Here is a 57,671-nt window from a genome sequence, read left to right as displayed (position 1 = left end):
TCGCCCACGGCGAGGTCGATGTCGCGGTCGTGACCGGGGTCGACGTCTTCAACGTCCATCTCATCCAGAACATCCAACGGCTGCTGAGCGGGGCACAGCAGACCTACGACGCCCTCCGCACGACCGACATGCCGGAACTGCTGCCGTCCTTCACCTCCCTCATGCGGCCCTACGACCGCCGGGCGGACTGCATCAACCACGGTGAGGGCGCGGCGACGGTGATCATGGAGAGCCGGGAGCACGCCGCCCGGCGCGGTGCCCACGTCTACGGCCAGGTGCTGTCCACCGCCATGACCCGTGACGGGCTGGCCAACCCCCTCGCCTGCGACGACACCGGCGCGGAACTCGTCACCGCCGTCCGCCGCTGCCTCGGCGACCGGTGGCGGATCAGCGATGTGCCGTACGTCCACGGCGGCAGCGACGGCAACGTCGTCGTCACCGCCTTCGAGGCGAACGCCATCAAGGAGCTGTACGGGGCCGACAACGACCTGCTGATGACGTCCCAGGAAGGCTGCTTCGGCCACAACGGCGCCCCGGCCGGCTGCCTGGGCGTCGCCATGACGCTGATGATGATGGAGCGAGGGCAGGTCTGCCCCACCGCCAACTGCGAGCAGCCGGCCGACGGGCTGCCCTTCGACCCGGTCCCCGGCGGGCGGCCCCGGCCGCTCGACTTCGACTACGCGCTGAGCTTCAACTACCAGGTCGGCGGTGTGAAGAACGCCATTCTCCTCGGCAGTCCGGAAGCCGTGTGACCACGGGCAGATCACCTCCCACGTACGGAGCCCCGATGAGCAACGACATGCACGGCCCGACAGCCGAGACATCACCCACCCGACAGACAGAGCAGATCGCCGTGATCGGCATGGGATGCCGCCTCCCCGGCGACACCGATTCGCCCGCGGCCCTGTGGCACCTGCTGGTCGAGGAGCGGGACGCGGTGGGCGAACTGCCCGCGGAGCGCCGGCGCCTCGTCCCCGAGGACTCCCCGGGACCGGGGAGCAGAGCACCGACCCCCCGTCAGGGCGGCTTCCTGCGCGAGGTGACGGGCTTCGACGCCGCCTTCTTCGGCGTCTCGGGCCGCGAGGCCGACGTCCTGGACCCCCAGCACCGCCTGCTGCTGGAAGTCACCTGGGAGGCCCTGGAACACGCCGGCCTGCCACCGGACCGGATGAACGGCACCTCGACGGGCGTCTTCGCCGGGATCAGCTACAGCGACTACATGGACCGCCTGGCCGGCCAGCCGCAGGAACTGGAAGGGTCGATCCTGACCAACGGCCATTGCGTGGCCGCCGGCCGGATCTCCTATCTGCTCGGCCTCCAGGGACCGTGTGTGGCGCTGGACACCGCCTGTTCCTCCTCGCTGGTGGCCGTGCACATGGCACGTCAGGCACTGAGCGCCGGCGAGTGCGACCTCGCGCTCGCCGGCGGTGTCACCCTGAGCTTCCAGCCGCGCGTCACCCGGTCCTTCGCCAGGATGGGCATGCTGTCGGCCGGCGGCCGCTGCCGGACCTTCGACGCCGACGCCGACGGGTTCGTCCGGGGCGAAGGCTGCGGCGTCGTGGTGCTCAAACGTCTCCGCGACGCCGTACGGGACGGTGACCGGGTCCTGGCGGTGCTGCGCGGCTCGGCCACCAACCAGGACGGTTCGTCCGAAGGGCTGGCGGCACCCTCGGTGACCGCGCAGACCGCCCTGTACCTGGAGGCCCTGGGGCAGTCCGGCGTCGATCCGCGGGACGTCGGCATGGTGGAGACCCACGGCACCGGCACCCCGGTGGGCGACCCGATCGAGTTCGCCAGCCTCGCCGAGGTCTACGGCAACGGTCCTGGCCGGTGCGCCCTGACGTCGGTGAAGACCAACGTGGGGCATCTGGAACCGGCCGCCGGAGTCACCGGACTGATCAAGAGCGTGCTGTGCCTGCAACGCGGCACCATCCCGGCGAACCTGCATTTCCGCCGCTGGAACCCGGCCATCTCCGCGGCCGGCACCCGCTTCTTCGTCCCCACCGAGCTGTCCGCCTGGCCCCTGCGGACGCCCACCCGGCTGGCCGCCGTGTCCTCCTTCGGCTTCTCGGGGACCAACGCCCACGTCGTGCTGGAACAGGCCCCGGAACGCCCGGCCGCCCGGCACCAGGGCTCGGGCCGGCCGGCCCAGGGGGCGTCCGAGGTCTTCCTCGTGTCGGCCGGCTCGCCCGACGTCCTGCCGGACGCGGCCACCCGGCTCGCGGACTGGATGGAGGGCGACGGCGCGAACGTGCCGCTGCGCGACCTCGCGCACACCCTGGCACTCCGCCGCTGCGCGGGCCACGGACGGCTGGGCGTGGTCACCTCCACCCGCCGGGAACTCATCGGCTCCCTGCGGTCCTTCGCGGCCGGACAGCGGCACCCGGCGGTCGTGACCGGCGCGGTGGGCGCCGCCGTGGAGCGGCAGCCGGTGTGGGTCTTCTCCGGCCAGGGCTCCCAGTGGCCCGGCATGGGGCGCGGGCTGCTGAAGACCGAACCGGCGTTTCTCGACGCGCTGACCGAGGTCGACGAGCTCATCCGGGCGCAGAGCGAGGTCTCGGTGCTCGACGTGGTGCGGCACGGCCGGCCCGTCCACGGGTGCGGCACGGTGCAGCCGGTCCTGTTCGCCCTCCAGATCGCCCTCGCCGCCACCTGGCGCTCCTACGGCGTCGAACCCGCCGCGGTGATCGGCCATTCCATGGGCGAGGTCGCGGCGGCGGTGGTGGCCGGCGCGCTGACCCTGGCCGACGGGGTCCGGGTGATCTGCCGGCGCTCCGGGCTGCTGAGCGATATCGCCGGCTCCGGCAGCATGCTGAGCGTCGGCCTGGACGCCGCCACGGTGCGGGCGGAACTCGCGGACAGCGCGGCCGACACCGTGTCGGTCGCCGTCCTCTCCGCGCCCGATTCCACCGTTGTGGCCGGACGGACCACGGAGGTGAGCCGGCTGGCCGCCGCCTGGGAGGCCCGGAAGATCCCGGTGTTCCCGATCGCCGTGGACGTCGCCTCGCACTGCCCGCTGGTGGACCCGGTGCTGCCGGCCCTGCGGTCGGCCCTGGCCGGTCTCGACCCCCGGTCGCCCAAGGTGCCGTTCTACTCGACGGTCGTCGACGCCGGTGAGACGCCGGCCTTCGACGCCGACTACTGGTGCGACAACCTGCGCCGCCCGGTGCGCTTCGCCGAGGCGGTCGCGGCCGCCGCGGCCGACCGGCATGTGGTCTATACCGAGGTCTCGCCGCACCCTGTGGTCACCCACTCCGTCGAGCGGAGCCTCGCCGGTCTCGTCGCGGAGCCCGTCGTGCTGCCGACCCTGCGCCGCGAGGAGGACGAGCAGGCCACCTTCCGCACCCAGCTCGCCGCGCTGCACTGCGCCGCGGTGCCGGTGAACTGGCGGCAGCTCTACGGCGAGGGCAGCCTCGTGGACGCCCCCACCGTCACCTTCGACCGCCGCCACCACTGGGCCGACGCCGCCCCGCCCGCGGACGCCGCCGACGTGCCCGGGGCCCCGCTGCCCGGCCACCACACCGAATTCCCCGGCGAACCCGTACGGCACTGCTGGCGCGCCGGCACCGGCACCGAGGCGCTGCCCTGGCTCGGGGACCACCGGGTGCACGGCAACGCGGTCTTCCCCGGCGCGGCGCACTGCGGCCTGGCGCTCTCCGCCGCCTGCGAGGTCTTCGGCGCGGCACCGGACGAGGTGGAGATCACCGACGTCCATTTCCGGCAACTGCTGCGGCTGGGCCCGGACACCGAGGTGTCCACCACCGTCACGATGACGGCACCGGACCGGGCACGGTGCGAGATCCTCGCCCGCAACGAGGACGGCGCGTGGGAGGTGCAGGCCGACGCGGTGCTGCACCGGCTGAGCGTGCGGCCCGAACTGCGGCCGAGATCCGTCGACGCCATGAGCCTGCGCCACCCGGTGTCCCTGGAGCCGGCCGCGCTCTACGACAGCCTGCGCCGGCGCGGCCTGGAGCACGGCCCGGCGTTCACCGGTGTCCTCGAACTGCACACCGGCCGCCACAACGACAGCTTCTGGGCCAAGGTCGGGGTGCCGCCCCAGGCCTGCACCCCGCCGCCCGGTCTGCCGGTCCACCCCGTCCTCCTCGACGTCTGTGCCCAGCTCGCCGTGGCGCCCCTGATCGACGAGGACGACCCGGCACTGGTGCTGCCGGTCAGCATGCAGGCGGTGCGCATCGCCGGCGATCCCGCGAGCGGCGTGTACTGCCACGCGCACGTCAGCGAGATCACCCCGCAGGCCATCGTGGCCAATGTGCGCCTCCTGGACGACAGCGGCGCCGTGGTCCTCGTCGTCAACGGTCTGCGCTTCGCACGGCGGGTCGTGCGCGAGGCCCCGAAGGTCGACGACTGGCTCCTCGACATCGGCTGGCAGTCCGCACCCCGTGCGACCCCGGACGGGGGCCACGCACCGGGCAGCTGGGTCATCGTGGGCGAAGCGGACGGGTCGGCCCAGGCGTTGGCCGCCGCACTACGGGCCCGCTACGCCCGCACGGTGGTCTGGGACCGCCCGCTCGACGACACCTCGCTCGGCGCGTTCCGCGACGCTCTCACCGGACGGCTGGCCGCCACCCTCGAAACCCCGCGCGGGGTGGTGCTGGTGTGCGGCCGCGCCGAGGGCGGGGAGCCGACCGTGCAGTCCTTGTGGCGCACCCGCCGGCTGCTCGGTGCCCTCCAGGCGATCACCGCCACCACCGCGTCGCCCCGCCTGTACGTCGTCACGCGCGGCGCCCGCAGCGTGCTGCCGGACGACGAGGTCGACCTCGGCCAGAGCGCGGTGCGCGGACTGCTGCGGGTCGGCGCGCTCGAACACCCCGAGATCCGGCCGGTGCTGGTGGACGCCGACCCGCACGACGCCGATCCCGAGGAAGTGGCCCTGGAACTGCTCGCGGACACGGACGACGACGAGGTCGCCCTGCGTGCGGGCAGCCGGCACGTCGCCCGCCTGGAACATGCCGTGCCGGACGGCGGGGAGGACCTGGCCGCCACCCCGTGCACGGTGCGCTACGGGGTCGACGGCTTCCGGCTGCGCGCGGGCCGGCTGGGCGACCTGTCGAGCCTGGAGTACGCCGCCACCGGCCGCCGCACGCCGGCCCCCGGTGAGGTCGAGGTGCGGGTCACCGCCACCGGCTTGAACTTCCGCGATGTGCTCACGGCCATGGGCCTGCTCCCCGGCGACACGGACGTCCGCTACCGCATCGGATTCGAATGCTCCGGTGTGGTGAGCGCGGTCGGCGCCGGCGTGGAGCGTCTCCAGGCCGGGGACGAGGTGATCGCCGTCGATCTGCGGGGCGGGGCCTTCGGCTCCTTCCTCACGCTCCCGGCCGGCGCGGTCGCCCCCATCCCGTTCGGCATCGAACCGGTGGCCGCGGCCGGCCTGCCGATCGCGTTCCTGACGGCCTGGTACGCGCTGCGCTCGGTCGCCCGGCTCGCCGCCGGGGAACGCGTGCTGATCCACTCGGCCACCGGCGGTACCGGTCTGGCGGCGATCGCGGTGGCCCGGCTGCTGGGCGCCGAGGTGCTGGCCACGGCCGGCAGCGAGGACAAACGCCGCTTCCTGCGGGGCATGGGCATCCGCCATGTGATGGATTCCCGCACGCTGGAATTCGGCGTACGCACCCGCGAGGCGACGAACGGCGAGGGCGTCGATGTCGTCCTCAACTCCCTGTCCGGAGCGGCCATCCGCACGGGCCTGGAGACGCTGCGCCCCTTCGGCCGGTTCGTGGAGCTGGGGGTGCGCGACATCATGGCGGACGCTCCCCTGGGCATGCTGCCGCTGCGGCACAACGTCACCCTGAGCACCGTCGACCTCATCGAGCTGCACCAGAACCGCCCCGACACCTTCGACTCGGTGTGGAAGGAGGTGCTCGGTGCGTTCGAGGAGGGCCGGCTCAAGCCCCTGCACTGCACGGAGTATCCGCTGCCGCAGGCCACCACGGCCTTCCGCACCATGGCGGCCGCCGACCACATCGGAAAGCTGGTGCTGACCGTGCCCGACGAGGGCGACGCCCCCGCGGTGCTGCCCGAAAGGGACATGCCCGTGGAGGAGGGCGGTGCCTATATCGTCACCGGCGGACTGCGCGGCCTGGGCCTGGCCACCGCGACCTGGCTCGCGGCACACGGCGCCGGCCATGTGGTGCTCAACGGCCGTAGCGCCCCGACCCCCGAGGTCGCCCGGACGCTCGCCACGGTGATCGGCCGGACCACCAAGGTGTCGGTGGTCCTGGGCGACATCGCCGATCCTGATGTCGCCCAGCGGCTGGTGTCCACGGCGGTGACCGAGGGATTCCCGCTGCGCGGGGTGGTGCACTGCGCCATGGTGCTGGACGACGCCGTGATCACCAACGTCAACGACGACCAGCTGGAACGGGTCTGGATGCCCAAGGTCGTCGGCGCCTGGCATCTCCACCACGCCACGGAGGGGCACGCGCTGGACTGGTTCGCGGCGTTCTCCTCGATGGCCTCGCTGCTGGGCAACCCCGGCCAGGGCGCCTATGCGGCGGCGAACTCCTGGCTCGACGGGTTCGCGGCCTGGCGCTCCGGACAGGGGCTGCCCACCGTGGCGGTCAACTGGGGGCCGTGGGGCGAGATCGGGGTCGCCACCGACTTCAGCCGCCGCGGATACCGCACCATTCCCACGGACCACGGCCTGGCGGCGCTGCGGACGCTGCTGGCCCACCGGCGGGTGCAGACCGGGGTGCTCCCCGGCCCGCCGGACACCTGGGTTCCGCCGGCGGGCCGTCACCTCCCGTTCTTCAGCCAGGTGACCGGGGACGCCCCGCAGGAGGCGGCGGCCCCGCCGCGCGAGGACACCGAGGACATCCGTGCCCGGCTCACCGCGCTGCCTCCCGGCCTGGCCAGAAGGGCCGCACTGGAAGAGCATCTGGCGGGGCACGTCCGTGACGTCCTGCGGCTGGGGGAGAGCTCCCTCGACCCGCAGACGCCGTTGAAATCGCTGGGCTTCGACTCCCTGCTGGCCATGGAGCTGCGCGTCCGCATCGACCGCTCCTTCGCCATCTCCCTGCCGAGAAACTTCGTCTGGGAACACCCGACCCTCGCCGCTCTCGCCGTCGGTATCGCCCAGCATCTGGGCCTGGAGCTGACGGCGAGCTGACCTCTCAGGTTCTCGGGGATCGCACACGCCCGGCGGGCTCCCCGGCCCGCCGGGCGTCGCCCTGTCCGCCACCGCCCTCGCCTCTCCCGCAACGGACCCCCACAAGAAAACCGCAGAAAACCTGCGGAAACACGTCGACCACATCCCCCACCCGAATCCCCCGGCATAACAGCGCCCCCTCCCGCGACGCCACGGAAACGGATTCCGTAATTCCGAACCGCCGCCTTTTCTGATAGATTCTTGCCGCGACGCCCTCTCCGGTACTTCTCGCGCATTACCGTCAATTGCCTCGACGGTAATGCGCAACCGTTTTTTTATGGTGATATTATTTCGCGTCGCGATATCCCCCGTCTGCTCCCGTCGCTGCACTGTGCGCCTTCCCGGGCGCACCGGCGAACTGGTTGAATGATGACGGGAAAGCGAGTCGGAAAGCGGCCCGGTACGCACCGGAGGCGCGGCGCACTGCGAAGGCCGCTGCCAGGACAGATCGAGCGATGGCGCTGGCCGTGCTTCATGAGGCAGAAGCGACATCGAAGTCCATGAGGCACGTACGAAAGGGGTAGTCATGTTACCCACCACAAAGCATTCGGCCGAAGTCATGGTGACCGCCCGGCATATCGCGAGCTGGCCTCGGGAAAGAAATTCATTGATTCCCGCCGACTGCTGGCGCTCCGCACCCTGCGTGGTATTTCGTCTGCCGGCCCTGAAACGGGCGGTGCCGGTCTGCCGGAACCTGGTACGTGCCTGGCTCGACGGACAAGGCATCCATGACGACGACACCCGCTATCCGGTGTTGCTCGTCCTGTCGGAACTCTTCAGCAATGCCATCAAGTATTCCGCCGGCAGACGTGTCACCTGCCGGATATGGAAGTCGGAGAGCCTGCTGCATGTCGAGGTGCACGACCGCGGGGGGACCGCGTCGGTGCCTTTGATGCGCCGACCGGGCCAGGCGCAGGAGCACGGCCGCGGACTCGAACTGGTCGCCGAGTCCTCGTCACGATGGGGCCGCAGGATCGAGGCCGACGACAGCTGCACCGTATGGGCAGCGATACCGCTGACAGCCGGCGTGCCGACCAGCATGGCGCCCTAACGCCCACCCCGGGAACCGGCCCCCACCGGACGCCACGGACCCCCAGCCGGGCACTGGCCCCACCGGACGGCACGGACCCCCAGCCGGCGACGCGGCCTTCCGGAGAACCGGGAGCCGCGCCCACCCCGCCCCACCCCACTCCAGCCCACTCCAGCCCACCCCACCCCAAGCGGCCGGACGGATCGCCACCGGCGACCGGTACACCTCCGCCGCTGCACCGCACCCCATCGGGGTGACTCCCTACCGCCGACGGTCGGACAGGCCCCGGCCCCGCACCTCCCCGCGGGACGGAACGAGCCGTCCGGCCGTCGGCACCCGTACGACAGGCATCCCGCCCGCCCGACGACCCGTCCAACGCCTCGCCCGACGACCTGCCCGACGACCCGTCCGACGACCCGTCCGACAACCGTCCGACGCCCCGCCCCACCGGACACCACACGTCACCGGGGCACCCGCACCCCGCTCTCCAGGACCAGAGCGTCGAATTCGCGCACCGGCTGCGCGTCGCTGAAAGGCCGCAGTTCATCCCGGAAGTTCTGTAGGTACCGCTCGCCGAGCGCCGACTTCATCCGGCCCAGCAGCGCCACCGCCTGCACCGCCGCCCGGCATGCCTCCTCGACGTCACCGGCCTGCGCTAACACGGTGGCGAGCAGCAGCAGGTCGATGGCGCGGCGGCGCACCCGGGTCCGCGGATGCCGGGCAAGCGCCTCCTCGGCCCGGCGGGCGGCCGGGCGCGGTTGCTTCAGATCCCGGAAACAGTGGGCCAACTCGTCGGCCAGATAGGCCCGGTCGAAATGTGCGATCCATTCGGGGCTGTCCCCCGGAACGACATGCGCCATGGCGTCCATGGCCTTGTCCGCCAGTATTTTGCACATCCGCGCGTCCCCGAGCATGGCGTACCCGCGGGCCTCGGTCGCGTAGAACATGGCCTGGGCGGCCAGCGGGGCCCGCCCCCGGGTGCCTTCCTGGGCGGCCCGTGCGAGCTGCACGGCTTCCCTGGAGCAGCCGGCGCCGACGGCGAGATGACTCAGACCGGCCGCCAGTACGTAACCGCCGTAACAACGGTCGTCCGCGGCCTGCGCGAGCCGCAGTGCCTGGATGTAGTACCGCTGAGCCAGGCCCGGCTGCCCGGTGTCCAGGGCCGTGTACCCGGCGAACTCCGTCAACCGGGCCGCGGCGGCGAACAGTTGCCGCCCCGTGGTCTCGCCGTAGCTCCCGTCCATCAGCCCGGACAGCACGCTGCTGAGGCACGAGACCACCACCGGCCGTACGTACCCGCTGCCGACGCGGTGGTCGAGTTCGGCCAGCGCCTGGGTGGTCGCCCTGACCAGCTCCACATCGGTCATCCCCACCCGCGGCCCCAGCCGCCAGCTACGCGCCACCTGGGGGTCGGGGGAGCTGATGAGCCAGTCCCTGCTGGGTTCGACCAACGCCGAGGCGGTCATGGCGGAACGGGACAAGAGCCCCCGGGACTCGGCATCCATGTGCCATAGTTCCCGGACCTGTTCCAGCGCGTCCTCCACCGTCGCCGCGAAATGAAGCCCGACCCCGCAGGTCACGCTGTTGCCGTTGGCCATTCCGATCTCTTCTGTCGAGACCGTGCGACCCAGCCTGCCGCTCAGCGCCTCGGCGATGATGGCGGGAACCCGGCCGCGAGGCCGCTGACCACTCAGCCACCGGCTCACGGACGTCTTGTCGTACCGCAGATCGAGGCCCTGCGCCTCCCCCAAGACGTTCACCTGGCGAGCCAGAGCGGAGTTGGACAGCGAGGCTTCCTGGATGAGGGACCGCAGTCGCTGGTTGGTCTGACGCGCGACGAGTGGTCGGGCGGCCATGGGTTCGCCTCCAAGCACATGCCGCCAACGATTCACGTTGGCATATCCAGAGAGAACGGGATGGAACAGTCAATACCCAACAAGCGGGACTGAATCGCGATGACCAAAGTCAAGTAGCCGCCTGGGCGTTGCGCGCAGTAGCGAAGGCGCACCAGGGGGCTCCAGCCGTCCCCCACTTGCGCCCGGCTGCCCCCCGCGCTCCTGCCACCCCCTCCAGCGCCCACCACGCCACACGGCGCACAACCACCGCAGCCGAGCGCCGGGCGTGAGGCCCCGCCCCGCCCACGGCTACCTGCGCCCTCATCCGCCAAACCGCCACCGAACTGCGCACGGCCCGGAGTCCGCTGCCGTCCGCTGTCCGGAGTCCGTTGCTGTCCGCTGCCCGGACTCAGCCGCCTTCTGCCGTCCGCTGTCCGCTGCCCTCCACTGCCCGTCACGGAACTCCGCACACCCCCCTGCCGGGCCATCGCACTTCCGACGTGTGGAAGTCGGGAACCGGAGCGCGTGCGCGGTCTGTGCACCCGTGCCCTCTTGTGCAACTCGTGCGATCGACGCACCGTTTGAGTGGATACTGCTCGGCGCTTCGGCGCTTCGGTGCCTCAAGGGGAGGGCGGTGCGGTGTGGGACCGGTAACTCCGTGGGCGCGTGAGACCTTCGGCGGTCTGGCGGGCCGGCTGGCCGAAGCCATTCCGGCCTGTCTGCTCCAGGCCCACGACAGAGCGCGCCACGGCCATGAAGGCGTCAACACCCAGACGCTGGAGGCCTACGGTCACGGGCTGCACGCGGTGCAGTACGAGGCGCTGACGTCCGGCCTGGCCCCCTTCGAGGGCGCCAGGGCCATCCGGTTACAGGGCCGCACGGTGATGGTCATCGACAACAAGGTCATCTACCCGATCCGGTACGCGAAGAAGGACCTCCCGGTGACCTCGGCGCGCTTGCGCCGGGCCGTCGGCTTCCGCGCGGACCTGATCAGACGCCACGGCCCCGAACCCATGCAGCAGACGCTCGACCTGGGCCTCGAAGAACTCGACGACCCGGAAGTGCATCCCGACGTCGCGCTCCTCCCGCCGGAGTTCCGGTTGATCACGGTCGCGTACGCCTGCTCCATGGAGCGAGGCGTCATGCGCGTGGAATGGGGCGCCGCAGAACTACGCCGCGAGGACCGCTACCTCATCTGGCACCACCACGAACCCCTGCTCCCCCCTGCCGACCCACGCGCCGCATAGGCCCACCGCCCGGGTCGGCACCTTATGCGCGTGCGGGAGCACCTCCCCTGACCAGCAAAAAGACCCTCCCAGTGGGAGGGTCTCCGTCGGCGCCCCCGGCAGGACTCGAACCTGCGGCCAAGTGCTTAGAAGGCACCTGCTCTATCCACTGAGCTACGGGGGCCGGTGTGGGCGTGGATCACGGACCGCGGACAAGGATAGAGGTCCGGGTGCCTCGTCCCGGTTGCTTCACCTCCGTGGCACGTTGTGGAGGTTCGGTGAAGCGGTCCCGATAATCGCAGGCAGGTACGAATCCTGCATCGCTTTTGGCGTCCCGTGCGGCGGGTGTTGTGCACTCGTTATGCCTGCGCCTCGCTTGTCGCGGACGTCTCATGCGTCACTCATCCCGTTCTGTGGGGGTTCTTGCGGCGCGCACAAGGGGTTATACGCTTCAAAAACCCAACGAAATTGGGCATTCTGCACATGTGGCGACCTTGGACGTACGACCCCGGCTGATCGACGCACTGTCCGTTCTGCGCGACCGCGTCGACGCCGCACGCTTTCCACTGCCACTTCGGGGCGCGGCCCGGGCCCGGCGCAACCGGGCCGAGCTGCTCGCCCAGCTCGATGACTATGTGATTCCCCGCCTGCGCTCCCCTCAGGCCCCGCTGCTCGCGGTGATCGGCGGATCGACCGGGGCGGGCAAGTCCACCTTGGTGAATTCGCTGGTGGGGCGGCGGGTCTCGGAGGCGGGGGTGTTGCGTCCGACGACGCGCACACCGGTGCTGGTCTGCCATCCCGACGATCTCCATTGGTTCGCCGGACCACGGGTCCTGCCGCAGCTCGCCCGGGTCTGGGTCCCTGAGCAGGACGACGGCGGGGAGAGCGAGTACGCGGCGGGTGACGGGCTGGGCCGGAGCGAGTACGGAGTGCATGGCGGGGGTGGGGGAGCTGGCGGGCATGGCGGCCGGATGGGTCATGGGCCCCGTATGGCACATGGGTTCGATGGGGGGCATGGGTCGGAGCCGGGGCAGGAGGCGCATGGGGGTGGAGAGCTGGGCGGCGCGTATGGCTATGGCTATGAGGGGGGAGAGCGGGCGGGTGGTGGCGGTGCGGTCGGTGGGGGGTATGGGGCGGGTGACGGTGAGGCGTATGACGGTGCGGGGGTTGGCGCCGGTGGCGTCGGTCTGAATGGGCGCGCGGGCGTGGGCGCGGCGGGGGGCGGCGGTGATCCCGGGATGCTCACGGTGCGGATCGAGACGGACCGGGCGCTGCCCAGCGGACTGGCGTTGCTGGACGCCCCGGACATCGATTCGCTGGTCGCGCGGAACCGGGAGCTGGCCGCGGAGCTGATCTGCGCCGCGGATGTATGGGTGCTGGTCACGACGGCCGCCCGGTACGCGGACGCGGTGCCCTGGCATCTGCTGCGTACGGCCAAGGAGTACGACGTCACGCTGGTGACCGTGCTGGACCGGGTGCCGCATCAGATCGCCACGGACATTTCCGGGCGGTACGCGGAACTTCTCCAGCGGGCCGGCCTCGGCCACGTCCCGCGGTTCACCATTCCCGAGCTGCCCGAGTCGGCCGGTGGCGGGAGCGGTCTGCTGCCCGCCACGGCCGTGGCGGCGTTGCGGGACTGGCTGGAGCGGCATGCCCAGGACCCCGTCGCACGCACCGCCGCAGCGGCCCGTACGGCCGCCGGGGTGATCGCGTCGCTGCGCAGCCGGCTGCCCGCGCTGGCCGGGGCCGCGGCCGCCCAGCATGCCGCGGCGCTGCGGCTGGCGGGCCGGATGGAGGAGGCGTACGAGCGGGCCGCTGAGCGGGTACGGCAGGAGGTCGCGGCCGGTGAGGTGCTCTCCGGCGACGCCCGCGCCCACTGGCGTGACCATGGGCTCGACGGCCGGTCGGACGAGCTGCTCGACGCGCTGACCCATGGGCTCACCTCGCTGCTGACCTGCGCCGTGCAGGAGGCCGACGAGCGGGCCGCGGAGGCCTGGCGGCGCGATCCCGCGGCGGCCGAGGTCTCGCTGTCGGCCGCCGCGGGTGCCGCGGGTGCGGGCGGGCGGCTCGGCGTGATCGTCCGGCGCTGGCGGCGCTGTCTGGAGGAGCTGGCCGAGGAGGAGACCCGTGAGGCGCGTGCGGGGCAGGCCGGTGAACGGGTGGGGTCGGTGGAGCCGGAGGAGTCGGCGGCGCTGTTGGCCACGGCCCTGCTCGGCGGACGCCGCGCCCGTACGGCGGGTGAGAATCTCGCCGACCTCCTGGGGGCCCAGACCGCGCTGCGGCTCTGCGACCGGGGCGCCCGGCTGCTCGCCACGTACCTGGAGCGCGCCCTCGACGGTGAGCGCGAACGGCGGCTGGCCCCCCTGGACCAGCTGACCGTGCCACTGGACCAGCAGGCGGAGCTGATTGCCGCGCTGTCCGTACTGCAGAGGGAGAGGCAGGGGGGCACGGAGGGGCAGACGGGCACGGGGAAGCAGGCAGGGACGGAGAGGCAGACGGGCACGGGGAAGCAGGCAGGGACGGAGAGGCAGACGGGGACGGAGAGGCAGGCAGGGACGGAGAAGCGGAAGCGGATGCGGAGCGAGGAGGAGAGGGAGATGGCGATGGAGAAGGAGGAGGTGTCGGGGTGAGTGTTTCTGAGGCGGCGGCTGGTTCCGGAGAGAGCGTGGGGCAGGGGCAGGGGCAGGGGCAGGGGACGGGGGAGGGGGAGATCGGCGAGGGGTCGGTGGAGTGGGTGACCTCGGTGGAGTGCGCGGCGCCGGGGGAGTCTGACGTGCCAGGGCAGGGCGTGGCGCCGGTGGGGTCCGTAGGGACTGTGCGGGTCGAAGGGGGCGGCGAGCCCGTGGAGGGGGGAGGCGGGCGTGGGGGCGGTGTCGGTTGGACGGGTGGCGGTGGCGGGTGGGGCGTGGGATGACGGGTTGATTGCGCGGCGGGCACGGGATGTGGGCGTGCCCAGGCCGGCGGTGCGGCAGGCGGGGAACGGGGAGCGGGTGGAGACGCCTGGTGGGTCTGGTCGGGCTGATGGGGCTGCTGGGTCTGGTGGGTCTGGTGTGGTGTCGCGGGGTGGGGCCTACGCCGCGACAGGCATGCGGGCGTATGGCGCGGCACGTGCCGCGTCGCGTGGTGAGGGAATGGTTCAGCCGCGTTCGCCGGGCGTGGAGGGCGGGAGCGGGGGCGGGTACCGCTGGGTGGCGGACGGGGGGCGGCGGGGCGCGGCAGGTGGGCTGCGCGGGCGGCTGGATGCGTTGCGGGAGTTGATCGCACTGTCCCGGACCCGGCTGGACGGGCGGACGCTGGAGGGGGCGGGGCGGGTACTGGAGACGGCGGACGAGCGCTACCGGCTGTCCGGTGAGCACACCGTCGTCGCCATTGCAGGGGCGACCGGCAGTGGTAAGTCCTCGCTGTTCAACGCGCTGGCCGGGGCGAACCGTTCGCAGGTCGGGCCGCGGCGGCCGACGACCGCGGAGCCGGTGGCCTGTGTCTGGCCGGGCAGCCGGCCGGGCGCGGAGGGGCTGCTGCACCGGCTGGGCGTGCCCGCGCACCGGCGGCACACTCCGGCGGACGGCAGCTCCGAGCTGCACGGACTCATCCTGATCGACCTGCCCGACCACGACTCCTCGGCCACCGAGCACCGTGCCCAGGTGGACCGGATGCTGGAGCTGGTGGACGCGGTGATCTGGGTGGTGGATCCGGAGAAGTACGCGGACGCGGTGCTGCACGAGCGGTATCTGCGGCCGCTGGCGGGCTACGCCGAGGTCATGTTCGTCGTCCTCAACCAGGTGGACCGGCTGCCCGGGGACGCCGCCGACCAGGTGGTGGACGATCTGCGCCGGCTGCTGGACGAGGACGGGCTCGCGCTCGGCGAGCACGGCGAGCCCGGGGCGGCGGTGCTCGCGCTGTCCGCCGCGACCGGCCGGGGTGTGGGGGAACTACGGGAAGCGCTCGGTCAGTTCGTGGCGGAGCGGGGTGCCGCGGACCGTCGGCTGGCGGCGGATGTGGATGCGGCGGCCGAGCGGTTGCGGTCGGTGTATGTGGCACAGAGCCAGGTGGGGCTGACCGAACGGGCTCGGGCGGAGTTCGACGACCGGCTGGCGGAGGCGGTCGGGGCGGTGGCCACCGGGCGTGCGGCGGAACGGGATTGGCTGCGGTATGCGGAGCGTGCGTGCGGGTCACCGTGGGCGCGGATGCGGGGAAGGCGGGGGAGCCGGTGGGGGACCGGCGACTCCGGGGCGGGGGCGACGGGCGTGGGCGCGTTCACCGGTGACGGTGGGCCGACAGGCACAGGCCCTACCGATGAGGGGCGAGCCGGTGCGCCGCGGGCCCGTACGGGGCGGACGGGAGCAGGGCGGGGCGACGGCGGAGGGGCGGCCGTGGGCCAGACCTGCGGGGGACGCAACGACGCGGGACGCACCGAAGTGAGGCGCAAAGAAGCAAGGCGCCATGAAGTGGGGCGCCATGAAGTGGGGCGCGGCGAAGTGGGGAGGACCGGTGCCGGGGTGACCGGTGCCGGGCGGGCCGGTTCAGGGCAGAGCGGTGGCGGTCGGGCCGTCCCTCGGCGGAACGGTGTGCGGCGGAGCGTGGTGGGTCGGCAGGGGATGTCCGGGCATCTGCCGTCGGCCGGGGCGGCGGCCGGTGGTGGGGGTGAGCCGGCGGTGGACGGCCGGGCGGCGGCCCGGCCGGTAGTGGAACAGGCCGTACGCACAGTGGCCGGTGAGGCGTCGCATGGCTTGCCGGCGCCGTGGGCCCAGGCGGTGCGGGAGGCGGCGGACCGGGGCGCCTACGGGCTGCCGGAGGCGTTGGACAGGGTCGCGGCGGATGCGGAGGAGTCGCTGCGCGGTGGGCCGGCCGTGAAACCGCGGTGGTGGACGGTCGCCGCCTCGCTTCAGGGGCTGCTGACCGTCCTCCAAGTCGTCGGCCTGCTGTGGCTGCTGGGAGCGGTCACGGGTGTGGGGGAGGGGACGGCCTGGGTCTCCGGGCTGCTGCCCGCGCTTGTCGGTTCGGTGGGCGGGCCGACGCTGGCGTGGATGTGCCGGGTGGTGGCACGCGGCCCCGCCAGGCGCTACGGGCAGGACGCCGAGCGACGGCTGCGGAGTGCGGCGGCCGGGTGCGGGCGGGCACGTGTGCTGGAGCCGGTCGCCGCCGAGCTGTTGCGCTATCGCGAGGTACGGGAGCAGTACGCGGTGGCGTCGGGGGCCTGACGGCGGGTGCCTGGCGTCGGGTGCTTGACGGTAGGCGCTCGACGGCGGGTGCTCGACGGTGGGGTGTGGCGGCGGGCATGTGACGGCGGGTTCCCTCTCCCGGGTGGCCGAGTTGTCCACAGCCGGCCACCCGTCCACAGGCCGCCGCGACGCCCGCCGGATCCGTGCAGCATGAGATCCACGCAGCGCGAGCGGCAGACGAGGGGAGCGAGCGCATGACGCGGGGGAGGCGTGTTCCGTGAACGACACGATGGTGACGCTGGTGGGCAATGCCGCGACGGCGGTGGAGCACCGGCAGACGACGGCGGGCGTGACGGTGGCGAGGTTCCGGCTGGCGGCGACGTCCCGCCGGTGGGACAAGGCACAGGAGCGTTGGACCGATGGGGGGACGAGCTTCTATACGGTCCGGTCGTGGCGCGCGCTCGCCGACAATGTCGCGGCGTCGGTGGCGGTGGGTGAACCACTCGTCGTCCAGGGACGCTTACGGCTACGGGAAGGGGAGCAGCCACCCGAGCGGGGCGGGCAGCGCTGGTTCTCGGCGGAGGTCGACGCCGTGGCGATCGGTCACGATCTCGCGCGCGGCACCTCCGCGTTCCGGAGAGTCACCCGGGCGGCGCGTACGGAGGCGGACCCCGCACCGTCGCCGTCACCACAGCCCTCACCACGATCGCCACACGCGACCTCGCAAGGAGACGCGGCCTCGGAACAACACTCGATCTCGCCACGAGACGCGGCCTCGGAACAACACGCGACCTCGCCACGACACGAGACCTCGGAACAACAGGGGACTTCGGAACGACACGAGACCTCGGAACGACAGGGGACTTCGGAACGACACGAGACCTCGGAACAACAGGGGACTTCGGAACGACACGAGACCTCGGAACGACATGAGGCCGGGGAACAACATGAGGCCGGGGGCGAGAGGTTGCCGGGCGGCACGGCGCCGGCCCTCGGCAGGACCGTCGGCAAGGCGCAGGTCAAAAGACGGTCCCGTGCCAGGACTTCGACGGCCCGGGAGGCTCGGGAAGCCCCCGTCACGGCAGCCTCATGGGCAACCCATTCGTCCCAGAAGGCCGCAGTGCCCTGAATAGTCCTGGGGATTTGTCGATAATGCCAGGTCAGGGTGCCCGTTGTCGGTAACGATTGCGATTCGGATCGCTTATGGGATGCCATTACTGGGGACCCTGATGCACCTGCTCCATAAGATCCGACAAGTACTCACGGGGGCTGACGTGTTCGGCTGTTGAGTTCTTTGGGATCTTTCCGGCGAGGCATCCTCTCCCACTCGACCGCCTCGCCCAGAGGGGAAATTCATGCTTTCGATGAAGAGGCGGGGCGCAGCCCGCCTTGCCGCCGCGGTCGTGGCCTCGGGCCTCGTCGCGGCGGGTGCGATAGCCACCGCGGGGACTGCCGCGGCGGACGAGACGACCCCCACCCACGGGGGTGCCACCGCCACGCTCGGCGGTCTGAAGACCTTCGACCAGGCGGTCGTGCACAACGACGGAGGGGACCAGCGCGTAGGCGCCGGCCTCTTCGAGATGGCGGTCGACAACGGCGGCACGCTCCAGACGTACTGCATCGACATCCATAACCCGACGCAGCAGCAGGCGAAGTACCAGGAAGTGCCCTGGAGCGCCTCGTCGCTGCACAACAACGGGGATGCGGGCAAGATCCGCTGGATTCTGCAGAACTCGTACCCGCAGGTGAACGACCTGGCCGCGCTCGCCTCCAAGGCCGGCGCCGGGAACCTCACCGAGAAGACCGCCGCGGCCGGCACCCAGGTCGCGATCTGGCGCTTCTCCGACCACGCCAAGGTGGACGCGGTCGACCCGGCGGCCGAGAAGCTCGCCGACTACCTCGAGAAGAGCGCGCAGAACGTCGGCGAGCCCACGGCGTCCCTGACGCTGGACCCGCCGGCCGTCTCCGGCAAGTCCGGCGGCAAGCTCGGCCCGGTCACCGTGCACACCAACGCCGACAGCGTGACGATCGCCCCCGGCGCCGGTGCGGCGCCCGGTGTGAAGGTCGTCGGCAAGGACGGCAAGGCGCTCACCAGCGCCGCCGACGGCACCCAGCTGTTCTTCGACGTGCCGAAGGGCGCCGCCGACGGCAGCACCTCGCTGACCGCGCAGGCCGCTACCAAGGTCCCGGTCGGCCGTGCCTTCACCGGCATCGGTGTGCACGCCAAGAGCCAGACCCAGATCCTGGCCGGCTCCAGCGAGTCCACGGTCTCCGCGGCCGCCACGGCCTCCTGGAAGAAGCAGGGCGCGATTCCGGCGATCACCGCCGAGAAGAACTGCGCCAAGGGCGGCGTGGATGTCACGGCGACCAACAAGGGCGATGAGGCCTTCCGCTTCCAGCTCTCCGGCAAGGACTTCGAGATCGCCCCGGGCAAGTCGCAGACCGTGACCGTCCCGGTGGCCGAGGACCAGCCGTACAACATCACCATCAAGGGTGAGGGCGGCTTCAAGAAGTCCTTCTCCGGCGTCCTGGACTGCAAGACCGCCGGCAGCGGCGGCGGCAAGCCCTCCACCCAGCCCAGCCCGGCCTCGGTCGGTGGCAGCACGGGCGGCAGCGCGGGCGGCGACAAGGGCGGCGACCTCGCCGAGACCGGTTCCAGCAACGCCACCCCGATGATCGCGGGCATCGCGGTCGTCCTCGTCGTGGTCGGCGGCGCCTCGGTGTTCTTCCTCCGTAAGAAGAAGACCGGCACCCCCGCTCAGTGACACGCGGCGCCCGGTGAGATCCGGCGTCCGGTGATACGGCCGGTGCCGGTGAGACTCGGCGCACAGTGACAATCGGCGGCCGTCCGGTGACCTCACGGTGACCGGACGGCCGCCGATCGAGCAACCCAAGGCCCCGGAGCGCAGCGGCGCTCCGGGGCCGCTGGCGTCCGCCGTCCCGGTACCCGTTCCTTCCGGTGGGGAGGAAGTGCGGCCCCCCGGTTCTTTCCTGCGGGGAAGTACGGCCCCCGTTCCTTCCCGCGGGGAAGTGCGGACCAGGGCGGACGCGCGGCAAGAAGAAGCAAGAAGCAGCAAGAAGTGAAAGGCCGCTCGACAGCGACCAACGCTGACAGAGGGCAACCAAGCGGACACCGCGCCGCGCCAGGTCGCGCTGAGCAGGGGTGCTCTGACCTACTCGTTTCCGCCAGAGCGCAGGCGTACGGCAAGATGGGGTGTATCTGCCCTCCCTCGGACGCGTCGCACGATGGCCCTGGGGCGGTGCCGCACAGACCCTGATCGATCCAATCTGCCGGACGGTTTCTCTTGGCTGAGTACATCTACACGATGCGCAAGGCGCGCAAGGCGCACGGCGACAAGGTCATCCTCGATGACGTGACGCTGAGCTTCCTGCCCGGCGCAAAGATCGGTGTCGTGGGTCCCAACGGCGCCGGTAAGTCCACGGTGCTGAAGATCATGGCCGGTCTCGAGCAGCCGTCGAACGGTGACGCTTTCATCTCCCCCGGCTACACCGTCGGCATGCTCCTCCAGGAGCCGCCGCTGGACGAGTCCAAGACCGTGCTGCAGAACGTGCAGGACGGCGCCGCCGAGATCATGGGCAAGCTCCACCGCTTCAACGAGGTCGCCGAGCTCATGGCGACCGACTACTCCGACGCGCTGATGGAGGAGATGGGCAAGCTCCAGGAGGACCTCGACCACGCCAACGCGTGGGACCTGGACACCCAGCTGGAGCAGGCCATGGACGCGCTGGGCTGCCCGCCCGGCGACTGGCCGGTCACCACGCTCTCCGGTGGTGAGCGCCGTCGCGTCGCGCTGTGCAAGCTGCTGCTGGAGGCCCCCGACCTGCTGCTCCTCGACGAGCCCACCAACCACCTGGACGCCGAGTCCGTGCAGTGGCTGGAGCAGCACCTCGCGAAGTACCCCGGCACCGTCGTCGCCGTCACCCACGACCGGTACTTCCTCGACCACGTCGCCCAGTGGATCTGTGAGGTCGACCGCGGCCGCCTGCACGGCTACGAGGGCAACTACTCCAAGTATCTCGAGACCAAGCAGACCCGTCTCAAGGTCGAGGGCCAGAAGGACGCCAAGCGTGCGAAGCGTCTGAAGGAAGAGCTGGAGTGGGTGCGCTCCAACGCCAAGGGGCGGCAGGCCAAGTCCAAGTCGCGACTGGCCCGTTACGAGGAAATGGCCGCCGAGGCCGACAAGATGCGGAAGCTGGACTTCGAGGAGATCCAGATCCCGCCGGGCCCGCGTCTGGGCAATGTCGTCGTCGAGGTCGACAAGCTCAACAAGGCCTTCGGCGAGAAGGTCCTGATCGAGGACCTGAGCTTCACGCTGCCGCGTAACGGCATCGTCGGCATCATCGGTCCGAACGGCGCCGGCAAGACCACGCTGTTCAAGATGCTCCAGGGTCTGGAGACCCCGGACTCCGGCGACATCAAGGTCGGCGAGACCGTCAAGATCTCCTACGTCGACCAGAGCCGCGAGAACATCGACCCCAAGAAGACCCTGTGGGCCGTGGTCTCCGACGAGCTGGACTACATCAACGTCGGCCAGGTCGAGATGCCCTCGCGCGCCTACGTCTCCGCGTTCGGCTTCAAGGGCCCGGACCAGCAGAAGCCAGCCGGTGTGCTCTCCGGTGGTGAGCGCAACCGCCTCAACCTGGCGCTCACCCTCAAGCAGGGCGGCAACCTGCTGCTCCTCGACGAGCCGACCAACGACCTCGACGTCGAGACCCTGTCCTCGCTGGAGAACGCGCTCCTGGAGTTCCCGGGCTGCGCCGTGGTCGTCTCCCACGACCGCTGGTTCCTCGACCGCGTCGCCACGCACATCCTGGCGTACGAGGGCGAATCCAGGTGGTTCTGGTTCGAGGGCAACTTCGAGTCGTACGAGAAGAACAAGATCGAGCGCCTCGGTGCGGACGCGGCCCGCCCGCACCGCGCCACGTACAAGAAGCTGACCCGGGGCTGACCGGCGTGCGTCACCTCTACTCCTGCCCCCTGCGCTGGTCGGACATGGACGCGTTCGGCCATGTCAACAACGCGGTGTTCGTCCGCTACCTCGAAGAGGCGCGGATCGACTTCATGCGCCGGCTGGCGCCGGGGGACGGCAGCCCGTCGTTCACGGGCGGCTCGGTCGTCGCCCGGCACGAGATCGACTATGTGCGGCCGTTGGTGCACCGGCCCGAACCGGTGACCGTCGAGTTGTGGGTGACGAAGATCAGCGCGGCGTCGATGACGGTCGGCTACGAGGTCAAGGACGAGGACACCCTCTACCTGCGGGCCTCGACCGTCGTCGTCCCGTTCAACTTCGCCGAGGAGCGCCCCCGCCGCATCACCGCGGAGGAGAAGGCGATCCTCAAGGAGTATCTGGACGACGCGTCGCACCAGGAGGGGGCCGTCGCGGTATGACGGCGCTGCACCTGGCCGACGCGGGGGAGGCGGCGGATCTCGCCGCCTTCCTCGCCCGGCTGATCCACTACGACAAGGCCGCCGCCGTACGCCTCCAGGCCGGCGGCGGGGTGCTCGCCGTCTTCGGCCGCCCGCCGTCCTTCGAGGTGCTGGCGATCCGCACCGCCCGGCTCGCCGGTGACAGCACCCTGGACGCCACCGTCTCGGCCGGTGAACTCCTCGACGGCATCGAGGAGTCGGCGAACGTGCTGACCGTGCCCGACGCGGTCACCGGCCCGCCGTGGACCGGACTGCTGCCGCCGCGCGGCGGCTGGCAACGGGTGCCGGGACTCCCCGCGCCCGAGGCGCTGGTGCGTGCGGTGGCCGCCGCGGTCGCCGAATTCCGCGCCCGGGACGAGCAGTTGCCGCCGCAGCACCGCACCCGCAGCGAACGGGACCGTATCGGCCGGGAGATCTGGTCGCGCACCCTCGGCGACACCCACCTTCCGCTGCGCGCCGCCCATGCCGCGCAGGCGCTGGGCTTTCTGCGGCCGGCGCGGGCCGGTGCGCTCGTGGAGGGCGGCGCCTCGTCCGGAGCCGCTGCGCCGCGGCCCCAGCCGCTGAGTCTGCTGTCCGCGGGCGGCTGGCTGCGGCTGAGCACCCCGTACGGGTCGATCGCCGTACGGACCGGCGGCCCGGCAGGGCTGACCGGGCTGTCGGGGCTCACGGTGACACCGGCCTGACGGGGCGATTGCCGTAGGGCGATTGCTGTAGGGCGTGGTGCGTGGTGCGCCATGCCGGCGGTCGTGGCATCGGCCGGGGCCCGCTGTGAGGCTCGGTGGCCGTGCCGTCGGGGTCACCCCTTCGAGGAGGCGGCCCTTCAAGAAGGCCTTCGCCAAGACGGCCCTTCACGAAGGCGGTCCTTCAAGGAGGCGGGCGGCTCACCCGAGCAGGAGGGCCGTGGTCCGCCGCGGTGACCGGGAAAGCTGCCGGGTCGGACCCGACCGGGCCGGGCCGGACCGGTTCCGTATGGATGCCGGTCCGGTGTGCGGCGTTCCTCTGTGAGGCGTTTCTCAGTCCGCGGCGTTGATCATCGAGGCGGCCGCATACGTGAGGTAGTTCCACAGCTGCGTCGCGTGTGCCTCGGACAGGTCCAGGGAGTCCACCGCGTCCCGCATGTGGCGCAGCCAGGCGTCATGGGCGGCGCGGTCGACGGTGAACGGCGCATGCCGCATCCGCAGCCGGGGGTGTCCGCGCCCGTCGCTGTACGTACGGGGGCCGCCCCAGTACTGCATGAGGAAGAGCGCGAGCCGCTCCTCGGCCGGGCCCAGATCCTCCTCCGGGTACATCGGCCGCAGCAGCGGGTCCTCGGCGACTCCCTGGTAGAAGCGGTGCACCAGGCGCCGGAAGGTCTCCTCGCCACCGACCTGTTCGTAGAAGGTCTGCTCCTCGAGCGTGCCGCGTGGAATCTTGTTCACCCGTCCATGGTGGCAGACGTCCCGGCCGAGGACTTCGGTCGTAGGACGAAGAGACCGGCTACGGGGCGGAAATGGCTCCGGGGCGTGATCGGTTGATCACACCCCGGGGTCGTTCTGCCCGTCGCCGGCGGCGGGTCAGCCGCGGCGGACGGTCAGCGTCGTCCAGGCACCGACATGTACCCGGTCGCCCTCATGGAGCGGCACCGGCACATATGGCTGGATGGGGTCCTCGGCGAGGTTGATCGTCGTGCCGTTGGTGGAGTTCTGGTCCACCACCGCCCAGCTGCCGTCCTGCTGCTGCACCAGCAGTGCGTGCTGGTGCGAGACGCCCGGGTCCTCCGGCGCGCTGCCCAGGTCGATGTCCGGGGCCTCGCCGGTGCTGTTCCGGCGGCGGCCGACGGCGATCTGGCCGTTGGCGAGCGGGAGCACCTGCTCGGGGGAGTACGAGGGCAGGTTGAGCCCCGCCGCCTCCGGGCCGCTGCGGCCCATCATCGCCATGAAGTACTCGCGGTCCGGAGCGATCGCCACCACCCAGCCGGTGCCGACGACCGGCGGCGGACCCTGCGGCGGCGCCGCGGGACCCTGGCCGGGGCCGCCGTTCCACTGCTGGTCCGGTCCGGGCTGCTGCTGCGGCGGCATCTGCTGCTGCTCGTACGGGCCGGGCTGCTGCTCGTACGGAGCTTGCGGCTGCTGCTCGTACGGCTGCTGCTGCTCGAACGGGGCCTGCTGCTGTTCGTACGGTCCCGGCTGCTGTTGCGGCGGGAACGGTGCGGGCTGCTGCTGCTCGTACGGGGCCTGCGGGCCCGGTCCGGGCGGCGCGGGTGCCATCGGCGGGGGGCCGGCCTGGGCGCTCGGCGGGTTCAGCGTCCAGTCGTCGCCGCCCTGCTGCTGCGGCGGCGGGCCGGGCTGACCGGCCGGGCCGGGACCGGGCATGCCGGGGGGCGGGCCGGGCTGGCCGGGGAAGCCGCCGGGGCCGGGGCCGCCGGGGGGCATGCCCTGCTGTTGCTGCGGGGGGTGGGGCTGCTGCGGGGGCGGGAAGCCGTAACCGTCCTGGCCGCCCTGCGGGCCGGGAGCGGGCGGCGGGAAGCCGTAACCGCCCTGGCCACCCTGCTGGCCGGGCTGCTGGCCGGGCGGCGGGGCGTAGGACGTCGGGGAGTTGGTGAGGAAGTTGTAGCGGCACCCCTCACAGAACGGGGCCATCGCCTCACGCGGCGTACCGCACTGCGGGCACGCCTCGGGGCGCCCGGACTGATCGGGGCCGGGGCCGGGGGCCGGCGGCGGGAAGCCGTAACCGCCCTGGCCGCCCTGGGGGCCGGGGCCACCGTGCATGCCGGGGCCGCCGGGACCGGGGCCGGGGGCGGGCGGCGGGAAGCCATAGCCGCCCTGGCCGCCCTGGGGGCCGGGGCCGCCCTGCGGTCCGGGGCCACCCTGTGTGCCGGGGCCGCCGGGACCGGGCGCGGGCGGCGGGAAGCCATAGCCGCCCTGGTCAGGAGCGCCGGGGCCGCCGGGGCCGGGGCCGCCGAAGCCGGGTTCACCGGGCGGCGGGCCGGGCTGTCCCGGCGGCGGGCCGGGCTGGCCGGTCGGCTGGCTGGGCGGTGCGTTCAGGAATCCCGCAGGCAGGGAGGGCGGCGGGGGGACAGCGCCCGCCATCCGCTGGCCGCACACCTCGCACCAGTCTTCGGCCACCGACTGGTGGCCGCTCGGGCAGGTCGGCATGTCGGTTCTTCCCCCTCCGTACCGATTCGTTTCGGTGGTACTGCTCGGTACTGATCGTGGCTATTTCTTCACGCGAATGGTCTTCGTCGAGCGCGTCTCGAGGGTCATCTCGTCCGCTTCGGCGACCTTCGCCTTCAGTCGCACAGTACCGGTCGCCGCATCGACGACGTCCACCACCTTCGCAAGGAGTTTCACAGTCGCCTCGTTCCCCGAGGCGCGGGCCAGTTGTACCGCGCGGCCCAGTTTTGCCGTGGCGCCGTCGGTATCACCCGACTTGCGGGCATCGAGCCCCTGTTGGATGACATGGGCCAGTTCGGCCTGGCCTGTGTAGTGCGCCACCTGCGGATTGATCGAGGTGGAGGCGACCGCATCGTCCGTCCACACGGCCCGTACGAGCCCCTGCGACAGGGGCTGCGGCGGGGTGGCGGACGCGGGGCCGTCCGGCGCGGAAATGATCAACGAGACGCGTCCGGCGAGCATTTCCTGGCCGACGGCGGCGGCCGGGACCCGTAGGCAGAGGTGGTAGTCGCGGGACTCGTCGCCCCAGGAACCGGTCGGATAGTCCCCCGACCGCGGACCGGACTCCCTGCGTCGGCCGGTCAAGTCCTCCACCGTGGGCGCCACTTGTTTGACGAAGACGGCCTCGGCGCCCAGCGGGGTCCACAGCCGCAGCACGACATCGGCGACCTCCTTGCCCATCGCCTTCTCCGTCATCCGCGTGAAGTCGGCGGTCAGGCCGGCCGGGTCGGCGACGATATCGGCGGTGCCCAGGAGCGCCGAGGCGATGGCGGTGACCTCCTTGACCTCCCAGTCCGTGCCCACGCCACGCGCGTCGCAGGTGAAGGAGCCGAAACAGGCGTCCAGGGCGGCGCGCAGCTCCTGCGGCGACTCGTGTTCATTGCGGCCGTCGGTGAGCAGAAGGGCGTGCCGGATGCCTGCCCCGGCGGACGACAGCAGCCGTGCGGTCAGCCGCAGCCAGGTCCCGATGGCCGTACCGCCGCCCGCGCTCAGCTTCCGCAGTGCCTCTCTGGCCTCCGCACGGGTGGTGGCACCGGCCACGGCCAGTCGGCCGCCGCCGGGGTAGATCTCGGTGGCCCGGTGGGTTCCGGCCACCACCGCGAAGCCGACGCCGTCGCGCACGGTGTCGATGGCGGCGGCCGTCGCCTCACGGGCGCCGCGCATCTTGGCCGGCGGATAGTCCATCGACCCGGAGCAGTCCACCATGATCACCACACCCGCGTCCGGCCCGCCGGCACCTCCTGCGGATACCGGCCGGCCCCCGGTCGTGCCGCCCCCGGTCGCGGTGACCGTGACGATGGCGTGCACCTCGCGCCCGCCGTCCGGGAGGTAGGGGTTCTGGTACACCTCGGCGGAGAAACGCGGCACATGGGACTTGGTGAAGTTGGCCATCCGTTCCGCTCCTTGAGACGCCGTGACCGGTCGATCGGTGCCCGTGATGCGTCGTACGGGGTGCGTCGTACGTGGTGCGTGGTGCGCGCCGTGCAGAACGGGTGGTGCGTGGCGCGCCGTACGTGGCGTACGGCGCGCCGCACCACAGAAGCGATGCGTGGTGCTGTGCCCCCGGTCTCCCGGTCCCCTGCCCTCCCCGGCGTCCGACTCGGTCGGTTTTGAGCTGGTCAGGCCGATTCTGCCCGCCCCGCCGGTGCGGGGAACGGCACCAGCGCCACCGTTACGTTGTCGTGCCCGCCGCCGTCGAGCGCGTGGGTGACCAGCGTGCGGGCGCTGTCCAGGGGCCGGCTGGGGGCGTCGTGCGGCAGTACGGCGGCCATCTGCTCCGCGCTCTCGGCGTAGTTCCACAGCCCGTCGGTGCACACCACCACCACACCGGGCCCATCCGGCTTGAAAGTGGCGGTATGTGGCTCGACCTCGTAGGCGTCCGCGCCGAGCCAGCCCGTGATGGCGTGCGCCCGTTCGTCGGCGTTCGCCTCGGCCTCGGACATCAGGTTGTTGGCGACCATCTGGGCGGCCCAGGAGTCGTCCTCGGTGAGCCGGGCGGGCGGCGCCGCACGGTCGTTGGGGATCCAGTAGGCGCGGCTGTCGCCGACCCAGCCGACGGTCAGCAGCCCGCCGCCGACCACCGCACCGACGAAGGTGCAGGCCGGGGCGTTCTGCTGACGGTGCTCGTCATGCGCCGAGGCGGGGTCGGCGGCCAGCGCGTCGACCGCGGAGGAGGCCGCCAGGATGGCCTCGTGCATGGCCTGTTGGGGATGGGTGCCGCGCGGCAGCGACGCCCCGAGTGCCTCGCCGGCGGCCTCGGACGCCGCCGTGGACGCCTCGTCCGGACGGGTCGCCGAGGAGACACCGTCGCAGACCACCGCGACCACGGCGGGGGTGCCGTCGGGGAGGGCGGCGGCGCGGAGTGCGAAGAAGTCCTCGTTGCGGTGGTGCCGGTGGCCCCGGTCGCTGACCGCGGCGATACCCGCCAACTCACGCTCCATGTGGTCGCGTGCGCGGGGCTGGGCGTGGCCGCAGTGCGCGCAGTAGCCGTCCGGTCCCACGGCGCCTGACCGGCAGGCGGCGCAGAGGGGGGTGCCCTGGGCGGGGGTGGCGGACGGGGCCCCGGCCGCGACGGGCGCACCGGGGTCCGTGCCGGGCGTAGCGGATGCCGTGCCCGGGGCGGTGGGCGCCGCGCCGGGCACGGGTGCACCGGACTCGGCGCCCGCGCCCGCTCCCGCAGCCGCCTCCGCGGCCGCGTCGGCGACCGCCTCGTATCCGGCGACGCGCGGATCGGCCACGGGCGCATGGCCGGGAACCGTGGGCGCATGGCCGGGCATCGGCGGCGCGTGGTCCGGCATCGGGGGCGTGCCCGGGTCCCCGTACGGGAGACGGGCCTGCGGGTCCGGCGGGGGCGGCGGGCCGGCCGGAGCGGTCCGGGCGGCCGCGGCGGACGGTGCGGGCGCCGGCGGCGGGCCGGGCGGCCCCGGCGGACCGGGGGGCGCCGGTGGCGCGGCCGGCAGGGGCGGCACGGCGGGGGCGCCGGGCGCGGGCGCGCCGTACGCCGGCGGCACGGCGGGAGTCAGAAGATCGGCGCCGCACCGCCCGCAGAAGTTGTCCCCCGCATCCAGCGGTTCGTCACAGCCCGGACACCGGGACGGCCCAGTCACACCCATGTCACACCCACGTCCTGGGGCGGAAGCGGTTGGCCCGTTCCACCAGTTCGATCCTTTTCTCACCACGCTGCGCCAGCCGCGCGAGCATGCGGTACGACCCCTCCAGGCCGAACCGCAGACCGCGCTCGTCCAGCGGGCTGCCGAGCAGCAACGGCCGCTCGCCCACGGCCGCCGAGCCGTCCGGCCCGGCACCGTGGCTACCGGAGAGTACCCAGTCCAGGGCACTGCCCAGTACCTCGGTGGTGAGTTGTTCCCGTCGCTCGGCGTCCAGACCGAAGTCCGCGAGCGCCTCGACCTGTTCGGCGGCCGCCCGCAGATCCGCCGACAGCGGATCACGGGGCGGGCGCTCCCGCAGCCGGGCGCGGACCGCCGCGATCCGCGCCGCGATGTAGTGGATGGACGACTCCGGTACGGACTCCAGCGCCTCGACCGCGCCCGTACGGTCGCCCGCCGCCAGCCGCACCCGGGCCAGCCCGAACGCGGCGCTGACATAGCTGCGGTCGGTCGCCCACACCAGGCGGTAGTACTCCACGGCGTTGTCCAGCTGGCCCAGCAGCTCCGCGCAGATCCCCAGCGCCAGCTTCGGGGCCGGCTCACCGGGGAAAGCGTCGTAGACCGCGTCGAAGGCCAGCGCGGCGCTCTCGCGGTCACCGGTCGTCAGCGCGACCAGGCCGCGGTGCCACACCACCCGCCAGTCCGCGCCCCAGGTGAGGGGCTCCGTACCGCCCCGCTGCGCGGCGGCCCACTGCTCCGCGGGCTCCGCCGCGATCGCCTCCAGCACCCGCTGCGCCGCCGCGCCGTCCCCCGTCTCCAGGCGGGCGCGCAGTTCACGCAGCCGGAGTTCCAGGGAGTCGGCGGGCGCGGAGCGCAGCGCGTCCAGCAGCTCGGCGGGCGGGGCGGCCAGCAGCCCGGCGAGCAGCCCGGCGTTGGGGTCGCCCGGATGCACCCGCGGCACCGGCAGGGCCAGGGCCGCGCCGGCGATGTCCAGGGGGCGCAGCGCGGGGCCGCCGGGCGTCGGTTGCGCCCCGCGCGCCGGCGCCGCCCCGCGCGCGCCCAGCAGCGAACTGTCGCCCTCCGCCGCGGCCATCAGCTCCGTGTCGACCACCCGGAGTTCGGGCCCGAACAGCGAGGACAGCGCGGGCCGCGGCTCGCCCGACTGGAGCGCCACCACCTCCCGCAGCACGCCCGTCAGCTGCTCGGCCATCTCCTCCGCGGAGGCGAACCGGCGGGCCCGGTCCGGGTCCGTGGCGCGCACCAGCAGCCGGTAGAAGGACTCGTAGGTGCGGAACACCTCGATGTTGTCCGGATCCGGCAGGGAGTCCGCGAAGACGTTCGTATAGCCCTGGAAGTCGAAGGTGAGGACGGCGAGGGTGCGCGCGACGGTGTAGAGGTCGGAGGAGACCGACGGGCCCAGTGCGGCGATCTCCGGGGCCTGATAGCCGATCGTGCCGTAGATGGGGCTCTCGTGGTCGTCCATCCTGCGCACCGCGCCCATGTCGATCAGCTTGAGCTGGTCGTGCTGCTGGATGGCGTTGTCGACCTTGAAGTCGCAGTAGAGATAGCCGCGGCTGTGCAGATGGCCGAGCGCCTCCAGCGCCTCGATGCCGTACGCACAGGCCACTTCGACCGGCAGCGGATCGCGCCTGCCCTGGGGCGTGCGCCGGTCGTTGGCGAGGTCCTTGAGCGACATGCCGCCGACGTACTCCATGACGATGTAGCCGTCGAGGCTGCCCGTCGTCCGGTCGAGATGCTCCACGAAGTTGTAGATCCGCACGATGTTGGAGTGCTCGATCTCGGCGAGGAAGCGCCGCTCGGACATCGCCACCGCCAGCGCTTCCTCATCGCCGGTGTCCAGCAGCCCCTTGAGCACCACCCACCGGTCGGAGACCGCATGGTCCGTCGCCAGATAGATCCAGCCGAGCCCGCCGTGCGCCAGATAGCCCACGACCTCGTACTGGCCGTGCACCATGTCGCCGGGCCGCAGCTTGGGCACGAAGCTGTACGGATGGCCGCACTTGGTGCAGAACCCTTCCGTACGGCCCGACCGCTCACCGCGCCCCCGGCCCACCGCAGCCCCGCAGTCCGCCCGGCTGCAGAACCGCTTGCGCTCCGGGACCTCGGCATGCGCCAGCACCGCCGTACGCGGATCGGGCCGCGGCACCTCCGGCACCGCCACCAGGCCGACGCCCAGCCGCCCGCGCGCCGCCCCGGAGGACGAACCGCTGCCCGAACTGTGCACCGACACCGCCGAGACGCCGCGGGTCGGGCCACCGCCCGACACCGCACGCGACAGCCGCCCGGACACCGAGCGCCGGGACGCCGACGGGCGGGACGGTGCGCTGCGGCCGGAACCGGGCCCGGGGGAGGGGACCGTCAGCAGCGCCCCCGCCGCCTCACGGCCGGTCGTGCCGCCCGCGAGCGCCCGGCCCGTCAGGCCCGTGGCCGGCGAGGACAGCAGACCGCCCGACGAGACCACCGGCGCCAGACCGCACACGTCGCAGTACAGCTCACCACCGCCGACATCCTCGTAACTGCCCGCGCAGTCCCGCCGCTGGCAGCGCTCGTCGGCCCGCTCCGTCACGACTCCCCTCTCCCCTCCAGCTGCTGCGGGGCCAACGCCTCCGCCGCCGCCTGCTGATAGCGCCACACCGCCTGCCCGGCCGCCCGCAGATCACACGGCGCGCTCCACAGCATCCGGCGCGCCACGTCATAGCGCTCCGTCAGCATCGGATCCTGCGCCATGCCGTGGCGCCCCACCTTCGCCTTGTACGCGTCCAGCCGGCCGCGCAGCTCGGCCCGCACCGCCAGCGGCGCGGTCACCGCCGTCAACGACTCACGGGCGCGGTGGAGTTCGTCCTCCGCCCGCTCCTCGAGGCTGTCCAGCAGCGGCGAAAGCCGGTGCCACTGCGCCCGCCTGCGGTAGTCGGCGGCCGCCGCCAGCTGTTCGTGCAGCGCCGTCGACGGGCCGCTGACCGCAGGCACCTCCGACGCGGCGATCTTCGCCAGCACCTCACCGCGGGCCTGCCGCGCCTCGGTCAGCGTGCGGTCCGCCCGCGACAGCACGTCCCGCAGCTGCATCAGCCGCCGCTCCGCGTCCTGCCGCACGTCCAGCACCGCCGCCACCTCACGCCGGATGTCCTCCAGCGCACGGGCCGCACGGTCATAGCGCGCGGTGTCCGCACGGCCCCCGCCCGGCGCCGAACTCCCCGTCGACGTCGACACCCAGAACGCCAGCGGATCCGCTATCACCTGGGCACGCAGCCGCACCAGCTCGTCCGTGATCCGCTCCAGGTCATCGCCCGCCGGATGCTCACCGGGCCGCACCCCCACCGAATGCGCCAGCGAACGGGTGCGCTGCAACTCGGCCGAGAGCAGGTCTATACGGGCCGGCAGCGCCAGCCAGACCGCATCGGCGGCCACGATGACGTCCAGCGACCGCGCGTACAGCCCGTTCATCCGCTCGACGAGCTCCTCCAGGCTGAAGCGTTCGCTCAGCCGGGCCGGACCGCTCTCCGCGCCGCCGCCGGCCGCTGCCGCGCCCGGCACCGTCACCCCGTCGCCGTGCAGCAGCTCCGTCAGCTCCGCCAGGTCCTCCGGGGACGGCCGGCGGCGGCGCGCCCGCAGCTCACGCGCCTCCTCCAGCGCCGCCGTATACGCATCGAACAGCGACCACAGGACCGTGATGGACCGCTCCGCGGCGGCCCAGCGCTCCTTGGTGGTGCCGGCCAGATCGGCGCCCTCCAGCAGCCGGCGACCCGCGTGGTCCTGCAACGCGAGCAGCGACGTCTCGATCGCCTCGTACTCGGCGCCGAGCCGCGCCAGGGCACGGTCCACCTCCTCCCGGTCCAGCACCGGGGCATCGGGCCTCCCCGGAGAACCGGGAAAGGGTCCAGGGACCCCCATCGATCACCTCTCCAATACGCGTACGGTGCACGGCGTTTGCCACGGCCGGACGGCCGCTGCGGTCTGCTCCTCCCACGTCCAGTTCCATAGTGACGGCTTCCGGCCCTCCAGGGGCGGACAGTGGCGGTACTCCGCTCCTTGGAGCGATCAGTCGCTGTACTCCGGCGACGGCGGCCCCGATATGCCCGGCAGATCGGCTTTCAGCCATGTGCGGTACGCCTTCATCCAGTGGCTGTCGGCACCGCCGCCCCGGTAGTCGTCCAGGACCTTGTTCACCCGCCGCACCAGATCCGTGTCGTCCTTGTTCATCGCCACGCCGTACGACTCGTCCGTGAACGGCTCGCCCTTCAGCTCCACGGCCGGGTCCTGCGCCGCCTGCGCCGCCGCCAGCGCACTGTCCGTGACCACCGCGTCCGCCTGGCCCAGCTGGAGCCGCACCAGACAGTCGAGTTGGCTGGGCACCGTCAGCACCTTCGCGCCGTGCCGCTGCGCCGTCAGCTCGGTCTCGCCCGTCGAACCCGCCGCCGTGCACACCCGCTTGCCCCGCAGCGAATCGTCGAATGCCTTGATCTTGGAGGTGACCGGGGCCAGCACCTGCTGCCCCGCCTGGAAGTACGAGGTCGAGAACGCCACCTGCCGCTTGCGCGCACAGTTGATCGTCATCGTCCGCACCACCATGTCGACCGACCGCTTCCGCAGCGCCGGAATCCGCTGGTTGGTCGGCACCGCCTTGAAGACCACCTTGGGGTGCGGCCCCAGGATGTCCTCGGCGATCGCCCGCGCCAGATCGATGTCGAAGCCCTGGAGCGTGCCGGTCGCCGGATTGCGGTACCCCCACTGGTAGGTGTTCTGGTCGACCCCGACGACCAGCTGGCCCTTCTCCTTGATCCGCGTCACGGCCGCACCGTCGTCCGGCGACGGCCGCAGGCTCTCCGCGGCGTTGTGCGCCGTGCACGGCGCGACGGCCGGAGCGGCCGGCGCCGCCCCCGGGCCGTACGCACGGTGCGTCGCCGTGGGCGAGACGACCCCGCCGTGACCGCGGCCGGCCCGCTCGGCGTCGCCGCCCAGCGCCGGCACCAGCACGGCGGCGGCCGCCGCCATCACACACACCCCGGCCGCGGCCGGCGCCAGGACGGCACGCAGATTCACCAGGCCTCGCGCGCGCACCCGCATGCCCCTCTCACCAGGCCTCCTCACCGGTACTCCGCCAGCCTGCGGCCGATCCCCAGCACCGCGCCCAGCGCCGCCAGCCCCGCCAGCACCCCGGCTCCCACCGGCAGCCCGCCCAGCGCCCCGCGCCCGGAGTCCGCCGTCGACCGGAACTCCTCCTGCTCATGCACCAGCGCCTGCTGGAGCCCGGCGGCCACCCGGTCGAAGGACTCCCCGGTCGACCCGCCCGCGCCGATCACCTTGGCCAGCGCCTGCTCGTAATCGCCCTTGTCGTCCGCCGCCCGCGCCTCGCCGTGCCGCACCTGCCACTGCCGCACCTGCGTCAGCGCCGCACGCACCGGACGCCGTCCCGCCTCGTCGTCGGCCAGGGACAGCGCCGCCCCCAGCCTGCTCTTCGCCGCCGCCGCACCGTGCTCGCCCCCGCCCGCCAGATCCGCCATCCCGGAACGGAAACCGGCCTCGTAGAAATCCTCCTGGCCCTCGGTCAGGACCGCACCGCGCGCCACCAGCGTCAGATTCTCGTCCCCGCGCGCCTGCAGCGCATCGATCCGTGCCTCGTTGAGCACCCGCAGCGACCGGGCGCCGTGCTCATACGAACCGGTCAGCGCCGCACGCGCCACCGTATGCCCCGCCACCAGCCACACCAACACCACGACGGACGCGGCCGTCGCCGCCAGCAGGCCCCGGTTGAAGACCCGGTTCGTGCGCCGGTAGTGCCGCCGCTGCGCCCACCCCAGCGCACCGATCGCCACCACTCCCGCCGCCAGCGCGAACCACGGCCGCGCCTTCGCCGCGCCGTAGTCCGCCGCCAGCCGGTCCGTCTCCGCGTCGTACAACGCCCGTGCGGCCGGGAGGAGTTCCTTGCGCATCTGCTCATTGGCGTACCGCAGATACGCACCGCCCAGCGGCAGCCCCTGCCGGTTGTTGGCCCGCGCCGTCTCCACCAGCCCCGTATAGCGCGGCAGCCGGCTGTTGAGCTTCGCGATCTGCGCGCGCGCACCGTCCGAACCCCCGCTGTTGGCAGCGGCCTTGACCAGCAGCGCGGACGCCGTGGAGATGTCGGTGGCGTACCGCTCACGCGTCGCCACGCTCTCCTCGTCACCGGCCAGAAAGCCCGCCGCGGCGGTCGTGTCGGCGTCCGCCAGCGACCGGTAGATGCTCGCCGCGTCCGCGGTCAGCGGCTGGCTGTGCTTCACCACGTCGTCCGCCGCCGCCGACCGGTCCGAGACCTGCCAGGCCGTGACCGCGCCGAACACCACCACCAGCACGGCCAGTAAGGCACCGATCACCCGCAGCCTGCCGGGCTCGGTCGTCGCCGCGGCGCGCAGCTCGTCCAGCCCCTCGGCCCAGGCCGTCCTGCGTCCCGTGACGGGCGGTGACGCATGGGTGGCCGACACGCTGGTGGTCGACACGGAACCTCCCCCTGGGCGCTGACTTCGGGACCGGCCCCCGCGCACAGCGCCCGGGAGCGCTCACGAGAAGGACTGGTGCATGGGCAGCAGTATGTCCGTAGCCACTGACACACACACCGCGATTGCCCCGATCTTGTTCGGATCGCGATCCACGCCGGGGCCCGCCGTCACCCCCTAGGGGGCGTCTCCCCCTAGAGTGGACAGCAGAGTCGTCAGACATCAGGCGATGCCGGAGCCCGGACACCGCGCCGCCGGACACCGCGCCGAAGAGGGGGAGTGATCTCGTGCAGTCGGTCCGCAGGGGCAGGGTGTCGCTCGTGGAGACCGCGACCGACGAGATCCGCACGCAGATCGTGAACGGCACCTGGCCGGTGGGCAGCCGTATCCCGCCCGAGAGCGCGCTCTCCGAAACCCTCGGGGTCAGCCGCGCCTCGGTCCGCGAAGCCGTACGGTCCCTGGTGCACTCCGGCCTCCTGGAGCCCCGGCAGGGCGACGGCACGTTCGTGATCTCCGACGACGACAGCGCGGTCGCCCTCCGCCGCCGCCTCGAACGCGCCGAGCTCAGCCATGTCACCCAGGTCCGCCAGGGCCTCGACGTGGTCGCCGCCCGCCAGGCCGCCAAGCACCGGACGGACGCCCAACTCGCCGGTATCGAAGCCGCGCTGGCCCGCCGCAGGACCGCCCTCGCCACCCACGACAGCGAGGCGTTCACCGCCGCCGACGCCGAGTTCCACGTCCTGGTAGCCGAGGCGAGCGACAACCCCGTCCTGGCCGACATCTACCGCTCCCTGAGCGCCGCACTGCGCGAGGAACTCCGCCGCGCCGCCTGCCTGGACACCGCCACCGCGGCCCCCGCCGATCCGCACTCCCGCCTCGCCGACGCCATCCGCGCCCAGGACCCCCAGGCCGCCGTGGACGCCGCGGTCCTCCTCCTCGCCGGACACGTACGGGACCTCGCGCTGCCGCTGGACGACTGATTGCCGGGGAGCCCAACGCCCGCCCCGCCCTACCCCCAAGCCCCCCGCAGCCGCCCGTAGGCCCCCGCCTCCGCCCCCGCGCGGTCCAGGGTGTCGAGGGCCGCGCCCAGTACCGGCGGGGCGGTGACCACATGGGGAACCGCCTTGGGGACGCGTTCCGAGAGGAGCCGGGTGATCTGTTCGTGGAGAAGGGGGTGGCGGGCCGCCAGGACGCCGCCGCCCAGGACCACCGGGGTCGGTTCGCCGAGGAGGCCGAGGCGTTCCAGGGCGATGGCGGCCAGCAGGGCGATCTCCTCCGCCTGGCGGACCACGATGCCGCGGGCGACCGGGTCGCCGGTAGCCGCGACGGCGAAGAGAAGCGGGGTCAGTTCATGGCGGCGGTGGTCGGGGAGGGTCCGCAGATGAAGGGCCTCGATCAGCTCCAGCATGGTGGTCAGGCCGAAGTGGGCGGGCAGGGCGCGGGCCAGCCCGGTCGGTTCGCCGCGGCTGTCCTCGGCGCGGGCCGCGCACCACAGTGCCTCGTCGGCGAGGTGTGAACCGCCGCCCCAGTCGCCGGAGATACGGCCGATGGACGGGAAGCGCGCGACGGCCCCCTGGTGACCGAGCCCTGCGCAGTTGATGCCCGCCCCGCACACCACGGCGACGCCCACCGGCTCCCCGTCGTCCGGCAGCCCGGCCCGCAGCAGCGCGAAGGTGTCATTGCGGACGCTCACCGTGCGCGCCCACCCCCGGCCCGCGACCTCCGCGGTCAGGTCCGCCTCCTCGACGGGGAGGTCGGCGTTGGCGAGGAAGGCGGAGAGGTGCTCGACGGGGCCGGTCAGCCCGGCCTGGTCCAGGACCGACCGCACCAGCGGCGCCAGGACGTCGACCGCCCGGCCGACGCCCACCACCGGCGGCCGGAAACCACCGCCGCGGGCCGTCCCGAGCAGTCCGCCGTCCGCGGTCACCAGCGCCACGTCGGTCTTGCTGTTGCCCGCGTCGATGGCGAGCGCCGTGCCGGTCAGGCCCACGTGAGGTGCTCCCGGTTGTGCGCGATCAGTTCGTCGGTGAGCCGGTCCGCGTAGTCGGTCTGGCCGATGAGGGGGTGGGCGAGGAGGGCGGAGAAGACGGCGTTGCGCGCGCCGGCCCGGTCGGCCTTGTGGCCGTCCCTGCCCCACAGCGCGGCCTCCAGGGCGAGGTGCTCGTAGGCGGTGACGTTCGCGACCAGTCCGGCGTACAGCGGTTCCAGGGGGCGTACGGGAAGGGGGGTGGCGCCCGTGGAGTCCACGGTCGCGGGCACCTCGATCACCGCGTCGTCGGGCAGGAACGGCAGGGTGCCGCGGTTGAGGGCGTTGACGATCTGGGTGTCTCCGGTGTGGCGCAGGAGGGAGGAGGTGAGCGCCACCGCGGCCTCCGAATAGAAGGCGCCGCCGCGCCGGGACAGCAGCTCCGGCTTCTCGTCGAGTGCCGGGTCGCCGTACATCCCCAGGAGCTGTTGCTCGATGGCGGCGACCTCCGCGGCGCGGGAGGGCTTGCTGCGCAACTCCCGTACGACCGCGTCGTGCTGGTAGTAGTAGCGCAGGTAGTAGGAGGGGACGACGCCGAGGCGGTCGAGGAGCGGGCGCGGCATGCGCAGGTCGTCGGCGAGGGCGTCGCCGTGTGCCGCCAGCAGCTCGGGGAGGACGTCCTCGCCCGCGACGCGTACCGCCCGCTCCCAGGTGAGGTGGTTGAGACCGACGTGTTCCAGCTCGACCTGGCCGGGGGAGACGCCCAGCAGCGCGGCGAATTTCCGCTGGAAGCCGATGGCGACATTGCACAGCCCGACGGCCTTGTGGCCGTGGGTGAGCAGGGCCCGGGTGACGATGCCGACGGGGTTGGTGAAGTCGACGATCCAGGCGCCGGGGTTGCGGCGGCGTACGCGTTCGGCGATGTCGAGGACGACGGGGACGGTGCGCAGCGCCTTGGCGAGGCCGCCGGCGCCGGTGGTCTCCTGGCCGACGCAGCCGCACTCCAGCGGCCAGGTCTCGTCCTGGTTGCGGGCGGCCTGGCCGCCGATGCGCAGTTGCAGCAGCACGGCGTCCGCGCCGTCGACCCCGGCGTCCAGGTCGCCGGTCCAGGAGATCCGGCCCGGGTGCCCCTGCTTGGCGAAGATGCGCCGGGCCAGGCCGCCCACCAGCCCCAGCCGGTCGGCGGCCGGGTCGATGAGGACGAGTTCCTCCAGCGGCAGGACGTCACGCAGCCGCGCGAAACCGTCGATGAGTTCGGGGGTGTAGGTGGAGCCGCCGCCGACGACGGCGAGTTTGAGGCGGGTGCGGGGGGTGCGTCCCTCGGGAGACGGCATACAGGATCAGCCCTTCACTCCGGTGAGCGTGACGCCTTCGACGAAGGCCTTCTGTGCGAAGAAGAAAACGAGCATGACCGGCGCCATGACCAGCAGCGTCGCGGCCATGGTGAGGTTCCAGTTGACGTTGTGGGCGCTCTTGAAGGACTCCAGCCCGTAGGAGAGCGTCCAGGAGGCCGGGTTCTGTGCGGCGTAGACCTGCGGGCCGAAGTAGTCGTTCCAGCAGGAGAAGAACTGGAAGAGGGCGATGGCGGCGATACCGGGCTTGGCCATCGGCACGATGATCTGCAACAGGGTGCGCAGCTCCCCGCAGCCGTCGACCTTCGCCGATTCGATGTACTCCTGCGGGATGGTCAGCAGGAACTGCCGCAGCAGAAAGATCGAGTACGCGTCGCCGAACGCCATCGGGATGATCAGCGGCCACAGCGAGCCCGCCAGATGCAGCTGCTGAGCCCAGACCAGGTACATCGGGATCACGATGACCTGCGGCGGCAGCATCATCGTGGAGATGACCAGCAGGAGCGCGGTGCGCCGGCCGCGGAAGCGGAACTTGGCGAGCGCATAGGCGACGGGGACGGCCGAGCAGACGGTGAACAGGGTGCCCAGTCCCGCGTACAGCAGGGAGTTCTTCCACCAGTCCAGGAATCCGGGGGTCCGGAAGACGGTGACGTAGTTCGACCAGTGCCACTCATGGGGCCACAACTCGCCGCTCATCGCCTGGTCGTCGCTCATCACGGAGGTGAGGAAGACGAACACGAACGGCAGCACGAAGAAGAGCGCGGCGGCGACGGCGACGGTGTGGACGGCGATCCAGTGCAGCAGCCGGGTGCGGCGGGCACGGGCGCGGGCGGCCGGGTCCCCGGTGGTGCCGCTGCGGGACGGGGCGCGGCGCGTGGTGAGGGTCGTGGTGGTCATCTCGGATCAGTCCTCCGCCGGGATCAGGCCGGCGCGCTTGCGCAGCAGCAGGGTGGTGACGGCCATGGCGATGACGAACAGCACGAGGGAGAGCACACACGCCGCGCCGGTGTTGAAGTTCTGGAAGCCCAGGGAGTAGACGAGCTGCGGGACGGTGAGGGTGGAGTGGTCCGGGTAGCCGGGCTGGATGACCGTGCCGGGGCCGATGGAGACGCCGGAGGCGAGCTTTCCGGCGACCAGCGCCTGGGTGTAGTACTGCATGGTCTGGACGACGCCGGTGACCACCGCGAACATCACGATCGGGGTGAGGAACGGCCAGGTGACGTAGCGGAACTTCCCCCAGGCGCCGGCCCCGTCCAGCTCGGCGGCCTCGTACTGCTCCCTGGGGACGTCCAGCAGCGCCGCCATGAAGATCACCATCAGGTCGCCGATGCCCCACAGGGACAGCATCACCAGTGACGGTTTGGCCCACCCGGGGTCGTTGAACCAGGAGGGCGCGGGGAGGCCGACCGCCCCGAGGATGTCGTTGACGGGCCCGGTGCCGGGGTTGAGCAGGAAGACGAACGCCACGGTGGCCGCCACCGGAGGCGCCAGATACGGCAGATAGAAGGCCGTACGGAAGAGGCCGGGCCCCGACTTTATTTTCGTGACGAGGATGCCGATGCCCAGTCCGAAGAGCACCCGCAGCGCGACCATCACCACGACCAGCCACAGGGTGTTCCACAGCGCGGGCCCGAACAGCGGCATCTGCGTCAGCACGTATTTCCAGTTCCGCAGCCCCACGAATTCCGGGGGCTCGATCTGGTTGTAGTGCACGAACGAGAAGTAGACGGTGGCGATCAGCGGATAGCCGAAGAAGACCGAGAATCCGACGAGCCAGGGGGAGAGAAAACCGAGGGTACGCAGCCGCTCGCGGGTGCGCTTTCGTCGTAGGGCGTCAGGCACGAGGCCGGTGGATGCCATGGCGGTTCTCCGTCAGTTCTCGGACTGAAGGGTGTCGGAGTCGATCTGGGCGTCGAGTCCGCGCAGGCCCGCGTCGAGATCGCGGACCTGTCCGGCCTCGACGCGGTAGGAGAAGTCCTGGAGCGCGGTGACGTACTGCCCGCCGTTGACGGACGGCGGCAGTGCCACGCTGTGCGGATTCTGCGCGATATCGAGGAAGGTGCGGAACGTCGGATCGGTGTCCAGCCGGGGCGATTTCAGTGCCGCATGCGTCGACGGCACGTTATGGATGGCATTGGCGAACCGGACCACCTGTTCGGTGTCCACGGTCAGGAATCTCACCAGCTCCCACGCCGCGTTCTGGTGCCGGCTGCTGTGCGCGATACCGGCGACGGTCCCGGTGAGGTAGCCCCGGCCGTAGGTGTCCGCCTGGTCGTCCGGCACCGGCATCGGCGCCGTGCCCCAGGCGAAGCGGGCGTTTGCCCGGCGGAGCATCAGCCCGCGCCACTCGCCGTCCATGTGCATGGCCAGCTTCTGCGTCAGAAAGGCGTTCTGTGCGGACATCTCGTCGCCGAAGGTGGTCCGGAATTTCTCCAGCGGCCGGTAGCCGCCCTGGGCGCCCATCAACTCGCGTGCGGTGGCGAAGAATTCCTTGCTCGCCGGATCATCGGCGAGCCGGGACTTCCCGTTCGCGTCGAAGTACGTCGGCCCCCACTGGGCGAACATCCGGTCCGGGCTGTTCTGGTAGAGCCGGAAGTCGGGCATGAAGCCGACCTGTTGGTACGAGCCGTTCCCGTCCCGCCGGGTGAGTTTGACCGCGTCCCGTTTCAGCTCGGACATGGTGCGCGGGGGCCGGGTGATCCCGGCCTTCTTGAACGCGTCCTTGTTGTAGTACAGCCCGTAGGAATCGGCGAGCAGCGGCAGGGCGCACTGCTCGCCCTGGTAACTCGTGTAATCCAGAAAGGCCTTGGGGAAAACCTTCGCCTTGTCCACCCCGGTCTTCTTCAGGAACGGATCGAGGTCCACCCACATGCCCGACGAGCAGTACTGCCCCACATTGTTGGTGGTGAACGACGACACCACATCGGGTGCGTCGTCCCCGCCGGCCCGCAGCGCCTGGTTCATCGTCTCGTCGGTGACATTGGGCACCACTTCCACCGTGATATTGCGGTGCCGTTTCTCGAAGCGGGCGACGCTGTCGTCGATGGCTTTCCTTTCGCCGGCGGTGGACCAGCCGTGCCAGAACGTGAGCGTGACCGGCTCGGCCGGATCGTCGTGCGCACTGCCGACGCCGGGGTTGGCGCAGCCCGGCACGAGCAGCCCGGCACCGGCCAGCGCCGTCGACAACCAGATACGCAGACGGGGAATCGGCATGGCGGACTTCCTTTACTGCGGAGGGAGTGGGGAAGTGAGGCGGGTGGTGCTCCGTGCGGTGGGGCCGGCCAGGGCTCCGTGCGGCAGGCCCGGCAGCGGCGCGTGCGGCAGGTCCGGCAAGGGCACCTGCCGCCGGCCGGGCGACGGCGCCGTGCCCAGGCGCGTGCCGTTCAGCCGGTGTGGAACACCGCCTCGCGCGCATCCGCGAGCGCCGTCCGCAGTGCGCCGATGAGGATCGCCGGGCCGTCGATATGGCTCAGACGCAGCGTGGGGCGCGGCAGCGCGAGCCCGGTGAACTCCTCCTCGACCAGGGCGCGCAGCGTCTCCCCGCCGGCCTGGGCGACCTCGCCGGAGAGCACCACCAGTCGTGGGTCGACGACCGCGACCACGGCCGCGATCCCGGTCGCCAGCCGCCGCGCGATCTCGGCACGGACCTCGTCGTGCGCCATCGCCTCGGCGACCGTCCGGACCCCGGGAACCCCGTACTCCCGGGCCAGTTCGATCACGCTCGGCGAGCCGACGAGCCGCTGGAAGCCGCCGCCGGCATCCGCCTGTGCGGCGCTGTGGTCGCCGCCGCGGGCCAACGGGGCGCCGGGCAGCGGCATATAGCCGATCTCGCCCGCGCCGCCGGTGGCCCCGCGCAGCAGCTGACCGCCCAGCACGATGGCGGCGCCGACCCCCTCGTCGGCCCACACCAGCACGAAGTCGTCGAAGTCCTGTGCGGCGCCGTCGTGCTGTTCGGCGACCGCCGCCAGATTCACATCGTTCTCGATCGTGATCGGCGTGCCCAGCACCTCGGCCAGCTCGTCCTTCAGCGCCCGCGAGTGCCAGCCCGGCAGATGCGGCGCATAGCGCAGCCGCCCGGTCTGCGGGTCCAGCGCGCCGGGGGTGCCGATCACCGCCCCGTGCAGCTGCTCGCGCCCCAGCCCGGCCCCGGCCAGTGCCCCGTCGACGGCCCTCGCGACCAGCTGCGCGGTCCGGTGGGGCGTGTTCTCGGCAACGTCGCCGGTGTCGACCCGCTCCTCCCCGAGCACCTGTCCGGTGATGTCGGCGACCGCGGCGGTGATCCCCAGTTGGTCGACGGCCAGCGCGGCGATATGCGCCGCCGTCGGGTTGATCTCGTACAACTGCGCACTGGGCCCCGGCCGCCCGGTCACATTCCCGGTGGTCCGCACCAGCCCCGCGGTCTCCAGCCGCGCCAGCAGCTGCGAGGCGGTGGGCTTGGACAGCCCGGTCAGGTCCCCGATTTGCGTACGGGTCAGCGGGCCCTGCGACACCAGCAGATCGAGCGCCGCCCGGTCGTTCATGACCCGCAACACCCGCGGCGTCCCGGGCGTCCCCTGCGCGCTCTGCCCACCGGCCATGACCGTCACCCCGTTCGCCGGCGGCCCGGAACGCCCGCCAGTGTCTGTTAGGAAACCTTCCAATCGATGAACAGGAAGGTAGGTCGCGGGCCGGGGCGGCGTCAATGGGCGGGGCGCGGTGACTTGCCCGCGCGCGGGCGGGCGCGGTGCGAGGCGGAACGGGCGCGGCGGGAGGGGCAGGGGGAGGGGCCGGGAGGGGAGGGGAGGGGAGGGTGCCGGAGAGCGCGAAGAAGGGGCGTACCGGCCCTCAGGCGGTACGCCCCTCCACGATGCGGTCCGGACCCTCAGGCCCGGCTCACCGGCCTACTTCCCCATCTTCGACGGCGACGCGATCGGGCTGGTCGCCATGGACTGCGGGGACAGCGGGTTGTTGAGGGCCGAGGGGGCGGCCATGCCGGCGGCGGGGTCCGCGGCTTCCTCTTCCTCTTCCTCGGGGGCCGGGCGCGGGGCGAGGTGGACACCGGCGGCGTCCAGGGCGTGCTTGATGCGCCAGCGCAGTTCGCGCTCCACGCCCAGGGCCTTGCCGGGCATGGTCTTGGCCGAAACGCTGATGGTGACCGTGTCGAGGTGCACCTCGCTCAGGCCGAGGATCTCCACCGGCTCCCACAGCCGCTCGTTCCAGGGCTCGGCCTTGGACATCTCCTCGCCGGCCCGGGTGATGGTCTCGCGGGCGCGCTCCAGGTCCTGGTCGGCGGCGAGCACGACGTCGACGGCGGCGGTGGACCAGCCCTGGCTCAGGTTGCCGATCCGCTTGACCTCGCCGTTGCGGATGTACCAGATCGCGCCGTTGGGGCCGCGCAGCTTGGTGACGCGCAGGCCGACCTCGATGACCGTACCGGTGGCCACGCCCGCGTCGATCTCGTCGCCGACGCCGTACTGGTCCTCAAGGATCATGAAGACGCCGGAGAGGAAGTCGGTGACGAGGTTGCGGGCGCCGAAACCGATGGCGACACCGGCCACACCGGCGCTGGCCAGCAGCGGTGCCAGATTGATCTTCAGGACGGAGAGCACCGTCAGGGCGGCGGTGCCCATGATCACGAAGGAGGCGACGCTGCGCAGCACCGAGCCGATGGCCTCGGAGCGCTGCCTGCGTCTCTCGGCGTTGACGAGCAGTCCGCCCAGCGCGGTGCCCTGGGCGGCGGCCGCGGTGCGGTTCATCCGCTCGATGAACTTGGTGATGGTGCGGCGGATCACATGCCGCAGCACCACCGCGATCACGATGATCAGCAAGATTTGCAGGCCGGACGTGAGCCACGTCCCCCAGTTCTCCTGCACCCAGCCGGCGGCGTTGGTGGCCTTCTGAGTGGCGTCGTCGAGCGACGTCGGGCCGGATGAGCCGGGCGTGGCGGCGCTCAGGGGCGCGGCGGCGACCGGCGAAGCGGACCAGAACACAGTCGAACCTTCCGTGTGGGACAGCAGACCCGGGTCTCGGTGGGACCGCAGGAACCGGGCAGACCATCCACACTAACGGGGCAACGGGAGCGGTCCGCGCCCTTGTTCGAGTCGGATAGTTGTGCGGGGGCCGGAATGAGCCGAATCCGGATGGACGTGCCGGTGTGTGGTGGAAAACACCTCCGACCCGTTACTCGGTCATGGTGGCGCTCCCCGCGGGCACCGGGGGACACTGTGGGGAGATCGTCCCGGCGCGAGCCACGCGCCGCCGGCGTACAAGGAGGCACCCGTGCCGCATGTCCTGGTCCTCAATGCGTCGTACGAGCCGCTCGGCGTCGTACCGCTCCGCCGTGCGCTCATCCTCGTACTCAATGAGAAGGCTGTGAGCCTTGAGGAGTCCGGCGCCCTGATGCACAGCGCGACCCATGTCATCCCTGCTCCGAGCGTGGTCCGCTTGAAGCGGTTCGTGCGGGTGCCCTTTCGCGGCCCCGTTCCCTTGACCCGCCGGGCGCTGTTCGCCCGTGACGGCGGGCGCTGTATGTACTGCGGTGGCGTCGCAACCAGCGTCGACCACGTCATCCCGCGCAGTCGCGGAGGTCAGCACACCTGGGAAAACGTCGTCGCCGCCTGCCGGCGCTGCAACCACGTCAAGGCCGACCGCCATGTCGCCGAGATCGGCTGGCGGCTGCGGCATCAGCCCGCTCCGCCGTCAGGACTGGCGTGGCGGATCATCGGCACGGGCCATCGGGATCCGCGCTGGCTGCCGTATTTGCAGCCGTACGGCGCGGATGACGCCCTTGCCCGGATCGAGGCCGTATCGGCTTAGGTCCGGGTTTTTCCGTCCCTGACGGTGGTGTCGAACGTCTCGCTCCGGCCGGGGCGGACGCCGCCGGACCCTCGCCCCATGGCCGACCGCCGTGGTGACGAGGGTCTCGCGGCGCCCACGACGGCAGCCCGCACTGCCTTCGTGGTGCGGCTCACCCGCGGTGCGCGTCGGCCGCCTTCATGGCGTACGGCTCACCCGTGGCCCGCGACGGCAGCCCCGCCGCACGCGCCGTTCACCCGTGGCCCGCCATGCAGCCACCGGGCTCGTCGTTCACCGTGGTCCGTGACCGCGTACGCCTCCACCGACCACAGTGAGTAGCCGAAGCGGGTGGCCCGCTTGTCGCCCTGGATGCGGACGAACCGGGCGTCCTTGGCGTCCATCCTGACGGACTCGCGGCCGCCCTTGCCGTCCCGGACCGTGGCCGCCGTGCGCCAGCTGCGGCCGTCCGGCGAGACCTGGATGCGGTAGCGGGCGGCGTAGGCGTCCTGCCAGTTCAGGACGAGCCGGCCCAGGCGGGTGGGATGGGCCAGCGCGAACTGCAGCCAGGCGCCGTCCTCGGCGGTGGAGGACCAGCGGGTCTTGGGGTTGCCGTCGGTGGCCGCCGAGGCCGGGAAGTCGGCGGTCTCGTCCCCGGAGGAGGTGGCGACGGTGCCGTGCGCCAGGTCCTTGCCGCCGGTGCGCGGATACGACCGCACGGTCAGCGTCTGCCGCGCGCCGCCGAATTCCACCGGGATCTCATACGTCCCGGAGGGGGTGCCCTCGGGGACGTCGACCGTGATGCGGACCGTGGCGGTGCCGCCACGCGGTGCGGTGACCTCCTTGGGGGCGTGCACGGTGAAGCCCTTGGGCGCCTTGACCGTGAGCTTCTCGCGGACGTCACCGGGGCGGCGGGAGAAGATCAGCGCGTCCACCGTCGCGTTGCCGCCGGTCTGCGCGTCCGACTCCTTGCGGGACAGTTCGAGCCCGGCCGCCGGGGTGTCGTCGAACCACGGGGTGAAGGCGTGCACGGACGGCACGTCCACCCCCTTCGCCCAGGTCAGCCGTATCGCGTCGGCGCGCAGCCGGGGCGTTTTCGACTCGGTCCAGCCGCTGGCGGAGAGCCGGTCGAGGCGGCGCCAGCCCTCACCCGGGACATGTGCCTCCAGGGAGACGGCGCCCGCGGCCGCGCCCGGATCGGTCAGCGCGGTGACCGCGGCCAGCGGGCGGGGCCGCTCGAAGGGGACGGTCAGGGACGTCGGGCCGGCGTCGTCGTCGGGCCGGGGGGTGTCGTGGCGGGCGCCGGTCCAGGCGTCCGCCTCGGTCATCGCCCGCTCCAGGAACGGTGCCAGCACCCCCTTGCCGACCGTCGCCGGGCTGTGCTCGCACTCCTTGCGCAGCCGCTGCACCGTGCGCTGGGCCGACCAGGCGGCGTCGCCGTCGCCATGGGCCTGCGCCATCAGCGTGTCCACGGCCTGTTCGCCGGCGCTGCCGTAGCGGGCCAGCTGCTCGGCCCACGGACGGATTTCGGCGGCCAGGTCCGAATGCAGGTCCCGGGGCGCGGTGCTCATGGTGTGGAACGCGGCCCGCAGTGCCTTGGCCGCCTTGGCCAGGTCCGGGTCCCGGCCGGGCCGGCCGTGGTTGACCGCCGCCTCACGGGCCTTCCAGAAGCGGTCGATCAGGGGCCGCAGATAGCGCGACTCGGTCCGGTCCAGCAGCGAGGACGAGGCGTTGCCGGCCAGCGCACGCAGCGCCGCACGGGCCCGCGGATCGCCGCCCGCCAGATCGTCGATGGCCGCGTCCCAGGACTGCGCCGGGTGGTAGGCGCGCGGGTTCCACGCATAGTCGGCGGCCGTGAACAGCGGGATACGGGAGGCGAGCGGCTGCTCCATGGCGTTGGCGAGCAGCGCGGTGGAGCCGGTCGCGACGGCCGGCTCACGGCCCTGGTAGGGGCCGAGGAAGATCCGGTCCTGGGCGTAGTCGTTGACCGGATAGTTGTCCATGGTGACGAGCGGGTGGCCGAACGCCTGGCGGGCGGTGGACAGCTCCCCGCCGGTGATGGTCCGTGGGACCACGCCGACGCCGGTCCAGGCCACCTCGACCCGGTCCCCGAGCGCATCGGACAGCGCCCGGCGGTACGCCGTCGAGCCGTCCTGGTAGTACTCGGTCGGCATCAGGGACAGCGGCTCGGCCTGCGGGTACCGCCGCGCCAGATGGTCGGCGAGCGCGTCGGCGACCCGGGCCTGTGCCTGGGCCGCGGCCTGCGGCCCCTTGCCGAAGGTCTCCGCGTCGGTGTCGCAGTGCCATTCGCTGTAGCTGACGTCCTGGAACTGGAGCTGGAAGGAGCGCACGCCCAGCGCCCACATCGCGTCCACCTTGCGCCGCAGCGCCCGCAGGTCCTCCTCGGACGACAGGCACATCGCCTGGCCCGGCGCGAGGGCCCAGCCCAGCGTGACGTGATTGGCCCTGGCCCGCTCGGCCAGCGCCCGGAATTCGGCGCGCCGGTCGGCCGGGTAGGGGTCGCGCCACCGGGCCTGGCGGTACGGGTCGTCGCCGGGCGCATACAGATAGCGGTTCTGCTTGGTGCGGCCCATGAAGTCCAGCTGGGCGAGCCGCTGGGCCTGGCTCCAGGGCTGCCCGAAGAACCCCTCGGTGGTGCCGCGCACCGCCGTGCCGGGCCAGTCCCGTACGGCCACCGAGGCCAGCTCTCGGTGCGCGCCGTCGGTGACCAGCTGCCGCAGTGTCTGCGCGGCGTGGAAGAGGCCGTCGGAGCCGACGCCGTCGAGGGCGACGGTGTCGCGTCCTGCGACCTGGCCCACGGCGAGCCGGTAGCCGCCGGCGGGCAGATCCCCGCGGGCCGGTGCCCGCAGTGCCCGCAGCGCGTCCGCGGCCTGCTTGCCGCCGACCCGGATCACCGGCCCGGCCGCGGGCAGCCGGTCTCCGGGGGCCTTGCGGTGCACCGTGTGCACCCCGGCGTCCCGCAGCAGGCCCCGCAGCACGTCCAGCGCATAGGGATCGGTGTCCGGCGCGGCCACCAGCGTCGCCTCGCGGCCGAGCGGCACGGCGTCGCCGAGCTCCTGCATCGACTGCGGGCGCGGCCAGACGGCGGGCGCCCGCCCGGCGCCGGCCGGCCGTTCCGGCTGGTCGGGGGCGCCGATGGCGAGGTCCGCGGGCGCCGCCTGGGCGCTCGGTACCCCGCCGAGCAGACCTCCGATGACCGCGGCGGCCAGCGCGGTGGTCCCTGCCACCCGCGCACGGGCGCCCGCGCCGTTCCCCCTGCCGTTCCTACCGATACTTCCGACGCTCCATACGCCCCGGCCTCGCACGGCTGCTCCTCGTCCCCGTCCCTCACTTGCCGGTCTGCACCGGCAACCCCGTTTTCCCCGCCGATGCCCGTTCGGACAGACCTTCGGCCGTGAGCCCACCATTGTGGCGGTTCGGGTGTCAACCAGGCATCGGCGGGGGTACCGGACGGCCGGCCGGGAGCGGGGTGCGGCCGGTGCAAGCGGGCGGGTGTGCGCGGGCTCGCAGGTCCGCAGGACTTCCGTCGCGATGCCCCGTTTCTCCGCGTTCTCTGCGCCTGTCACCGTTCCCCGCCGCGAAATCGCCTGCGTGAGGCATAATGTGACCTGGGTCACGTTTCGTGAGCAGATGCGTCTGCGATCGTGTCGAGTGGGTAGGGCCCACGTGTCCCATTACCGATGAACGGGAGGCCCACGTGGCCGCATCCGCTCAGCTGCTCCTCGACGCTCTGTCCTCCAAACCGGGAGGTGCGACGATGGAGCCCGACATCTTCGACGGGGTGTCCGACCCCGATTCCGGCCTCGACGGCTCCGGCTCCTACAGCTTCGTCGAGCCGCCCCTGACCAGCGAGCCCCCGCTCGCCGACGCCGCGCCGCTGACCAGCGAGGTCCCGATCGCCGCCGAGCTGCCGCTGACCAGCGAGCCGACGGCCGCGGGCATGGGTACGGAGTCCATGGAGGTCTGAGGACCCATGGGCCGCGCGCGGCTCGCCCGGCTGCACGGCATCGCCACCTCCTACGAACCCTCGCCGGGCAGGAGCGTCCAGATCGCCGACGACACCGTCGTCGCCGTGCTCGCCGCACTGGGAGTCGATGCGTCGACCCCGCACGCCGTACGCGCCGCCCTGGCCGCGCACGAGGACGGCGCGGGCCGCGCACTGCTTCCCCGCACCGTCGTCGCCCGCCCGGACCGGCCGCCCGGCCTCGCCCGTCTCCCCGAAGGCACCGTCCTGCGGGTGGAGACCGAGGACGGCGGGGCCGTGGAAGGCCTGGGAGTGCCCGATCCGGCGGCGCTCGCCCGGCTGCCCCTGGGGGTCCATGTGCTGCACGCACGGACCCCCGACGGCCGCGGCGACCGCGCCCGGCTGATCGTCGCGCCCGACCGGGTGCCCGCGCCGCCCGGCCGCAGCCACGGCTTCCTGGTGCAGCTGTACTCCTTGCTGTCCCGGCAGTCCTGGGGCATGGGCGACCTCGGTGACCTCGCCGATCTGGCCGCCTGGTCCGGGCGCGCCCTGGGCACCGGCTTCGTCCAGCTCAACCCGCTGCATGCGGCCGTCCCCGGCCCGCCCACCGACCCGTCGCCCTACCGGCCCTCCTCGCGCCGCTACCCCGACCCGGTCCATCTGCGGATCGAACACATCCCGGAGTACGCCCAGCTCACCGGCGCCGCGCGCTTACGGGCCGACGAGCTGGCCGCGCGGGCCCGTGCGCTGCGCGCCGACGTGCTCGAAGGGGGCGCGCTGATCGACCGGGACGCGGTCTGGGCGCTCAAGCGCGAGGCCCTGGAGCTGGTGTGGTCGGTCCCGCTCACCCCGGGGCGGCGGGCCGCGTACTGCGACTTCCTCGCCGAGCAGGGCGAGGCCCTGGAGGACCACGCCACCTGGTGTGCGCTCGCCGAGCGGCACGGCCCCGACTGGCGCCGCTGGCCCGCCGGGCTGCGCGGCCCACGCTCCCCGGGCACCGCCCGGCTGCGGCCGCAGCTGCTGGACCGGATCGACTTCCACTGCCGGCTCGTCTGGCTCACCGACCAGCAGCTGGCCGCCGCGCAACGGGCCGCGCGGGAGGCCGGGATGGGTATCGGGCTGGTGCACGACCTCGCCGTCGGCGTCCATCCCTCCGGCGCCGACACCTGGGCGCGGCAGGACGACTTCGCCGCCGGGATGTCCATCGGGGCGCCGCCGGACGCCTTCAACTCGCGCGGGCAGGACTGGGGTCTGCCGCCCTGGCGGCCGGACGCGCTGGCGGCCGCGGGCTACGCCCCCTACCGGGAGCTGCTGCGCGGCCTGCTGCGGCATGCCGGGGCGCTGCGTATCGACCATGTGATGGGGCTGTTCCGGCTGTGGTGGGTCCCGGAGGGCCGCCCGCCGACGGAGGGCGCCTATGTCCGCTACGACGGCGAGGCGATGCTCTCGGTGCTGGCCCTGGAGGCGCACCGGGCCGGCGCCGTGGTGATCGGCGAGGACCTGGGAACCGTCGAGCCGGGCGTGCGGGGCGCGCTCGCCGAACGCGGCGTGCTGGGGACGTCGGTGCTGTGGTTCGAGCGGGATTACCAGGGAGACCAGAGGGACCAGAGGGACCAGGGGGGAGGACGGGAGGCAGCAGCGGGAGGGCCGGAGCCGGCGGACGCCGTGCAGGAGGCGGCGGACGGGGAGCAGCGGGAGGCCGGGAGCGGCGCGCAGCGGGCCGACGCGGCCGACGGGTCCGACGCGGCGGAAGGGCCCGGCGTGGCCCGCATCCTGGCGCCCCAGGAGTGGCGCAGTGCCTGTCTGGCGACCGTCACCACCCACGATCTGCCGCCCACCGCGGCCCGGCTGACCGGCGAGGACGTCGAGCTGCGCGAACGGCTCGGGCTGCTCGCCGGGCCGCCGGAGCGGGAACACGCCCGCGCCCGGCACGAACGTGCCGAGTGGCTGCGGGAGTTGGTGCGGCGCGGGCTGCTGCCCGAGGGGGCGGGCGACGAGGAGGCGGCGGTCAGGGCCGTACACCGCTTTCTGCTGCGCACCCCGGCGCGGATGGTGGGCGTCTGGCTGCCGGATGCGGTGGGGGACCGGCGCCCGCAGAACCTCCCCGGGACATGGGATGAATACCCGAACTGGCGGCTTCCGATCGCCGGCCCCGACGGACGTCCGCACACCCTGGAGGAGCTGGCCGCCTCACCCCGTCTGCATGCGCTGATGCGGGAATTGTCCGACGGCCGGCGGTAGTCCGATCCGCGGAACAGGGCCGGGCGCCCCGGGAATCCGCCGTGGCACACACCCTTCCGGTGCGTCGCGCCGTCCGGCACCATGCCGTGGACACCATCCAGACATCCGACCATTCGCCTTACGTGGTCGGCGAGTTGGAGGGAACCATGGAACTTCGCCGCACCCGTCGGACGCTGTGCGCGCTCGCGCTCACCGCGGCCGCCGCGCTCGTCCCCGCCACCGGCTCCCTGGCCCAGTCGCCGCCGACCGCCGCCGGCCCCTGCGACCGCCCCGTACGCCCCGCCTCCCAGATGGCCGTCGAGCCCTGCGACACCTCCGCCCGGATCATCGACAAGGCGGCCCATATCGTCCCCACCAAGGGCCAACTCGCCTGGCAGCAACGGGAGGTCACCGCCTTCACCCACTTCGGCATGAACACCTTCACGGACCGCGAATGGGGCTCCGGCGCCGAGGACGAGAAGCTCTTCGACGTCTCCGGCCGCTCCCGCATCGACGCCGACCAGTGGATGCGCGCGTACAAGGCGGCAGGCGCCGAGCAGGTGATGCTCACCGCCAAGCACCACGACGGGTTCGTGCTCTACCCGAGCCGCTACACCCCGCACTCCGTCGCGGCGAGCCCCGGCCGCCCCGATGTCGTCGGCGCGTACGTCAAGGCCGCCCGCAGGGCCGGGCTGAAGGTCGGGATCTACCTCTCGCCCTCCGACGGCGCCGAACTCCCGCACGCCTGGCATGCGCAGTGGGTCGAGGAGATCCGCAGGAAACAGCAGGAGGGCACGCCGCTCAGCCTGCCCGAGCGGGTCGCCCTGGAGGACGGCGACCGGGCGCCCCGCGGACTGGGCCGCTTCGGCAACGGCAGCGCGGTCACCGAGCGCACCATCCCCACCCTGGTCCCCGGCGACGACCGCGCCGCCGCCGTCCGCAGCGGCAGGCTGCCCGTCTTCCACGTCCGGGCGGACGACTACGACGCCTACTACCTCAACCAGGTCTACGAGCTGTTCACCCAGTACGGCCCGCTCGACGAACTGTGGCTGGACGGCGCGAACCCCTGGACGGACTCCGGCATCACGCAGAAGTACGACGTCGCCCAGTGGTTCCGCCTGATCCACCAACTCTCCCCGGACACCGTCGTCTTCGCCGGGCCGCAGGGCGCCCGCTGGGTCGGCAACGAGAAGGGCATCGCCCGGGAGACGGAGTGGAGCGTCACCCCCTCCGCCGAGGACCCCTGGACCGTGATGGCGGGCGGACTGCCGAACGACTCCACCGACCCCGACATCGGCTCCCGCGCCAAGCTCCTCGCACCCACCACCAAGTACCTCCAGTGGTACCCGGCCGAGGCCGATGTCTCGCTGCGCCCCGGCTGGTTCCACCACCCCGGCGAACACCCCAAGACCCCGGCACAGCTGATGGACCTCTACGAGAAGAGCGTGGGACGCAACGCCTCGCTGCTGCTGAACGTCCCGCCCGCCAGGGACGGCCGGATCGCCGCCGAGGACGTCGCCTCGCTCGCCGCGTTCGGGACCGCCGTACGCGAGACCTACGGCAGGGACCTGCGGGCGGCCGGACCCGGGCCCTGGACCTTCGACCGGATCGGGCTCGCCGAGGACATCCGCCACGGTCAGCGGGTCGAGCGGTTCTCCGTACAGGCGCGGGTCGGCGGGACGTGGACGACGCTCGCCCGGGGCACCACCATCGGGCACCGGCGGATCCTGGCGCTCGGGCAGCCGGTGACCGCGGACGCCGTGCGGGTCACCGTCGAGGAGTCCCGCGGGCCGGGCCGGCTCGCCCCGGTGACGCTGCACCGGAGCCGGGCCGCGGGCGGCTGAGCGGTGCGGTCCGGCCGGGTCCGCCGGTTGTGCCACCCCGGGCGCGCGGGGCGCCGGGGCGTCCGATACGTTGACTTCGTGAGCAACAAGGTCAATAAGAATGTCCTGCGCGCCGGAACCATCACCGCCGGCACCGCGCTGATGCTGCTGATGTCGTCCCCCGCGTTTGCGCTCACCCGCGACGATGGTGACGACCCGGGTCCGGGCCTGAGCGTGATCGAAACGCTCGGCCTCTATGTCGCTGCACCCATCGTGCTCTTCCTGGTCATCGCCGGGCTGGTCGTCGCGGGCGACAAGCCCCGCAAGCAGGCCAAGTCCGAGGGCTGACGCCGGGCACCAGTGACGCTTCGGGGCGCCCCACGGTCACACGACCGTGGGGCGCCCTTCGTCATGCCCGGACCGGGCGCCGGACGGTGACAAGAACCGTGTGGCGCCCTTTGTCGTACTCGGATATTTCCGCAGGTGAAAAAGGGGTTGTCAGGCGGCTAACGCGCGCTTTTCGACCGGTTTGAACAGGGGGAGGTGTTTAACCGGCCCTAACCTACGATGACGTAACCTACGGGTCCGTAGGTCAAACCTACGGACCCGTAGGTCATCGTCCCCAGGAGTTCCCCCGTGACCATCGCCCCCGCCCGCCATAACGGAGAGCTCGGCCAGGCCGCCTGGAGCGACGCCCAGCTGCTCTACGCGCTCGAAGAGGTCGTCGAGAAGGAACTCAACCGCCATCTGAAGATCGCCAAGGACTGGATGCCCCACGAGTACGTGCCGTGGAGCGACGGGCGCAACTTCCCCGGGCCGCTGGACGGCGAGGCCTGGGACCCTGCGCAGTCCAAGGTCAGCGACATCGGCCGGATCGCCCTCGTGGTCAACCTCCTCACCGAGGACAACCTCCCCAGCTACCACCACGAGATCGCCACCCTCTTCGGCCGCGACGGCGCCTGGGGCACCTGGGTGCACCGCTGGACCGCCGAGGAGGGCCGGCACGGCATCGTGATGCGCGACTACCTGCTCACCAGCCGGGCGGTCGACCCGGACGAGCTGGAGCAGTTCCGCATGGCCCACATGTCGGAGGGCTTCGAGTCCGACAACTCGCACAGCATGCTGCACTCGGTGGCGTACGTCGCCTTCCAGGAGCTGGCCACCCGGATCTCGCACCGCAACACCGGCCACCACTCCGGCGACCCGGTCTGCGACCGGATGCTGGCCCGGATCGCCACCGACGAGAACCTCCACATGGTCTTCTACCGCAACCTCCTCGGTGCGGCCTTCGAGATGGCGCCCGACCAGACCATGTGCGCGGTGCGCGACGTCGTCACCGGCTTCCGGATGCCCGGCCACGGCATGCCCGGCTTCGAGCGGTCGGCCGCCCGGATGGCCATCGGCGGGATCTACAACATGCGGATCCACCACGACGATGTGCTCCAGCCGGTGCTGCGCTATCTGAAGGTGCTGGAGATCGGCGGGCTCGGCCCGGCCGGGCTGGCGGCGCAGGAGGAGCTGGGGCTGTTCATGGACGGTCTGGACGGCCAGGCGCGGAAGTTCGACGAGCGCCAGGCCGCCATCCTCGCCCGCCGCGAGGCCAACCGCCGCGGCTGACGGCCGACCCCGGCCGGCTTCCGGCCGCCGTCGCCCGCGGGCGGGTGGCCGCGGTGGGTGCGTACGCTGCCCGCATGGCCGACTGGGACCTCAAGAAGCTGCGCATCCTGCGCACCCTCCACGAGCTGGGCACGGTCACCGCGACCGCCGAGGCGCTGCACATGACGCCCTCGGCGGTCTCCCAGCAGCTGACCGGGCTGGCCAAGGCGCTCGGGGTCACGCTCCTGGAGGCGCACGGACGGCGGGTACGGCTGACCGGCGCGGCGCAGCTGGTGCTGCGGCACGCCGAGGTGGTCTTCGCCCAGCTGGAGCGCGCGGACGCGGACCTGCTCGGCTACCTCCAGGGGGAGGCGGGCCAGGTGCGGGTCGGCGCGTTCTCCACCGCCATCCCCGCGCTGGTGGTCCCGGCCGTCCAGGAGCTGCGCCGCAGCCACCCGGGCCTGTCGGTCGCCGTACGGGAGGCGGAGGCGGAGGCCGCCTACGAGCTGCTCGCCGAGGGCAGCGTCGATCTGGCGCTGTCGCTGGCCGCACACGCCCCCACCCCGCGCGACCCCAAGTTCAGCCGGGTCTCGCTGCTCGCCGACCCGCTGGACGTGGCGCTGCCGGCCGGCCACCCGCTGGCCGCCGAGCCGGGGCTGCGGCTGGCCGATCTGGCGGACGAGCCGTGGATCTTCGGCAGCAGCGGGCCCTGGTCCCAGATCACCACCACCGCCTGCGAGAACGCCGGGTTCGTGCCCGAGCAGGCGCATGCCGCCGCCGACTGGAGCGCGATCTGGGCGATGGTCGCGGCGGGGATGGGGGTGGCGCTGGTGCCCCGGATGGCGATGGCGGGCGGTCTCGGCGCCGCCGGGCGCGGGGCGGGGGGACGCGCTGTACGGGCCGGGCGCGGCGGCGGGGGAGTGGCGCTGCGGGTGCTGCACGCCGACCAGCCGCGCCGCCATGTGGTCGCCGCCGCCCGGCGCGGCTCCGAAGGGGCGCCGGGGCCGGCCCGGGTGCTGGCCGCGCTCCGGCAGGCGGCTGCCGACCAGACGCCCGAAGGCCCGACCATTCAGCTCAGCTGAACGTATTCCTCAAAAACTTTCGATGGACCTGAGGGGTGGTCCGCTGCGACCGTGGAGCGGTCCGCACCTCCCCCCATCCGTCGAAAGGCAACGATGACCGCCAGCCCGGCCGCCGACTCCACTGATCCGCACGCCAACGACGCCAGCCCGTACGGTGGCGGAGACCCCTACGCCGACTACCGCGGCGGGGACTTCCCCTTCACCTCGCTCGTCGATCTCGCCGACCGCTGCTTCGGCGCCGGAGTGATCGCCGCGAACGACGAGTTCTTCGCCGAGCGCGAGAATCTGCTGAAGCCCACTCCGGCGGTCTTCGACCCCGAGCACTTCGGCCACAAGGGCAAGATCATGGACGGCTGGGAGACCCGGCGCCGCCGCGGCACCGACGGCGAGAACCCCTTCCCGGCCGAGGACGAGCACGACTGGGCGCTGATCCGCCTCGCCGCGCCCGGCGTGATCCGCGGGATCGTCGTCGACACCGCCCACTTCCGCGGCAACTACCCCCAGCAGGTCAGCGTCGAGGCCACCGCGCTCCCCGGCAGCCCCGGCCCCGAGGACCTGCTCGCCGACGGGGTGAAGTGGGAGGAGCTGGTCCCGCGCACCCCCGTCCGGGGCCACGCCGCCAACGGCTTCGAGGTCACCGTGGAGCGCCGCTTCACCCACCTGCGGCTCAAGCAGCACCCCGACGGCGGGATAGCGCGGCTGAGGGTCCACGGCGAGGTCGTGCCGGACCCGGAGTGGCTCGATGTGCTCGGCACCCTGGACCTGGCCTCCGTCATGCACGGCGGCACCGTCGAGGACGCCTCCGACCGCTTCTACTCCTCGCCCACCCAGATCATCCAGCCCGATCTCTCCCGCAAGATGGACGACGGCTGGGAGAACCGCCGCCGCCGGGTCCGCGGCACCCACGACTGGGTGCGCTTCCGTCTCGCCGCGCAGGGCGAGATCCGCGCCGTGGAGATCGACACCGCCTACCTCAAGGGCAACTCCGCGGGCTGGGCCGCCCTGTCCGGGTGCGACGGCGACCCCTCCGACGAGGCCTCCTGGTTCGAGATCCTGCCGAAGACCAGGCTCCAGCCCGACACCCCGCACCGCTTCGCGCTGCCGCAGGCCGTCACCGCCACCCACGTACGGCTCGATGTCTTCCCCGACGGCGGTCTCGCGCGGATGCGCCTGCACGGTGCCCTCACCGAGGCGGGCCGCGCCGCCCTCGGCCGCCGCTTCGGTGCCCTGAACGGCTGACCACACCGTTCGCGACCGCCGGGCCCCGGGAGGGGCGGCGTCACTCGCCGTGGCGGCGGAAGAAATTCCCGCAACCACGGCGAGCGACCCCTCTCATGCGGGTCCGGCGGAATCCGCGACGGCGGACCCCGCCACGTGGGACGACTAGGCCGCCGCGTCGGCCTTCTGCGCCTTCAGCGCCCGCTCGATCCCCGCCCGCGACTCGGTCATCAGCCGGCGCAGTGCCGCGCTCGGCTCGGCCGACGCCAGCCAGGCGTCCGTGGCGTCCAGCGTCTCCTGCGAGACCTGGAGCGCCGGGTAGAGACCCACCGCGATCTGCTGCGCCATCTCATGGCTGCGGGAGTTCCAGATGTCCTTCACCGCGGCGAAGTACTTCGCGGTGTACGGCGCCAGCAGCTCCCGCTGGTCGGTCTGCACGAAGCCGCCGATGACGGACTCCTGGAGGGAGTTGGGGAGCTGGTCGGACTCCACCACCGAGGCCCAGGCCCCGGCCTTCGCCTCCTCCGTCGGACGTGCCGCACGGGCGGACGCGGCATACCGTTCGCCCGCCGAGGTCTTGTCCCGGTCCAGCTCCGCGGCGATGGTCTTCTCGTCCGCCCGGCCGGTGGCGGCCAGCCGGTGCACCAGCGCCCAGCGCAGCTCGGTGTCCACGGCGAGCCCGGAGACCTCCTCGGTGCCCTCCAACAGGCCCTGGAGCAGGTCGAGCTGCTCGTCCGTACGGGCCGAGGCGGCGAACGCGCGGGCCCACGCCAGCTGGTGGTCGCTGCCCGGCTCGGCCGCCCGCAACTGCTCCAGGGCCGCCGCGGTCCAGGTGGCCAGCCCCGTCTCGCGCCACTCCGGTGCCGCGTACAGGTCCAGCGCCAGCTTCACCTGGCGGTGCAGCGACTGGACGACGCCGATGTCCGACTCCTTGCCGATGCCGGACAGCACCAGCGAAAGATAGTCGCGGGTGGCCAGTTCGCCGTCCCGCGTCATGTCCCAGGCCGACGCCCACGACAGGGCACGCGGCAGCGACTCGGTGAA

Annotated in this window: 38 protein-coding genes and 1 tRNA gene (2 of these 39 only partly in view); 20 read left to right on the top strand and 19 right to left on the bottom strand. The window is 72.5% G+C overall.

The window, feature by feature from the left end; all coding sequences use genetic code 11:
• The 3 genes from K7C20_RS13015 to K7C20_RS13005 all read left to right on the top strand — a co-directional run.
• Positions 1-752, top strand: partial view of a beta-ketoacyl synthase N-terminal-like domain-containing protein gene (locus tag K7C20_RS13015; protein ID WP_245171825.1) — the 3' portion only. 532 nt of this gene lie to the left of the window's left edge; the window shows 752 of its 1,284 coding nt (coding positions 533-1,284); its start codon lies off the left edge, out of view; the stop codon is at positions 750-752.
• 35 nt (positions 753-787) lie between these two features.
• Positions 788-7,129, top strand: coding sequence for a type I polyketide synthase (locus tag K7C20_RS13010; protein ID WP_078953583.1), 6,342 nt, complete (start codon positions 788-790; stop codon positions 7,127-7,129).
• A 565-nt stretch (positions 7,130-7,694) separates the two neighbouring features.
• Positions 7,695-8,219, top strand: coding sequence for an ATP-binding protein (locus K7C20_RS13005; protein ID WP_246655300.1), 525 nt, complete (start codon positions 7,695-7,697; stop codon positions 8,217-8,219).
• Positions 8,220-8,659: 440 nt separating this feature from the next.
• Here the strand turns inward: K7C20_RS13005 and K7C20_RS13000 are convergent, their stop codons facing one another.
• Positions 8,660-10,054, bottom strand: coding sequence for a hypothetical protein (locus tag K7C20_RS13000; RefSeq protein ID WP_030082243.1), 1,395 nt, complete (start codon positions 10,052-10,054; stop codon positions 8,660-8,662).
• Positions 10,055-10,674: 620 nt separating this feature from the next.
• On the opposite strand from K7C20_RS13000, the gene K7C20_RS12995 reads away from it, so the two are divergent.
• The gene (locus tag K7C20_RS12995) at positions 10,675-11,280 is read left to right on the top strand and encodes a hypothetical protein (RefSeq protein ID WP_030082241.1); all 606 of its coding nucleotides are present in this window, start codon (positions 10,675-10,677) and stop codon (positions 11,278-11,280) included.
• Positions 11,281-11,370: 90 nt separating this feature from the next.
• Here the strand turns inward: K7C20_RS12995 and K7C20_RS12990 are convergent.
• A tRNA-Arg gene (locus K7C20_RS12990) sits at positions 11,371-11,443 on the bottom strand.
• A gap of 301 nt (positions 11,444-11,744) precedes the next feature.
• Between K7C20_RS12990 and K7C20_RS38190 the strand changes: the two genes are divergently transcribed.
• The 7 genes from K7C20_RS38190 (at position 11,745) to K7C20_RS12955 (ending at position 22,550) form a co-directional block, all read left to right on the top strand.
• On the top strand, positions 11,745-13,889 hold the full coding sequence (locus K7C20_RS38190; RefSeq protein ID WP_246655299.1) for a GTPase domain-containing protein: 2,145 nt from the start codon (positions 11,745-11,747) through the stop codon (positions 13,887-13,889).
• 501 nt (positions 13,890-14,390) lie between these two features.
• Positions 14,391-16,457, top strand: coding sequence for a YfjP family GTPase (locus K7C20_RS12980; RefSeq protein ID WP_222892588.1), 2,067 nt, complete (start codon positions 14,391-14,393; stop codon positions 16,455-16,457).
• 250 nt (positions 16,458-16,707) lie between these two features.
• Positions 16,708-17,547 carry a single-stranded DNA-binding protein gene (locus K7C20_RS39450; RefSeq protein WP_409351345.1) on the top strand — a complete coding sequence of 280 codons (840 nt, stop codon included), beginning with the start codon at positions 16,708-16,710 and terminating at the stop codon, positions 17,545-17,547.
• Positions 17,548-17,773: 226 nt separating this feature from the next.
• The gene (locus K7C20_RS12970; RefSeq protein ID WP_078952993.1) at positions 17,774-19,183 is read left to right on the top strand and encodes a Cys-Gln thioester bond-forming surface protein; all 1,410 of its coding nucleotides are present in this window, start codon (positions 17,774-17,776) and stop codon (positions 19,181-19,183) included.
• Positions 19,184-19,723: 540 nt separating this feature from the next.
• Positions 19,724-21,388 carry an energy-dependent translational throttle protein EttA gene (ettA, locus tag K7C20_RS12965; protein WP_030082231.1) on the top strand — a complete coding sequence of 555 codons (1,665 nt, stop codon included), beginning with the start codon at positions 19,724-19,726 and terminating at the stop codon, positions 21,386-21,388.
• Positions 21,389-21,393: 5 nt separating this feature from the next.
• Entirely contained in the window at positions 21,394-21,828 is a 435-nt protein-coding gene (locus tag K7C20_RS12960; protein ID WP_030082229.1) for an acyl-CoA thioesterase, read from the top strand.
• On the top strand, positions 21,825-22,550 hold the full coding sequence (locus K7C20_RS12955) for a hypothetical protein (protein WP_053208815.1): 726 nt from the start codon (positions 21,825-21,827) through the stop codon (positions 22,548-22,550). The genes K7C20_RS12960 and K7C20_RS12955 overlap by 4 nt, the downstream gene beginning before the upstream one ends.
• A 330-nt stretch (positions 22,551-22,880) precedes the next feature.
• Here the strand turns inward: K7C20_RS12955 and K7C20_RS12950 are convergent, their stop codons facing one another.
• The 8 genes from K7C20_RS12950 to K7C20_RS12915 form a co-directional block, all read right to left on the bottom strand.
• Positions 22,881-23,285, bottom strand: coding sequence for a globin (locus K7C20_RS12950; protein ID WP_030082224.1), 405 nt, complete (start codon positions 23,283-23,285; stop codon positions 22,881-22,883).
• Positions 23,286-23,420: 135 nt separating this feature from the next.
• A complete protein-coding gene (locus tag K7C20_RS12945) occupies positions 23,421-25,001 on the bottom strand; it encodes an FHA domain-containing protein (protein ID WP_246655298.1) in 1,581 nt (526 codons plus the stop codon).
• Positions 25,002-25,061: 60 nt separating this feature from the next.
• Positions 25,062-26,411 carry a vWA domain-containing protein gene (locus K7C20_RS12940; RefSeq protein ID WP_053208800.1) on the bottom strand — a complete coding sequence of 450 codons (1,350 nt, stop codon included), beginning with the start codon at positions 26,409-26,411 and terminating at the stop codon, positions 25,062-25,064.
• A gap of 227 nt (positions 26,412-26,638) precedes the next feature.
• Positions 26,639-28,132 (bottom strand): PP2C family serine/threonine-protein phosphatase, encoded by a 1,494-nt coding sequence (locus tag K7C20_RS12935; RefSeq protein WP_053208801.1) that lies wholly within the window; start codon positions 28,130-28,132, stop codon positions 26,639-26,641.
• 1 nt (position 28,133) lies between these two features.
• On the bottom strand, positions 28,134-30,713 hold the full coding sequence (locus tag K7C20_RS12930; RefSeq protein WP_053208802.1) for a serine/threonine-protein kinase: 2,580 nt from the start codon (positions 30,711-30,713) through the stop codon (positions 28,134-28,136).
• A complete protein-coding gene (locus K7C20_RS12925; RefSeq protein ID WP_078952988.1) occupies positions 30,710-32,035 on the bottom strand; it encodes a hypothetical protein in 1,326 nt (441 codons plus the stop codon). The genes K7C20_RS12930 and K7C20_RS12925 overlap by 4 nt, the downstream gene beginning before the upstream one ends.
• A 147-nt stretch (positions 32,036-32,182) precedes the next feature.
• A complete protein-coding gene (locus K7C20_RS12920; RefSeq protein ID WP_078952990.1) occupies positions 32,183-33,208 on the bottom strand; it encodes a glutamate ABC transporter substrate-binding protein in 1,026 nt (341 codons plus the stop codon).
• Positions 33,209-33,228: 20 nt separating this feature from the next.
• A complete protein-coding gene (locus tag K7C20_RS12915) occupies positions 33,229-34,617 on the bottom strand; it encodes a hypothetical protein (RefSeq protein WP_245171002.1) in 1,389 nt (462 codons plus the stop codon).
• 317 nt (positions 34,618-34,934) lie between these two features.
• Here K7C20_RS12915 and K7C20_RS12910 point away from each other — a divergent pair, with 317 nt between their 5' ends.
• Positions 34,935-35,594: a FadR/GntR family transcriptional regulator gene (locus K7C20_RS12910; protein WP_246655297.1), complete on the top strand. Its 660-nt coding sequence runs from the start codon at positions 34,935-34,937 to the stop codon at positions 35,592-35,594.
• Between the two features lie 29 nt (positions 35,595-35,623).
• Here the strand turns inward: K7C20_RS12910 and K7C20_RS12905 are convergent, their stop codons facing one another.
• The 7 genes from K7C20_RS12905 to K7C20_RS12875 all read right to left on the bottom strand — a co-directional run bounded on the left by K7C20_RS12905 (position 35,624) and on the right by K7C20_RS12875 (position 43,901).
• Positions 35,624-36,604, bottom strand: coding sequence for an N-acetylglucosamine kinase (locus K7C20_RS12905; RefSeq protein WP_053208903.1), 981 nt, complete (start codon positions 36,602-36,604; stop codon positions 35,624-35,626).
• Positions 36,595-37,914: a 6-phospho-beta-glucosidase gene (locus K7C20_RS12900; protein WP_030082179.1), complete on the bottom strand. Its 1,320-nt coding sequence runs from the start codon at positions 37,912-37,914 to the stop codon at positions 36,595-36,597. Before K7C20_RS12900 ends, K7C20_RS12905 begins: the two co-directional genes overlap by 10 nt.
• Positions 37,915-37,920: 6 nt before the next feature.
• On the bottom strand, positions 37,921-38,829 hold the full coding sequence (locus K7C20_RS12895) for a carbohydrate ABC transporter permease (protein WP_030082177.1): 909 nt from the start codon (positions 38,827-38,829) through the stop codon (positions 37,921-37,923).
• Positions 38,830-38,835: 6 nt separating this feature from the next.
• Positions 38,836-39,792, bottom strand: coding sequence for a carbohydrate ABC transporter permease (locus K7C20_RS12890; protein WP_030082175.1), 957 nt, complete (start codon positions 39,790-39,792; stop codon positions 38,836-38,838).
• A gap of 12 nt (positions 39,793-39,804) precedes the next feature.
• Complete coding sequence (locus tag K7C20_RS12885; RefSeq protein WP_030082173.1) at positions 39,805-41,145, bottom strand: ABC transporter substrate-binding protein; 1,341 nt, start codon at positions 41,143-41,145, stop codon at positions 39,805-39,807.
• A gap of 170 nt (positions 41,146-41,315) precedes the next feature.
• A complete protein-coding gene (locus K7C20_RS12880) occupies positions 41,316-42,509 on the bottom strand; it encodes an ROK family transcriptional regulator (protein WP_409351305.1) in 1,194 nt (397 codons plus the stop codon).
• Positions 42,510-42,812: 303 nt separating this feature from the next.
• Complete coding sequence (locus K7C20_RS12875; RefSeq protein WP_030082172.1) at positions 42,813-43,901, bottom strand: mechanosensitive ion channel family protein; 1,089 nt, start codon at positions 43,899-43,901, stop codon at positions 42,813-42,815.
• A 289-nt stretch (positions 43,902-44,190) separates the two neighbouring features.
• On the opposite strand from K7C20_RS12875, the gene K7C20_RS12870 reads away from it, so the two are divergent.
• Positions 44,191-44,727 carry an HNH endonuclease gene (locus K7C20_RS12870; protein WP_030984321.1) on the top strand — a complete coding sequence of 179 codons (537 nt, stop codon included), beginning with the start codon at positions 44,191-44,193 and terminating at the stop codon, positions 44,725-44,727.
• A gap of 191 nt (positions 44,728-44,918) precedes the next feature.
• On the opposite strand, the gene K7C20_RS12865 is transcribed toward K7C20_RS12870, so the two are convergent.
• Complete coding sequence (locus tag K7C20_RS12865; RefSeq protein WP_078952974.1) at positions 44,919-47,951, bottom strand: beta-N-acetylglucosaminidase domain-containing protein; 3,033 nt, start codon at positions 47,949-47,951, stop codon at positions 44,919-44,921.
• A 470-nt stretch (positions 47,952-48,421) separates the two neighbouring features.
• Here K7C20_RS12865 and K7C20_RS12860 point away from each other — a divergent pair, with 470 nt between their 5' ends.
• From K7C20_RS12860 to alc, 7 genes are all read left to right on the top strand, one after another.
• Complete coding sequence (locus tag K7C20_RS12860; protein WP_026169402.1) at positions 48,422-48,691, top strand: hypothetical protein; 270 nt, start codon at positions 48,422-48,424, stop codon at positions 48,689-48,691.
• A gap of 6 nt (positions 48,692-48,697) precedes the next feature.
• Positions 48,698-50,929 carry a 4-alpha-glucanotransferase gene (gene malQ / locus K7C20_RS12855; RefSeq protein WP_030082156.1) on the top strand — a complete coding sequence of 744 codons (2,232 nt, stop codon included), beginning with the start codon at positions 48,698-48,700 and terminating at the stop codon, positions 50,927-50,929.
• A gap of 146 nt (positions 50,930-51,075) precedes the next feature.
• Positions 51,076-52,752 (top strand): alpha-L-fucosidase, encoded by a 1,677-nt coding sequence (locus tag K7C20_RS12850; RefSeq protein ID WP_030082154.1) that lies wholly within the window; start codon positions 51,076-51,078, stop codon positions 52,750-52,752.
• 78 nt (positions 52,753-52,830) lie between these two features.
• Complete coding sequence (locus K7C20_RS12845) at positions 52,831-53,079, top strand: hypothetical protein (RefSeq protein ID WP_030082152.1); 249 nt, start codon at positions 52,831-52,833, stop codon at positions 53,077-53,079.
• A gap of 288 nt (positions 53,080-53,367) precedes the next feature.
• On the top strand, positions 53,368-54,348 hold the full coding sequence (locus K7C20_RS12840) for an acyl-ACP desaturase (protein ID WP_030082150.1): 981 nt from the start codon (positions 53,368-53,370) through the stop codon (positions 54,346-54,348).
• 74 nt (positions 54,349-54,422) lie between these two features.
• Positions 54,423-55,409, top strand: a complete 987-nt coding sequence (locus K7C20_RS12835) for a LysR family transcriptional regulator (RefSeq protein WP_053208786.1) — start codon at positions 54,423-54,425, stop codon at positions 55,407-55,409.
• Between the two features lie 93 nt (positions 55,410-55,502).
• Positions 55,503-56,648 carry an allantoicase gene (gene alc / locus K7C20_RS12830; protein ID WP_030082144.1) on the top strand — a complete coding sequence of 382 codons (1,146 nt, stop codon included), beginning with the start codon at positions 55,503-55,505 and terminating at the stop codon, positions 56,646-56,648.
• Positions 56,649-56,792: 144 nt separating this feature from the next.
• Here the strand turns inward: alc and pepN are convergent, their stop codons facing one another.
• Positions 56,793-57,671: the end of an aminopeptidase N gene (gene pepN / locus K7C20_RS12825; protein ID WP_030082142.1), read on the bottom strand. The gene runs 1,710 nt beyond the window's last position; the window shows 879 of its 2,589 coding nt (coding positions 1,711-2,589); its start codon lies off the right edge, out of view; the stop codon is at positions 56,793-56,795.

It is taken from the genome of Streptomyces decoyicus, assembly GCF_019880305.1.
GTDB lineage: Bacteria > Actinomycetota > Actinomycetes > Streptomycetales > Streptomycetaceae > Streptomyces > Streptomyces decoyicus.
Note: the sequence above shows the minus strand (reverse complement) of the source record. Positions and strands in the feature narration are given on the sequence as shown.

Excerpts from the sequence above, each read along its gene's own strand:
- K7C20_RS12925 (WP_078952988.1), bottom strand. The coding sequence starts at position 32,035 with ATGGGGGTCCCTGGACCCTTTCCCGGTTCTCCGGGGAGGCCCGATGCC.
- K7C20_RS12955 (WP_053208815.1), top strand. The coding sequence starts at position 21,825 with ATGACGGCGCTGCACCTGGCCGACGCGGGGGAGGCGGCGGATCTCGCC.
- K7C20_RS12940 (WP_053208800.1), bottom strand. The coding sequence starts at position 26,411 with ATGGCCAACTTCACCAAGTCCCATGTGCCGCGTTTCTCCGCCGAGGTG.
- K7C20_RS13010 (WP_078953583.1), top strand. The coding sequence starts at position 788 with ATGAGCAACGACATGCACGGCCCGACAGCCGAGACATCACCCACCCGA.
- K7C20_RS39450 (WP_409351345.1), top strand. The coding sequence starts at position 16,708 with ATGGTGACGCTGGTGGGCAATGCCGCGACGGCGGTGGAGCACCGGCAG.
- K7C20_RS12835 (WP_053208786.1), top strand. The coding sequence starts at position 54,423 with ATGGCCGACTGGGACCTCAAGAAGCTGCGCATCCTGCGCACCCTCCAC.
- K7C20_RS12920 (WP_078952990.1), bottom strand. The coding sequence starts at position 33,208 with ATGCGGGTGCGCGCGCGAGGCCTGGTGAATCTGCGTGCCGTCCTGGCG.
- K7C20_RS13005 (WP_246655300.1), top strand. The coding sequence starts at position 7,695 with ATGTTACCCACCACAAAGCATTCGGCCGAAGTCATGGTGACCGCCCGG.
- K7C20_RS12850 (WP_030082154.1), top strand. The coding sequence starts at position 51,076 with ATGGAACTTCGCCGCACCCGTCGGACGCTGTGCGCGCTCGCGCTCACC.
- K7C20_RS12980 (WP_222892588.1), top strand. The coding sequence starts at position 14,391 with ATGGTTCAGCCGCGTTCGCCGGGCGTGGAGGGCGGGAGCGGGGGCGGG.
- K7C20_RS12880 (WP_409351305.1), bottom strand. The coding sequence starts at position 42,509 with ATGGCCGGTGGGCAGAGCGCGCAGGGGACGCCCGGGACGCCGCGGGTG.
- K7C20_RS12945 (WP_246655298.1), bottom strand. The coding sequence starts at position 25,001 with ATGCCGACCTGCCCGAGCGGCCACCAGTCGGTGGCCGAAGACTGGTGC.
- K7C20_RS13000 (WP_030082243.1), bottom strand. The coding sequence starts at position 10,054 with ATGGCCGCCCGACCACTCGTCGCGCGTCAGACCAACCAGCGACTGCGG.
- K7C20_RS12895 (WP_030082177.1), bottom strand. The coding sequence starts at position 38,829 with ATGACCACCACGACCCTCACCACGCGCCGCGCCCCGTCCCGCAGCGGC.
- K7C20_RS12885 (WP_030082173.1), bottom strand. The coding sequence starts at position 41,145 with ATGCCGATTCCCCGTCTGCGTATCTGGTTGTCGACGGCGCTGGCCGGT.
- K7C20_RS12970 (WP_078952993.1), top strand. The coding sequence starts at position 17,774 with ATGCTTTCGATGAAGAGGCGGGGCGCAGCCCGCCTTGCCGCCGCGGTC.
- K7C20_RS12935 (WP_053208801.1), bottom strand. The coding sequence starts at position 28,132 with ATGGGTGTGACTGGGCCGTCCCGGTGTCCGGGCTGTGACGAACCGCTG.
- malQ (WP_030082156.1), top strand. The coding sequence starts at position 48,698 with ATGGGCCGCGCGCGGCTCGCCCGGCTGCACGGCATCGCCACCTCCTAC.
- alc (WP_030082144.1), top strand. The coding sequence starts at position 55,503 with ATGACCGCCAGCCCGGCCGCCGACTCCACTGATCCGCACGCCAACGAC.
- K7C20_RS12900 (WP_030082179.1), bottom strand. The coding sequence starts at position 37,914 with ATGCCGTCTCCCGAGGGACGCACCCCCCGCACCCGCCTCAAACTCGCC.
- K7C20_RS12890 (WP_030082175.1), bottom strand. The coding sequence starts at position 39,792 with ATGGCATCCACCGGCCTCGTGCCTGACGCCCTACGACGAAAGCGCACC.